This window comes from Methyloversatilis sp. XJ19-13, assembly GCF_024580155.1.
In the GTDB taxonomy this organism is placed as follows: domain Bacteria; phylum Pseudomonadota; class Gammaproteobacteria; order Burkholderiales; family Rhodocyclaceae; genus Methyloversatilis.
Genome location: NZ_JANINH010000001.1, coordinates 393,266 through 449,333, shown reverse-complemented (window position 1 = coordinate 449,333; position 56,068 = coordinate 393,266). Strand labels below are relative to the sequence as shown.

General features: G+C 65.4%; 56 protein-coding genes (2 of these 56 cut by a window edge). 42 read left to right on the top strand and 14 right to left on the bottom strand.

What is annotated here, in order from left to right; genetic code table 11:
- Window positions 1-584: the 5' portion of a DUF721 domain-containing protein gene (locus tag NMQ14_RS02220; protein ID WP_257093082.1), read on the bottom strand. It extends 46 nt beyond the left edge of the window; the window shows 584 of its 630 coding nt (coding positions 1-584); its start codon is at window positions 582-584; the stop codon falls past the left edge of the window.
- On the opposite strand from NMQ14_RS02220, the gene NMQ14_RS02215 reads away from it, so the two are divergent.
- The gene (locus NMQ14_RS02215) at window positions 583-1,374 is read left to right on the top strand and encodes a M23 family metallopeptidase (RefSeq protein WP_257093080.1); all 792 of its coding nucleotides are present in this window, start codon (window positions 583-585) and stop codon (window positions 1,372-1,374) included. The genes NMQ14_RS02220 and NMQ14_RS02215 overlap by 2 nt on opposite strands.
- Window positions 1,375-1,503: 129 nt before the next feature.
- Window positions 1,504-4,242, top strand: coding sequence for a preprotein translocase subunit SecA (gene secA, locus NMQ14_RS02210; protein ID WP_257093078.1), 2,739 nt, complete (start codon window positions 1,504-1,506; stop codon window positions 4,240-4,242).
- A 48-nt stretch (window positions 4,243-4,290) separates the two neighbouring features.
- On the opposite strand, the gene NMQ14_RS02205 is transcribed toward secA, so the two are convergent.
- From NMQ14_RS02205 to rsmI, 4 genes are all read right to left on the bottom strand, one after another.
- Window positions 4,291-5,049, bottom strand: a complete 759-nt coding sequence (locus NMQ14_RS02205; RefSeq protein ID WP_257093075.1) for a DUF3025 domain-containing protein — start codon at window positions 5,047-5,049, stop codon at window positions 4,291-4,293.
- Window positions 5,050-5,090: 41 nt separating this feature from the next.
- Complete coding sequence (locus NMQ14_RS02200; RefSeq protein ID WP_257093073.1) at window positions 5,091-5,516, bottom strand: hypothetical protein; 426 nt, start codon at window positions 5,514-5,516, stop codon at window positions 5,091-5,093.
- 8 nt (window positions 5,517-5,524) lie between these two features.
- Entirely contained in the window at window positions 5,525-6,583 is a 1,059-nt protein-coding gene (gene pyrC / locus NMQ14_RS02195; protein ID WP_257093070.1) for a dihydroorotase, read from the bottom strand.
- Window positions 6,584-6,755: 172 nt separating this feature from the next.
- Complete coding sequence (gene rsmI, locus NMQ14_RS02190; protein WP_257093226.1) at window positions 6,756-7,601, bottom strand: 16S rRNA (cytidine(1402)-2'-O)-methyltransferase; 846 nt, start codon at window positions 7,599-7,601, stop codon at window positions 6,756-6,758.
- Window positions 7,602-7,720: 119 nt separating this feature from the next.
- Here rsmI and NMQ14_RS02185 point away from each other — a divergent pair, with 119 nt between their 5' ends.
- The 4 genes from NMQ14_RS02185 (at window position 7,721) to NMQ14_RS02170 (ending at window position 9,780) form a co-directional block, all read left to right on the top strand.
- On the top strand, window positions 7,721-8,083 hold the full coding sequence (locus tag NMQ14_RS02185; RefSeq protein WP_069038124.1) for a YraN family protein: 363 nt from the start codon (window positions 7,721-7,723) through the stop codon (window positions 8,081-8,083).
- Entirely contained in the window at window positions 8,067-8,453 is a 387-nt protein-coding gene (locus NMQ14_RS02180) for an HIRAN domain-containing protein (RefSeq protein ID WP_257093067.1), read from the top strand. Before NMQ14_RS02185 ends, NMQ14_RS02180 begins: the two co-directional genes overlap by 17 nt.
- Before the next feature lie 86 nt (window positions 8,454-8,539).
- Entirely contained in the window at window positions 8,540-9,130 is a 591-nt protein-coding gene (locus NMQ14_RS02175; RefSeq protein WP_257093064.1) for a phosphoheptose isomerase, read from the top strand.
- Window positions 9,130-9,780, top strand: coding sequence for a BON domain-containing protein (locus tag NMQ14_RS02170; protein WP_373457170.1), 651 nt, complete (start codon window positions 9,130-9,132; stop codon window positions 9,778-9,780). The genes NMQ14_RS02175 and NMQ14_RS02170 overlap by 1 nt, the downstream gene beginning before the upstream one ends.
- 25 nt (window positions 9,781-9,805) lie before the next feature.
- On the opposite strand, the gene NMQ14_RS02165 is transcribed toward NMQ14_RS02170, so the two are convergent.
- The 3 genes from NMQ14_RS02165 to crcB all read right to left on the bottom strand — a co-directional run bounded on the left by NMQ14_RS02165 (window position 9,806) and on the right by crcB (window position 15,275).
- Complete coding sequence (locus tag NMQ14_RS02165; protein WP_257093060.1) at window positions 9,806-10,249, bottom strand: nuclear transport factor 2 family protein; 444 nt, start codon at window positions 10,247-10,249, stop codon at window positions 9,806-9,808.
- Window positions 10,250-10,335: 86 nt separating this feature from the next.
- Entirely contained in the window at window positions 10,336-14,445 is a 4,110-nt protein-coding gene (gene hrpA, locus NMQ14_RS02160; protein ID WP_373457169.1) for an ATP-dependent RNA helicase HrpA, read from the bottom strand.
- Between the two features lie 452 nt (window positions 14,446-14,897).
- Window positions 14,898-15,275 carry a fluoride efflux transporter CrcB gene (crcB, locus tag NMQ14_RS02155; RefSeq protein ID WP_257093056.1) on the bottom strand — a complete coding sequence of 126 codons (378 nt, stop codon included), beginning with the start codon at window positions 15,273-15,275 and terminating at the stop codon, window positions 14,898-14,900.
- 167 nt (window positions 15,276-15,442) lie between these two features.
- Between crcB and NMQ14_RS02150 the strand changes: the two genes are divergently transcribed.
- From NMQ14_RS02150 to NMQ14_RS02120, 8 genes are all read left to right on the top strand, one after another.
- The gene (locus tag NMQ14_RS02150; RefSeq protein ID WP_257093054.1) at window positions 15,443-15,961 is read left to right on the top strand and encodes a sigma-70 family RNA polymerase sigma factor; all 519 of its coding nucleotides are present in this window, start codon (window positions 15,443-15,445) and stop codon (window positions 15,959-15,961) included.
- A complete protein-coding gene (locus NMQ14_RS02145; RefSeq protein ID WP_257093053.1) occupies window positions 15,958-16,710 on the top strand; it encodes a DUF3379 domain-containing protein in 753 nt (250 codons plus the stop codon). Before NMQ14_RS02150 ends, NMQ14_RS02145 begins: the two co-directional genes overlap by 4 nt.
- Before the next feature lie 81 nt (window positions 16,711-16,791).
- Window positions 16,792-20,109, top strand: coding sequence for a DEAD/DEAH box helicase (locus NMQ14_RS02140; RefSeq protein ID WP_257093051.1), 3,318 nt, complete (start codon window positions 16,792-16,794; stop codon window positions 20,107-20,109).
- Complete coding sequence (locus tag NMQ14_RS19810) at window positions 20,090-20,275, top strand: DNA-binding protein (protein WP_373457168.1); 186 nt, start codon at window positions 20,090-20,092, stop codon at window positions 20,273-20,275. Before NMQ14_RS02140 ends, NMQ14_RS19810 begins: the two co-directional genes overlap by 20 nt.
- Window positions 20,276-20,477: 202 nt before the next feature.
- Entirely contained in the window at window positions 20,478-20,927 is a 450-nt protein-coding gene (locus NMQ14_RS02135) for a hypothetical protein (RefSeq protein ID WP_257093049.1), read from the top strand.
- A gap of 8 nt (window positions 20,928-20,935) precedes the next feature.
- A complete protein-coding gene (locus tag NMQ14_RS02130) occupies window positions 20,936-21,604 on the top strand; it encodes a hypothetical protein (RefSeq protein ID WP_257093047.1) in 669 nt (222 codons plus the stop codon).
- 303 nt (window positions 21,605-21,907) lie between these two features.
- Window positions 21,908-22,252: a hypothetical protein gene (locus NMQ14_RS02125; RefSeq protein WP_257093044.1), complete on the top strand. Its 345-nt coding sequence runs from the start codon at window positions 21,908-21,910 to the stop codon at window positions 22,250-22,252.
- 33 nt (window positions 22,253-22,285) lie between these two features.
- Window positions 22,286-22,867 (top strand): hypothetical protein, encoded by a 582-nt coding sequence (locus NMQ14_RS02120; protein WP_257093042.1) that lies wholly within the window; start codon window positions 22,286-22,288, stop codon window positions 22,865-22,867.
- A gap of 392 nt (window positions 22,868-23,259) precedes the next feature.
- Here the strand turns inward: NMQ14_RS02120 and NMQ14_RS02115 are convergent, their stop codons facing one another.
- Window positions 23,260-23,907: a hypothetical protein gene (locus NMQ14_RS02115; protein ID WP_257093040.1), complete on the bottom strand. Its 648-nt coding sequence runs from the start codon at window positions 23,905-23,907 to the stop codon at window positions 23,260-23,262.
- A 505-nt stretch (window positions 23,908-24,412) separates the two neighbouring features.
- On the opposite strand from NMQ14_RS02115, the gene NMQ14_RS02110 reads away from it, so the two are divergent.
- The 5 genes from NMQ14_RS02110 to NMQ14_RS02090 all read left to right on the top strand — a co-directional run bounded on the left by NMQ14_RS02110 (window position 24,413) and on the right by NMQ14_RS02090 (window position 27,295).
- Entirely contained in the window at window positions 24,413-24,664 is a 252-nt protein-coding gene (locus NMQ14_RS02110) for a type II toxin-antitoxin system prevent-host-death family antitoxin (protein ID WP_257093038.1), read from the top strand.
- Window positions 24,654-25,079: a putative toxin-antitoxin system toxin component, PIN family gene (locus NMQ14_RS02105; RefSeq protein ID WP_257093036.1), complete on the top strand. Its 426-nt coding sequence runs from the start codon at window positions 24,654-24,656 to the stop codon at window positions 25,077-25,079. Before NMQ14_RS02110 ends, NMQ14_RS02105 begins: the two co-directional genes overlap by 11 nt.
- A 108-nt stretch (window positions 25,080-25,187) precedes the next feature.
- Entirely contained in the window at window positions 25,188-25,718 is a 531-nt protein-coding gene (locus NMQ14_RS02100; RefSeq protein WP_257093034.1) for a DUF3592 domain-containing protein, read from the top strand.
- Window positions 25,719-25,934: 216 nt separating this feature from the next.
- Window positions 25,935-26,348: a hypothetical protein gene (locus NMQ14_RS02095; protein WP_257093032.1), complete on the top strand. Its 414-nt coding sequence runs from the start codon at window positions 25,935-25,937 to the stop codon at window positions 26,346-26,348.
- 410 nt (window positions 26,349-26,758) lie between these two features.
- Window positions 26,759-27,295: a GNAT family N-acetyltransferase gene (locus NMQ14_RS02090; RefSeq protein WP_257093030.1), complete on the top strand. Its 537-nt coding sequence runs from the start codon at window positions 26,759-26,761 to the stop codon at window positions 27,293-27,295.
- Between the two features lie 161 nt (window positions 27,296-27,456).
- Here the strand turns inward: NMQ14_RS02090 and NMQ14_RS02085 are convergent, their stop codons facing one another.
- From NMQ14_RS02085 to NMQ14_RS02075, 4 genes are all read right to left on the bottom strand, one after another.
- A complete protein-coding gene (locus tag NMQ14_RS02085) occupies window positions 27,457-29,508 on the bottom strand; it encodes a TonB-dependent receptor (protein ID WP_257093028.1) in 2,052 nt (683 codons plus the stop codon).
- 132 nt (window positions 29,509-29,640) lie between these two features.
- The gene (locus tag NMQ14_RS19805; RefSeq protein ID WP_373457167.1) at window positions 29,641-30,027 is read right to left on the bottom strand and encodes a DUF2946 family protein; all 387 of its coding nucleotides are present in this window, start codon (window positions 30,025-30,027) and stop codon (window positions 29,641-29,643) included.
- Between the two features lie 10 nt (window positions 30,028-30,037).
- A complete protein-coding gene (locus NMQ14_RS02080) occupies window positions 30,038-31,216 on the bottom strand; it encodes a DUF1624 domain-containing protein (protein WP_257093026.1) in 1,179 nt (392 codons plus the stop codon).
- Window positions 31,217-31,667: 451 nt separating this feature from the next.
- Entirely contained in the window at window positions 31,668-33,362 is a 1,695-nt protein-coding gene (locus NMQ14_RS02075) for a sigma-54-dependent Fis family transcriptional regulator (protein WP_257093024.1), read from the bottom strand.
- 273 nt (window positions 33,363-33,635) lie between these two features.
- Between NMQ14_RS02075 and NMQ14_RS19800 the strand changes: the two genes are divergently transcribed.
- The 9 genes from NMQ14_RS19800 (at window position 33,636) to NMQ14_RS02035 (ending at window position 39,660) form a co-directional block, all read left to right on the top strand.
- Complete coding sequence (locus NMQ14_RS19800) at window positions 33,636-33,731, top strand: hypothetical protein (protein WP_373457166.1); 96 nt, start codon at window positions 33,636-33,638, stop codon at window positions 33,729-33,731.
- 13 nt (window positions 33,732-33,744) lie between these two features.
- Complete coding sequence (locus NMQ14_RS02070; protein ID WP_257093022.1) at window positions 33,745-34,671, top strand: catechol 2,3-dioxygenase; 927 nt, start codon at window positions 33,745-33,747, stop codon at window positions 34,669-34,671.
- A gap of 10 nt (window positions 34,672-34,681) precedes the next feature.
- Window positions 34,682-34,945 carry a phenol hydroxylase subunit gene (locus NMQ14_RS02065; RefSeq protein ID WP_257093020.1) on the top strand — a complete coding sequence of 88 codons (264 nt, stop codon included), beginning with the start codon at window positions 34,682-34,684 and terminating at the stop codon, window positions 34,943-34,945.
- Window positions 34,946-34,986: 41 nt separating this feature from the next.
- Entirely contained in the window at window positions 34,987-35,979 is a 993-nt protein-coding gene (locus tag NMQ14_RS02060; RefSeq protein ID WP_257093019.1) for an aromatic/alkene monooxygenase hydroxylase subunit beta, read from the top strand.
- A 9-nt stretch (window positions 35,980-35,988) separates the two neighbouring features.
- The gene (locus NMQ14_RS02055) at window positions 35,989-36,258 is read left to right on the top strand and encodes an MmoB/DmpM family protein (RefSeq protein WP_257093017.1); all 270 of its coding nucleotides are present in this window, start codon (window positions 35,989-35,991) and stop codon (window positions 36,256-36,258) included.
- A gap of 79 nt (window positions 36,259-36,337) precedes the next feature.
- The gene (locus NMQ14_RS02050) at window positions 36,338-37,891 is read left to right on the top strand and encodes an aromatic/alkene/methane monooxygenase hydroxylase/oxygenase subunit alpha (RefSeq protein WP_257093014.1); all 1,554 of its coding nucleotides are present in this window, start codon (window positions 36,338-36,340) and stop codon (window positions 37,889-37,891) included.
- 13 nt (window positions 37,892-37,904) lie between these two features.
- Window positions 37,905-38,264 carry a phenol hydroxylase subunit P4 gene (locus NMQ14_RS02045; RefSeq protein ID WP_257093012.1) on the top strand — a complete coding sequence of 120 codons (360 nt, stop codon included), beginning with the start codon at window positions 37,905-37,907 and terminating at the stop codon, window positions 38,262-38,264.
- On the top strand, window positions 38,264-39,322 hold the full coding sequence (locus NMQ14_RS02040) for an NADH:ubiquinone reductase (Na(+)-transporting) subunit F (protein WP_257093010.1): 1,059 nt from the start codon (window positions 38,264-38,266) through the stop codon (window positions 39,320-39,322). The genes NMQ14_RS02045 and NMQ14_RS02040 overlap by 1 nt, the downstream gene beginning before the upstream one ends.
- Before the next feature lie 2 nt (window positions 39,323-39,324).
- A complete protein-coding gene (locus NMQ14_RS02035; protein WP_257093008.1) occupies window positions 39,325-39,660 on the top strand; it encodes a 2Fe-2S iron-sulfur cluster binding domain-containing protein in 336 nt (111 codons plus the stop codon).
- A gap of 69 nt (window positions 39,661-39,729) precedes the next feature.
- Here the strand turns inward: NMQ14_RS02035 and NMQ14_RS02030 are convergent, their stop codons facing one another.
- Entirely contained in the window at window positions 39,730-40,470 is a 741-nt protein-coding gene (locus NMQ14_RS02030) for a GntR family transcriptional regulator (RefSeq protein ID WP_257093006.1), read from the bottom strand.
- A 190-nt stretch (window positions 40,471-40,660) separates the two neighbouring features.
- Here NMQ14_RS02030 and NMQ14_RS02025 point away from each other — a divergent pair, with 190 nt between their 5' ends.
- The 14 genes from NMQ14_RS02025 to NMQ14_RS01960 form a co-directional block, all read left to right on the top strand.
- On the top strand, window positions 40,661-41,098 hold the full coding sequence (locus tag NMQ14_RS02025) for a heme-binding protein (RefSeq protein WP_257093004.1): 438 nt from the start codon (window positions 40,661-40,663) through the stop codon (window positions 41,096-41,098).
- A gap of 31 nt (window positions 41,099-41,129) precedes the next feature.
- Window positions 41,130-42,590, top strand: coding sequence for a 2-hydroxymuconic semialdehyde dehydrogenase (locus NMQ14_RS02020; RefSeq protein ID WP_257093002.1), 1,461 nt, complete (start codon window positions 41,130-41,132; stop codon window positions 42,588-42,590).
- Window positions 42,591-42,601: 11 nt separating this feature from the next.
- Window positions 42,602-43,435, top strand: a complete 834-nt coding sequence (locus NMQ14_RS02015) for an alpha/beta fold hydrolase (protein WP_257093000.1) — start codon at window positions 42,602-42,604, stop codon at window positions 43,433-43,435.
- Between the two features lie 13 nt (window positions 43,436-43,448).
- The gene (dmpE, locus tag NMQ14_RS02010) at window positions 43,449-44,234 is read left to right on the top strand and encodes a 2-oxopent-4-enoate hydratase (RefSeq protein WP_257092998.1); all 786 of its coding nucleotides are present in this window, start codon (window positions 43,449-43,451) and stop codon (window positions 44,232-44,234) included.
- A gap of 10 nt (window positions 44,235-44,244) precedes the next feature.
- Window positions 44,245-44,859 (top strand): carboxymuconolactone decarboxylase family protein, encoded by a 615-nt coding sequence (locus tag NMQ14_RS02005; RefSeq protein WP_257092996.1) that lies wholly within the window; start codon window positions 44,245-44,247, stop codon window positions 44,857-44,859.
- A complete protein-coding gene (locus tag NMQ14_RS02000) occupies window positions 44,856-45,773 on the top strand; it encodes an acetaldehyde dehydrogenase (acetylating) (protein ID WP_257092994.1) in 918 nt (305 codons plus the stop codon). Before NMQ14_RS02005 ends, NMQ14_RS02000 begins: the two co-directional genes overlap by 4 nt.
- 144 nt (window positions 45,774-45,917) lie before the next feature.
- The gene (gene dmpG / locus NMQ14_RS01995; protein WP_257092992.1) at window positions 45,918-46,958 is read left to right on the top strand and encodes a 4-hydroxy-2-oxovalerate aldolase; all 1,041 of its coding nucleotides are present in this window, start codon (window positions 45,918-45,920) and stop codon (window positions 46,956-46,958) included.
- Window positions 46,959-46,961: 3 nt separating this feature from the next.
- Window positions 46,962-47,750, top strand: coding sequence for a 2-oxo-3-hexenedioate decarboxylase (dmpH, locus tag NMQ14_RS01990; RefSeq protein ID WP_257092990.1), 789 nt, complete (start codon window positions 46,962-46,964; stop codon window positions 47,748-47,750).
- A 31-nt stretch (window positions 47,751-47,781) separates the two neighbouring features.
- On the top strand, window positions 47,782-47,973 hold the full coding sequence (locus NMQ14_RS01985) for a 4-oxalocrotonate tautomerase (protein WP_020165926.1): 192 nt from the start codon (window positions 47,782-47,784) through the stop codon (window positions 47,971-47,973).
- A 68-nt stretch (window positions 47,974-48,041) separates the two neighbouring features.
- Window positions 48,042-49,013 (top strand): YCF48-related protein, encoded by a 972-nt coding sequence (locus NMQ14_RS01980; RefSeq protein WP_257092985.1) that lies wholly within the window; start codon window positions 48,042-48,044, stop codon window positions 49,011-49,013.
- A complete protein-coding gene (locus NMQ14_RS01975; protein WP_257092984.1) occupies window positions 49,010-51,430 on the top strand; it encodes an RND family transporter in 2,421 nt (806 codons plus the stop codon). The genes NMQ14_RS01980 and NMQ14_RS01975 overlap by 4 nt, the downstream gene beginning before the upstream one ends.
- 90 nt (window positions 51,431-51,520) lie before the next feature.
- Window positions 51,521-53,521, top strand: a complete 2,001-nt coding sequence (locus NMQ14_RS01970; RefSeq protein WP_257092983.1) for a DUF1302 domain-containing protein — start codon at window positions 51,521-51,523, stop codon at window positions 53,519-53,521.
- A gap of 53 nt (window positions 53,522-53,574) precedes the next feature.
- A complete protein-coding gene (locus NMQ14_RS01965; protein ID WP_257092982.1) occupies window positions 53,575-54,876 on the top strand; it encodes a DUF1329 domain-containing protein in 1,302 nt (433 codons plus the stop codon).
- A gap of 512 nt (window positions 54,877-55,388) precedes the next feature.
- Window positions 55,389-56,068: the 5' portion of a 2Fe-2S iron-sulfur cluster-binding protein gene (locus NMQ14_RS01960; protein WP_373457171.1), read on the top strand. It continues 253 nt past the right edge of the window; only the first 680 of its 933 coding nucleotides appear in the window; it begins with the start codon at window positions 55,389-55,391; the stop codon falls past the right edge of the window.

The window sequence follows — 56,068 nt, the reverse complement described above, 5'->3', positions numbered from 1 at the left end:
TCTGCTGCGAGTCCGGCACTGCCTTCGGCGAGCTTTGCGCGCGCCTGCAGGCTGACCTCTCGACGGAGTGCGGATGCCGGAAGCTGTTGTCCTTCATGGGCTTGCACCTTGACCCTGACTTCGGTAACCTCGCTGCAACTTTCCCGGACGGCTGTCAGTACGCTCGGTAACACTTGCCTGAGTCGGTTGGCGACGGCACCCGAAGGCGCACTGACCACCACCACTCCCTGCTTCACGTTCAATACGCGGCTGATGTTCGCCAGTTCCGGTGGCAGGAATTTTTCATAAGCCCGCTGCACGCGCCCTATGGTTCTGGCGTGCAGGGCAAGTTGAGCCAGGCTGTCCTGCGTTGTAAGGTGATCGTGCAGACGGCGGGCTGACATAGACAAGAACTCGGGAGCGAGCGTGCAGATTATTCTTGTTTCCAGTCGCCTGACAACAGCAAAGGCCATCACGGTCCAGCCCTGGCATCTTGTCAGTGCGCTCGTTGCCTTCACGGTGCTGGTGTTTTCCCTCGCTTCAGCCTTCTCCTTCATCACCCTCAAGCACGCAAGCGAATGGAAGTTGCCGCTGATCGACGACATGATCGCGACCGCCCGCAACGAGGAAATCCAGCGCAGCGAACAGTTCGTGCGCGAAAACCTGAATACCATGGCAGTCAAGCTGGGGCAGATGCAGGCCCAGCTGATCCAGCTCGATACGCTCGGTTCCCGACTTGCAAAGTTTGCCGGCGTCAAGGCGCCCGAGCCGGTGCGCACTTCGCCGCCACCCGGCCAGGGCGGTCCGCTGGTAAGTGAGAACGCACTGTCCGCGACCGAACTCGAAGCGCAGATGAAGCACTTTGCCGATCTGCTGTCGCAGCAGGACGATTACCTCGGAGTGATCGAATCCGAACTGCTGCTCGACCAGGCAAGCCTCTCCCTCGTGCCCTCCACATTGCCGGTGATCGGCGGCGCCTGGAACGCGTCAGGCTTCGGCTGGCGCATCGATCCCTTCAATGGTTCGCGCGCCATGCATGAGGGCGTCGATTTCGTTGCGGACGTCGGTACGCCCATCATCGCCGCCGCGGCCGGCGTGGTCACCTCTGCGTCCTACCATCCGCAGTACGGCAACATGGTCGAAATCGACCATGGACGCGACCTGAGCACGCGCTACGCACATGCGAGCAAGCTCACGGTCAGTGCCGGCATGATCGTCAAACGCGGGCAGAAGATCGCGGAAGTCGGCAGTACCGGGCGCTCCACCGGTCCGCACCTGCATTTCGAGGTCCGGGTGAAGGACGTGGCACAGAACCCCAACCGCTTCCTCGAGCTGGCGCGCAAAGCCCAGCCGGCCGGTCTGCAGCAGGCAAAAGCGGGCGGCCACAAGCACTGAGCGCGCCCCCCGGCGCCCGCCTCCCCCGCGTGCGCACGTTCAGCAGCCCCGGCTGGAGGCCGCGCGGCCGCATGCTAGAATCGCACCCTTTTCCGCCTTCGGTTTGCCCGAAACGGGCCCCAGTCTTCGATGATTGCCTCCCTGTTCACCAAGATTTTCGGCAGCCGCAACGATCGGTTGCTGCGCAAGTTCCGCTCGGTCGTCAATCGGATCAATGCACTCGAATCCGAATTGTCGGGCTTGAGCGATGAAGCACTGGCGGGCAAGACCGTCAGCCTCAGACAGCAGCTCGCCGGCGGCAAGACGCTCGATGACATCCTGCCGGAAGCGTTCGCGGTCGTGCGTGAAGCGAGCAAGCGCGTGCTGGGCCTGCGTCATTTCGACGTCCAGCTGCTGGGCGGCATCATGCTGCACAGCGGCCGCATCGCTGAAATGCGGACCGGTGAAGGCAAGACGCTGACCGCGACGCTGGCGGTGTATCTGAATGCGTTGTCCGGCAAGGGCGTGCATGTCGTCACGGTGAATGACTACCTCGCCAGCCGCGACGCCGAAACGATGGGGCGTCTGTACGGTTTTCTGGGCATGACCACCGGTGTCAACCTGTCGCGCATGCAGACCGACAAGAAGCGTGTTGCCTACGCGTCCGACATCACCTACGGCACGAACAACGAATTCGGTTTCGACTACCTGCGCGACAACATGGTGTATTCGCTGGATGAACGGGTCCAGCGCGGGCTCAACTACGCCATCGTCGACGAGGTCGATTCCATCCTGATCGACGAGGCGCGCACACCACTGATCATATCCGGGCAGGCCGATGACCACACCGACCTCTACCTTAGACTCAACGTCGTGGCACCGCGGCTGAAGCGCTGCGAAACGGAAGACGGCCCGGGCGACTACTGGGTCGACGAAAAGGCGCACACGGTGCTGCTGACCGAAGCTGGTCACGAACATGCCGAGGAAATCCTCAGCAGCGAGGGCCTGCTCGAAGCCGGCAGGAGCCTGTACGAGCCGGCCAACATCACGCTGGTGCACTTCCTGTACGCCAGCCTGCGCGCGCACAACCTGTACTTCCGCGATCAGCAGTACGTGGTGCAGAACGGCGAAATCATCATCGTCGACGAATTCACAGGCCGCCTGATGCCGGGCCGCCGCTGGTCGGACGGCCTGCACCAGGCGGTTGAAGCGAAGGAAGGCGTACAGATCCAGTCCGAGAACCAGACGCTGGCGTCGATCACTTTCCAGAACTACTTCCGCATGTACGGCAAGCTGGCCGGCATGACCGGCACGGCAGACACCGAAGCCTACGAATTCCACCAGATCTACGGCCTCGAAACGGTCGTGATTCCGACGCATCGTCCGATGATCCGCAAGGACATGAACGATCTGGTCTATCGCACCGCGCCGGAAAAGTATGCAGCAGTGATCGCCGACATCAAGGATTGCCACGAGCGCGGCCAGCCGGTGCTGGTCGGCACGACCTCGATCGAAAGTTCGGAGCTCCTGTCCGGCCTTCTGAGCAAGGACAAGCTGCCGCACCAGGTGCTGAACGCGAAACAGCACGAACGCGAAGCCGAAATCATTGCGCAGGCCGGCAGTCCGGGCGTGATCACGATCGCGACCAACATGGCGGGTCGCGGCACGGACATCGTGCTCGGCGGCAACGTCGAGAAGTCCATCCAGGCGCTGCAGGCAGACAGCAGCATCGACGACGCCGATCGCGCGGCACGCGTCGAAAAGCTGCGCACCGAATGGACCTCGCTGCACCAGAAGGTCATTTCGGCCGGCGGCCTGCACATCATCGGCACCGAACGCCACGAGTCACGCCGCATCGACAACCAGTTGCGCGGCCGATCCGGTCGTCAGGGTGACCCGGGTTCGTCGCGCTTCTACCTGTCGCTGGAAGATTCGCTGATGCGCATCTTCGGCGGCGAGCGCCTGAACGCCATCATGATCCGGCTGAAGATGCCGGAAGGCGAGGCGATCGAACATGCCATGGTCAACCGTTCGCTCGAATCCGCGCAGCGCAAGGTCGAACAGCGCAACTTCGACATCCGCAAGCAGCTGCTCGAGTACGACGACGTGGCCAATGACCAGCGCCGCGTCATCTACGAACAACGCAACGCGCTGCTGGAAACCGGCAACATCGCCGAAACGATCACCGCCATGCGCCACAGCGTACTCGAAGCCACTTTCCGCCAGTACCTGCCGGCGGATACAGTCGAAGAGCAATGGGACCTGCCGGGTGCCACGTCGGCCTTCCTGTCCGAGTACCGCATTGATGCGCCGCTGGCCGACTGGCTGGCTGCCGAACCGAATCTGGCCGATGACGACCTGCTCAAGCGCATCACCGCGATGTCGGACGACCTGTATGCAGTGAAGGTCGCGCTGGTCGGCGCGGAATCGTTCGGCCAGTTCGAGCACAACGTGATGCTGCAAAGCCTGGACAGTCACTGGCGCGAACACCTCGCGGCACTCGATCACCTGCGTCAGGGCATCCACCTGCGCGGCTATGCACAGAAGAACCCGAAGCAGGAATACAAGCGCGAAGCGTTCGAGCTGTTCGAAGGCCTGCTCGATTCGGTGCGCGCCGACGTCACGCGCGTGCTGATGAACGTCGAAATCCGCTCACCGGAGCAGATCCAGGAAAGCGAACCGGTGGCACCCGATCTCGAAAACGTGCGCTACACGCACGCCGATTTCGACCCGTCGCTGGCGGGCGAAGGCGTCGACCCGATGGCACCGCCCGCGGGTGGCAACGCGGCGGCGACGCCGGCGACAGCCGGTCCGAAGATCGGTCGCAACGACCCCTGCCACTGCGGATCGGGCAAGAAGTACAAGCAGTGCCACGGCAAGCTGGTCTGAACGACGGCGGGCAGATGCGGAAAGGGCGACCCGAGGGGTCGCCCTTTTTCATTGATCGGACCGCCGGCCTGGTGCCGGTCTGAACTGGCGCCGATCGTCGAAGTAGCTGGCGCAGGTGTTGTCCGCAGTCATGCCGGGCAGACCGAGCACCGGCAGCGGCTGCAGGTCGCGCGGCGAGCGCGGCCAGTCACCGCGCGCCATCTGCGCCGCCAGCCAGGCGTCGACCTGCGCGGCAGACACGGCCGTCGCCTCGCAGCCCAGTTCGCTGCTGCACACGAGCAGTGAACGTGCGCACAGCCCGACGTGCGCCACACGCGCCTTGTCGAGCAGCGCATGACCGATCACGAATACCCGGGAGGATTCGAGCGCAGGCCGCTGATCGAACATCGCTTCGCGCCAGCGATGATGACGGATGGCCTCCAGCAGGCTGCTGTCGTCCGACACCAGCACCAGCCCGTCTTCATCGAACTGGGTCAGCGCATCGCGTACGGGGCCGCGCGTCCCCGCCCCGTCTGCCGCATGCAGGAGATGCCTGACATGGCACTGGTTCATCGCCGCCTTCGTCAGCGGAAACGTCAGCCACACAAGCGCATTGAAGGTGTCATGCCAGTTGTGATCCCGCGTCGACACGCAGCCGGTACCGGCGATTCGCGCCTCGTACGACTGATCGTCGGGTGGCGATGTGCAGAAAGTCAGCGCTTGTCCGGTGCCCGTTCGCGGGCGGCCGATGCGTTCTGCCTGCGCGTCCAGCCAGGCGGCGGCGGGTGCCGTCAGATCGGGCAGCAGCGCATCCAGCAGCGGTCGCACGCCGGCGTGCAGCGGACCGACCGGCCACGCAGCAGAAAGGCTCAGCGCTGCTCCGCCTCGGCCGTCGTGCTCTTGACGAAGGTGAGCACGTCATCCTTGCGGCGGAACACACCGATCGCCCCCGGCACTTCAGCCGGCTTTTCCACCACCGCGAAAGCGCAGTCGGTGGTGTTCACGGCATACCAGCGGCTGCCCTGACGCAGCAGGTAGCGGTTCGGCTCGCCACCGTCGAACACGCTGACATTGGCGGCGGTCAATCGCGCCGGCTTCATCACGTAACGACGCTGGCAGGTCGGCATGCGCGACACGATGATGGCCAGCTTGTATTCGCCACTCCAGAAATAGGGCTTCTCACGATTGAGCGTCAGGGCGTGATCCTTGTTCTCGATCATGAAGGCGGCGTTCTCGATATCGCATCCGGCCAGCAGGACGGCGAGCGGCAGCATCAGCAAGGTCAGTCGTGTCATGGGATCACTCATTCAACCTTTTCAGGTTCGATGCGCCACGCGACGCGCTCTCCCGCGCGCAGTGGCACCAGCACATCACCATCGGCAAATTCCTGCTCCGCCTTGACCTCCCAAGACTCGCGCAGCAGTGTGATGCGCGACGTATTGCGCGGCAGACCGTACCAGTCCGGGCCATTGAAGCTGGAGAAGGCCTCAAGCCGGTCCAGCGCGCCCGCGGCATCGAAGGCCTCGGCATACAGTTCGATGCCGGCATGCGAGGTGTAGCAGCCGGCACAGCCGCATGCCGTCTCCTTCGTGCCTTTCGCATGCGGCGCCGAGTCGGTGCCGAGAAAGAAGCGCCGGTTGCCGGACGTCGCGGCGGCCACCAGCGCAACGCGATGCACCTCGCGCTTCAATACCGGCAGGCAGTAGTGATGCGGCCGCACGCCGCCGGCAAAGATCGCATTGCGGTTCATCAGCAGATGATGGGCCGTGATGGTGGCGGCGATGTTGTCGCCGGCCGCCGCCACGAACGCTGCGGCGTCCCTGGTCGTGATGTGCTCGAACACCACGCGCAGCGTCGGGTGGCGCGACAACAGCGGGCGCAGCACGCGCTCGATGAACACCGCCTCGCGATCGAACACGTCCACCTCGGCGTCGGTCACCTCGCCGTGGATCAACAGTGGCAGGCCGCGTTCGGCCATGCGCGCCAACGCCACGTCGCAACGCGCCACGTCGGTCACGCCGGAGTCGGAATTGGTGGTGGCCCCGGCCGGGTAGAGTTTCACCGCGTGCACGAAGCTGCTGTCGCAGGCGCGGTCGATTTCGTCGGCCGGCGTGTTGTCGGTCAGGTACAGCACCATCAACGGCTCGAAGGGCGGCAGGCCGGGCGTGGCCGCATGCGCCGCCATGATGCGGTCGCGGTAGGCGGCCGCCAGCGCCACCGTGGTGACCGGCGGTCGGAGGTTGGGCATGACGATGGCGCGCCCGAAACGGCGCGCCGTATCGGGCAGCACCGCCTTGAGCGCAGCGCCGTCGCGCAGGTGCAGATGCCAGTCGTCGGGGCGGGTGAGCGTCAGTCTGTTCAAGAGCGTTCCTGTTCTTTCTGCGATAGGGGTCGAGATACGCGGTCAATCCGTCATGCCGGCTTGCCCTGCCCACGGACGCTTCATCGGCAGGGCAACGCCTGTGGGTAGCTCACCTGTCCCACAGGCCTCCACAGGGGCCACGTGCACACGCGGGCCCGTCCTTGTCGTCGGATTATCCCGCATCCTCGTCCTGCGGCACATCCGTGCCGTGCGCCATCGCATGGTCGTACAGCAGCTTGCGCGGCGCACCGGTGATGGCCTGGGCCACCTTCACTGCGCGGCTCGGCGGCAGTTCATCCAGCAGCAGGTCCAGCGTGCGGCGCGCCGTCGCGTCCAGCCCTTCTTCCGGCTGCGCGGCCGCGAGCAGCAGCACGAATTCGCCGCGCTGGCGGTTGGAGTCTGCCGCCAGCCAGGCGACAGCCTGCGATACCGGCAGGCGCACGATCTGCTCGAACAGCTTGGTCAGTTCGCGGGCGATCACCAGTTCGCGCTCCGGCTGGATCACCGCGGCGATATCGTCGACGCATTCGACGATGCGGTGCGGCGCTTCGTAGAACGCCAGCACGCAGTCCTGTTCGCGCAGCGATTCCAGCACCTTGCGGCGCGCCGCCGATTTGACCGGCAGGAAACCGACGAAACGGAACTGTGCGTCGAGCAGACCGCTCGCCGACAGTGCCACCACAGCGGCACTCGGGCCGCTGATCGGTATCACGCGGAAGCCCGCGTCCTGCACCGCGCGCACCACGCGCGCGCCGGGGTCGGACACCGCCGGCGTGCCCGCATCGGACACCAGCGCCACGCGCCGGCCGTCGCGCAGCGCTGCAATCAGCCGCTCGGCACCACTGCGCTCGTTGTGTTCATGCACCGCCACCAATTGCGCGTTCAGGCCGAGGTGACGGGCGAGGCGCGACGTTTCCCGCGTGTCCTCGCAGGCGATCAGGTCGGCGGCACGCAGCGCCGCGATGGCGCGCGCCGACAGTTCGCCCAGATGGCCGATCGGCGTGCCGACGACATACAATGCCAAAGTCGTAAATTCTCGCACGAGGTCATCATGGGGTGTCACGGCATCGGTCATCGGGTGCTTTCCTGCGGGCGGGCCGCCATTCTGAGCGTGGCAGCGGTCCGCCACAAGCCGGCATGACGCTGCGCGCCGCGCACGGCGCAGCAGCCGAGGCGCTGGCGGCACGTCATCTCGAAGCGCACGGCCTGCGGGTGATCGGCCGCAACCTGCGCTGGCCGGACGGCGAACTCGATCTGGTGTGCGAACACGGCGACAGCCTCGTGTTCGTCGAAGTGCGCCTGCGTCGCGATGCGCGCTTCGGCGGCGCAGCGGCCAGTGTCGGCCCGACCAAGCAGGCGCGGCTGATCCGCGCCGCCCAGCACTACCTCGCCGAACAGGGCCGGCGCGCGCGCCAGCGCCCGGCACGCTTCGACGTGGTGGCGCTGTCCGGGCTGGACGGCAGGCAGATCGAATGGATACGCGATGCGTTCGGCCTGTAGCGCACTGGCCCTGCTCGCCTGGCTCGCCGCTGACCTCGCATCTGCCCAGAGCCTGCGCCTGCTGGCGCAGCGTTCGCCACTGGCCGGCGCACAGTTCCACCAGCTGCACGCGGTGCGCCAGGGCCTGCGCGAAGGCGATGCGCTGACACTTGAACGCGAACCCGGCAACCGCCATGACCGGCGCGCCATCCGCGTGCTGTGGCGCGGCCACATGCTGGGCTATCTGCCGCGCGCCGCCAATTTCGAGGCGGCCGCCGAAATGGACGCCGGACAGCGGCTGAGTGCGCGCATCGGCCGGCTGACCGACGACCCGGACCCGTGGCGGCGCGTGCGCATCGACGTCTATGTCGAACTGGCGCCCGCACGATGAAGGGCGGCTTCGTTTCCGGCTGTAAGAAAACGGGGCAACACGGGGGATGTTGATAAACTCCGCGCTTCACCCTGCCCTGTGTCCTCATGAACCTGGTTTCACGCATTTCCGAGCATTTCTTCGACAGCGCGCAAACCAAGCTTTCGTCGGTCGAGTTGCTGGCGGCACCGATCGGCGACGCCATCGAACTGATGGTGTCCAGCCTGATGGCCACCGGCAAGATTCTGGCCTGCGGCAACGGCGGGTCGGCGGCAGACGCACAGCACTTCGCCGCCGAACTGGTGGGCCGCTATGAACGCGAACGGCCCGAGCTGGCTGCCATCGCGCTGACCGTCGACACCTCCATCCTGACCGCCATAGCAAACGATTACGGCTATGAACAGGTGTTCGCCAAACAGGTGCGTGCGCTCGGCCAGCCGAACGACGTGCTGCTCGCACTGTCCACCTCGGGCAATTCGGGCAACGTGATCGAGGCCATCCGCGCCGCGCACGAACGCGAAATGCGCGTAGTCGCACTGACCGGCCGCGGCGGCGGACGCATCGCCGAAATGCTGACCGAACGCGACATCCACCTCTGCGTGCCGGCCGAGCGTACGGCACGCATCCAGGAAGTTCACCTGCTCACCCTGCATTGCCTGTGTGACGGCATTGATTGCATGCTTCTAGGAACCGAATGATGACTCACACACCGATCAAGACCACCCGCACGAAAATTGCGCGCCCGCTGCTGATTGCCGCGCTCGCCGCGGCCTGCGTACCGATGCTCCAGGGCTGCTTCCCGGTCGTTGCGGCCGGTGCCGGCGGCGCTGTGCTGTCGGCACTCGACCGGCGCACCAGCGGCACCCAGGTCGAAGACGAAGGCATCGAATTGCGTGCCGATTCGCGCCTGCGCGAAAAGCTCGGCAATCGCGCCAACATCAGCGTCACCAGCTACAACCGCAATGTGCTGCTGACCGGCCAGGTGGCCGACGAAGCCACGCGCGCCGAAGCGGGCGCCATCGCCGGCAGCGTGCCGAACGTGCGCGGCATCAGCAACGAGACCGAAATCGCCGGCGTGTCGTCGCTGACCCAGCGTTCGAGCGATGCGGTCATCACCTCAAAGGTGAAGGCGCGCATTCTCGATTCGCAGCGCGTATCGGCCAACCACGTCAAGGTGGTGACCGAAGGCAGCAAGGTCTACCTGATGGGCCTGCTGACCGAAGCCGAAGCGAACGCCGCCAAGCAGGTCGCTGCCGCCACTGGTGGCGTCGCCAAGGTGGTCGCGATCATCGAGATCGTCAGCCCGGAAGAAGCACGCCGGCTGGATCAGGCAGGCGCCCGCAAGTAGGCGCACCGCCGATCGCCGGGCGCCGTCAGAGGCCCGGCACCGCAAGCCTGCGGCGCAGCCAGCGCATCGCGCCGCCGATCACCGGCAGCTTTTCGTACAGCTCCTGCGCGGCATCCCAGTAATCGCGATGCTCGACGACGCACCCCGCGTCGTCGAAGCGCAACCGCGTCGCGCCCACGATCTGCAGCGCCTGCCCGCGCAACATGAAGTGCATCGTCCAGTCCAGCCACGCGGCATCGCCTTCGCTCATCGCCGAGTGCACCTCGAAGCGCGGCGCGCCGACCTGCTCGAACATGTGACTGAAGATGCGCGCCACGGCAGCCCGACCGCGCACGTCATTGAACGGATCGCGGAAGCGCGCGTCGGCCGCATACAGCGCAGCGAGCACGTCCACGGTGTCCGGCGTCAAGGATTCGAACGCCGCGATCAGCGTGCGCAGTCGCAGGCGCAGGTCGGTGTCAGCAGACATGTTGTGTCATCCCGGAGTCTTTTCCATCAGCCATTCTTGCAGAGCGTGACCGTGGGGTGCGTTTGCGGGAGCGGGCGGCAGGCCGGTCAGGCCCGCGCACGGGACTCCCATATCTTCTGCAGCCGCTTCACCGACACCGGCACCGGGGTGCGCAGTTCCTGGGCGAACAGGTTCACGCGCAGCTCTTCGAGCAGCCAGCGGAATTCATCGATGAACGGATCTGCGACGCCGGCGCGGGCACGCACGATGCGTTCGCGGTCCCACAGTGTGTCCAGTGACTGCCAGTCGGCCAGCGCACGGGCGTCGCGTTCCGGGTCGGTGCGCAGCTTTTCGATGCGCAGGGCGATCGCCTTCAGATAGCGCGGGTAGTGGGTCAGCCGCTCGAACGGCGTACGTTCGATGAAGAACTTGCCGACCAGCGCATCGAGCTGGGCGCGCATGTCGGCACCGGCGTCCGGATGCGCCTTCAGCGCGGCGAGCTTCTTGCTCAGTGCGGCGTACTCGGTCAGCACGCTGCCGGCGAGGCGGCCGATTTCCTGCGCCACCAGCGAAATGCGCGGCCTGGCTTCGTCGCGGCGCGCGGCGAAGCTCGCGGCATCCTGCGGCCAGGGTTCCATCATGCAGCAGCGTTCCATGGTGGCGGCCACCAGCTGGGCGCGCAGTTCCGGTTCGGTGCCCAGGTTCATGTACTGCATCGCCATGTCGCGCAGGCCGGGCAGGCTCTTTTCGATGTACTTCACCTGATCGCGCAGCTCGAGCGCGAACAGCCGGCGCAGGCCGCGCCGGTGCACCTCGAGTGCGGCCTCCGGCGTGTCGAGCACGCGCAGGCTGACCGACTCGCCTTCGTCCTGCAGCGCCGGAAACCCGATCACCCGGCGACCGGCCACTTCGACTTCCATCAGTTCGGGCAGCGGCCCGAAGGTCCATGCGCGGTAGCGTTCGTCGCCGGCGGTCTGCTCGGCGACCGCCGGGGCGGCCGGTTCGGCTGCAGCGCGGCCCTTCCTCGTCGGCTGCGGTACCGGCGCCTTGGCCACGACGTCGCGCGCGCCCAGCGCAGACAATGCGTCGGCCATGCTGCCGCGCGCCGTCGCCGCCTTCGCGGTCACCGCGTCGTTGTGCGCCGCGGCCGGTGCGCTTGCCTGCGCACTGGCAAGCTCACTGGCCAACACTCGCGACGCATCGGCCACGGATGCGGCCGGCGGCAGCGCGATGCGTGCCGACTCGAAGCGACGCGCCACCTCGTCCTTCAGCCGAGTGCGCAGTTCGGCCAGATTGCGCGACTGGCCGAGCACCCGGCCGTGCTCGTCGACCACGCGCACATTCATCATCAGATGCGCCGGCAGGTTTTCAGCGCGGATGGCATCGGACGGCAGCTTCAGGCTCACCTTCAGTTCGATCGCGCGCGCCAGCGCCTTCACCAGCGGTTCGGCCTGATCGTGTTCCTGCGCGATGAAATCGGCGACGAAACCAGCCACCGGCTGCAACCGGTGGCGCAGCTTCGGCGGAATGGTCTTGGCCAGCTGCAGCACCTTCTCTTCGATCAGACCGGGTACCAGCCAGTCGAGCCTGGCGGCCGGAATCTGGTTCAGCAGCGTCAGCGGCACGGTCAGCGTGACGCCGTCGTCGGCGGCATTCGGCTCGTGCCGGTATTCGAGTTTCAGGCGCTGACCCAGCAGATCCATCTTGGCCGGGAAGCGCTCACTGCTGACGCCGGCCGCCTCGTGGCGCATCAGCTGTTCGCGCGTCAGGTAAAGCAGCTTCGGGTTTTCGCGTTCGGCGTCGCGCCGCCAGCGCTCGAAGCCGCGCAGGTCGATCACGTCCGCGGGCACGATGGAATCGTAGAAGGCGTGGATCAGCGATTCGTCCACCAGCAGGTCCTGCCGCCGCTGCTTCTCTTCCAGCCGCTCGATCTGCGCGATCAGGTCGAGGTTGTGCTGCAGGAATTTCATCTGCTTCAGCGCGATGTCGGTCACGTCGCCATTGACCAGTCCTTCGCGGATCAGCAGTTCGCGCGCCAGCACCGGGTCAGTCTTGCCGTACTGCACCGCCCGCTTGGCATACAGCGTGATGCCGTGGATGACGCTGCGCTCCCAGGCGACCGTCTCGCCGCGGCTTTTCGACCAGTGCGGCTCGTAGGTCGAGCGGCGCAACAGATGGGCGCCCACCTCCTCCACCCACTCCGGTTCGATGCGCGCGATGCAGCGCGCGAACAGCCGCGTGGTTTCGACCAGTTCGGCGGTCATGATCCACTTGCCGCCCTTCTTCGCCAGCGCCGAGCCCGGATGCGGCCAGAACTTGATGCCGCGTGCGCCCAGATACGGCGGTTCGCCAGCGCGCGCGTCCTCGATGCGCAGTCCGAGATTGCCGAGCAGGCCGGTCAGCAGCGCGCGGTGCAGCGCGTCGAATTCGGCCGGCCGCTCGTTCTCCTTCCATTCGTGTTCGGCACACAAGGTGTGCAGCTGGGTGTGCACGTCGCGCCACTCGCGCATGCGCATCCAGTTCAGGAAGTTGGCGCGGCACCATTCGCGCTGCTTCGATTGCGACTGGTGATGCCACACCGCGTCGAACGCCGCCCAGGCCTTCAGGTACCACAGGAATTCGCTGCGTTCGTCGGCGAACTTCGCGTGCGCCTGATCGGCGGCGCCGGCCCGTTCTTCGGGCCGGTCGCGCGGGTCCTGCACCGACAGGCCGGCGGTGATCACCAGCACTTCCTTCAGGGCGCCGTGATCGCGCGCCGCCAGAATCATCCGCGCCACGCGCGGGTCGACCGGCAGCTTGGCCAGTTCGCGGCCGAGCGGCGTCAGGTCGCGCGCCTCGTCCACCGCGCCCAGTTCCTGCAGCAGTTGATAGCCGTCGGCGATGGCGCGCGGCGCCGGGCGGTCGATGAAGGGGAATTCCTCGACGTCGGCCAGACTCAGCGACTTCATGCGCAGGATGACGCCGGCCAGCGACGAGCGCAGGATTTCCGGGTCGGTGTGCGCCGGCCGCTGGTTGAAATCCTCTTCGTCGTACAGCCGGAAGCACACGCCGCTCGACACCCGGCCGCAGCGGCCGGCGCGCTGCTTGGCCGCCGACTGCGCGATCGGCTCGACCTGCAGCTGCTCGACCTTGTTGCGGTAGCTGTAGCGCTTGACGCGCGCCAGACCGGTGTCGATGACGTAGCGGATGCCCGGCACAGTAAGCGAGGTTTCCGCCACATTGGTCGCGAGAATGACGCGCCGGCCGTTCGAGCCCTGGAACACGCGCGCCTGTTCCTGCGCCGACTGGCGCGCATACAGCGCCAGCACTTCCGGCTTCACGCCGGCCAGCCGCGTGTGGTGCTTGCGCAGCGCCTCGGTGCCTTCGCGGATCTCGCGCTCGCCCGGCATGAACACCAGCACATCGCCCGGACCGGTCGAAAAAGCCTCGTCCACCGCGTCGCATACGGCGTCATAGAGGTCGCGATCCTTCTGCGCCTCGAACGGCCGCCAGCGCATTTCGATCGGGTACAGCCGGCCGCTGACCTCGATCACAGGCGCCGGCGTGTCGCCCTGCGCGAAGTGATTGGCGAAGCGTTCGGCGTCCAATGTGGCCGAGGTGACGATCACCTTCAGGTCGGGTCGGCGCGGCAGCACCTCGCGCAGATAGCCGAGCAGGAAGTCGATGTTCAGGCTGCGCTCGTGCGCCTCGTCGATGATCAGCGTGTCGTAGGCGGCGAGCCAGCGGTCGCGCTGGGTTTCGGCCAGCAGGATGCCGTCGGTCATCAGCTTGATGCGGCTGTCTTCCGACGTGCGGTCGGTGAAGCGGATCGCGAAACCGACTTCGCGGCCGAGCGACACGTTCAGTTCCTTGGCAACGCGATCGGCGGTGGCGCGCGCCGCGATGCGGCGCGGCTGCGTGTGGCCGATCAGCCCGCGCGCGCCGCGACCCAGTTCGAGACACAGTTTGGGCAACTGGGTCGTCTTGCCGGAACCGGTTTCGCCGCACACGATGATGACCTGATGCGCCTGCAGCGCGGCGGCGATCTCGTCGCGCCGCGCCGACACCGGCAATTCTTCCGGGTATTCGATCTTCGGCGCCGACGCGCGGCGCGCCGCGACCTTCGCCTGCGACGCCGCGACGCGTTCAGCCAGCTTTGCCGGCCACTTGTCGGGTGTGCGCTGCCCCGGCGGCAGTTCGCGCAACGCACGGCCGATCGCCGCCGCGTCACGGCTCATGCAGCTTTCAAGGAGGGCGTTCAGATCGGGGCGCGGCACAGTCATCGGTCGGGACAGCGATCCGCCAGCAGCGGAAAGGGCGACATTGTCGTTGAAAGGTGCACCGGGCGGGCGGTTCGGATCGGTGGGGTTTGGAATCGCTGCGCTGACTTCAACGAACGGGGCGGCTGCGNTGCACCGGGCGGGCGGTTCGGATCGGTGGGGTTTGGAATCGCTGCGCTGACTTCAACGAACGGGGCGGCTGCGGTGGATGGGTGTTGGGCATCGCTGCGCTCACCCCAACCTACGGACGCCTCACGCCGTTGTAGTTGCAGGTTGGGGTGAGCCAAAGGCGATGCCCAACATCCACACCCTCCGCCCCGCACCCACGTAGGTTGGGGTGAGCGCAGCGATGCCCAACAGCGGCCTGTCACCCTCGACATACCCATCCCCGACGACCACCCGGCGCATGGCTAGCCCACCACGTTCTTCCAAATCCACCAACCGAGCGCGGTCATGGCGAGCGAACCGATCACGTGCGCGGCCACGGCGACGAAGGCCCACATCGTGTCGCCACGCTGGAAGAGCGAAAATACTTCGCCGGAAAAGCTCGAAAAGGTGGTCAGTCCGCCGAGAAACCCCGTTGTACACAGCAGTTTCACGTGCGGCGGCACATCCGGCACCGCCTGAAACACGGCGAGTGCCACGCCCATCAGAAAGCCGCCGACCATGTTGGCCACCCAGGTGCCGAGCGGGAAACCGGCAAACAGTGGATTCAGCGTCAGGCCCAGCCCCCAGCGCAGCCAGGCACCGAGCGCCGCACCGCCGCCCACGGCAAGGAAATTCTGCATGTCGCGCCGCCGGAATCATCGAAGGCGCCCATTGTAAGAGACGGGCGGGATGAGCGCGCTGGCGGAGCGGCGCCGCTCCCACACAGGCCGTGCCGCCTGAAACACGATGTAAGGTTGCGCACTCTGCACGGGTCTGTAGGCTTGTCAGCTCATCCCCGGACGACGTCGTGATACTCGGATTCAGCAAACGCAAAAGCTTCGAACAGGCGGTGCGGGCCTTCAGCCCGGATCTTTACCGGTTCGCCTGGTGGCTGTGCCGCGACAAGTTCGTGGCCGAAGATCTGGTGCAGGAAACGTTTGTCCGCGCCTGGAAGGCGTGGGACGACATCAAGGATTCCAACGCCACGAAGAGCTGGCTGATCACCATCGTGCGACGCGAGCACGCCCGGCTGTACGAGCGCAAGCAGTTCGATTACGTCGATGTCGAGCTGGAAGACCTGCAGATCGCCGCCGATCACGAACCGATGGAACTGTTTGAAATGGAAAACCTGCTGGGCAGCCTGCCGCTGACCTTGCGCGAGCCGCTGGTGCTGCAGGCACTGGGCGGATTTTCATGTGCCGAGATCGCCACCATGCTCGATACCACCGAAGGCGCCATCATGACCCGCCTGACCCGCGCCCGGCAGGCGCTGCGCAGCACGCTCACCGCCCAACCGGGCACCGCCAGCCGGAGGGCCGAATCATGAACGCCGACGGCTTCAACTGCATCGACTTCCGGCGCGAAAAGATGGCCGATCCGCGCCGTCTGACCGAAGCGGCGGAAGAGCACCTGATCGCCTGCGCCGGCTGCCAGAGCTTTTCGCGCCGGGTCAATGCGCAGGAGCGCGCGCTGCAGCAGGCGGTGAGCATCGACGTTCCCGACGGTCTGGCCGAACGCGTCATCGTGGCCAGCCGCAGCCAGACCCGCGCGCCGCTCAAGCTGTGGGCACTGGCGGCCAGCCTCGTACTGAGCGTGAGCATGGGCGTGCAGTACTGGCACGCCGCGCCCGACCGCGACCGCATCGCGCTGGCGGTCGATCACGTGATGCACGAGCCGGAGGCGCTGATGAGCACGCGGCTGATTGAACCGGAACGAGTGGCGCAGGTGTTCGAGAGCTTCGGCGCCGAAGTGCGGGTGCCGCTGTCGTCAGTGCGCTACGTGAAGCTGTGCCCGGTGCCCGGCGGCACCGGCTGGCACATCGTGTTCGACACCGACAAGGGCCCGGCCACCCTGCTGCTGCTGCCGCAGAACACGGCAAAGAAGGCGCGCGTACTGACTGCCTCGTACGGCGGCATGGGTGTGCATGTCGAGCCGGGCGGCCAGGGCATGTTTGCCGTGGTGGCCGGCGACGAGGAACAGGCCCGCGCCGCGGCCGGCATGCTGCACCGGCACGTCAGCTGGGTGCGCGCCGACACGCTGACCCAGCGCGAAGGCGCCGAGCGGCCGCGCACCTGAACCCAACTGTAATGCGAGCGGCGGACGCAGGGCTTACAATCCTGCGTCCGTTTTTTTTCGCCTTGTGCGCGCCGTTTCGCAATGGAATTGACCCGCCTGCTTTCGCAGCTCGACGACCGCATGCTCGGCGAGCTGTTCTCGGAAGAGACCATCATCCGCGGCAGCGGCTATGTGTCGCGGGTGGGCGACATCGAGGTCAATGGCCCGACGCTGCGCGCGCTGGTGCGCGGCTCGCGGCCGCAGCCGTATCAGGTGTCGGTGCGGCTGGAACGGCGCGAATACTTCGGCGAACGCACGCTTGAAGTGGCGTCGCGCTGCAGTTGCCCGGTCGGCAACCGCTGCAAGCACGCGGTCGGCCTGCTGCTGGCGGCGAAACAGCAGGGCGAGTTGATCGAAAAGCCGCGCGCCGAAATCCTGCGCTGGGCGCAAACCCTGGGTCAGCGCCTGGCCCGGGACACCGGCTCCGCCACGAAGAAGCGCAGCAACCCGGTGCGCGACGCCATCATCTTTCTGGTCGCGCTGCGCGGCGCGCAGGCGCCCGAGTTCCGGCTGCTCAAGGCGCGCCTGACGCGCGACGGCGCCTTCAGCGGCGACGGCCAGCCCTGGTTCAACTACGAGCAGGCGCTGCTCAAGCCGCCCTCTTTCGTGCACGAAAGCGATCTGCCGGTGTTCCGCGTGCTGCGCGACGCCATCCGAAAGCGCCACAGCAGCACCTTCGTGCCGTTCGAACTGCGTGGCAGCGACGGGCTCGGCGTGCTGCGCAGCGCGCTCGAAACCGGCCGCACCTATGTGCTGGACAGCGGCGCCGAGGGCACCGCCCATCTGCTGGCGGCCGGCGAACCGCGCCCCGGCCAGCTCGAATGGCAGACCGAAAAGCTCGGCGTGCGCGCCCTGCTCGCCTGTACACCGCCGGCCGACACGGTGGTGCCGACCGAACCGCCCTGGTATGTCGACGCCGCCCGAGGTCAGGCCGGCGAAGTGCTGCACGCGGACCGCGCCGCGCTGATGGCGGTGCTGGAACTGCCGCTGCTGTCGCCGGCCGAACTGCCGCTGATCGCTGGTGCGCTGGCCGAAGTGGCGCCCGCGCTGCCGTCGCCGCTCGGTCGCGACGCCGCCAATCTGCCGCTGCTGACCGAGCCACTGCGCCCGGTGCTGCAGCTGCAGAGCCTCGCCGTGTGGCATGTGAAACCGCATCGCCGCTACGACAAGGCGCTCGGCCACACGCTGTACGACCTCGCCACCGTTTCGCTGCACTACGGCCAGGCGCGCTTCGCCGCCACCGACTCGTCCGATCTCGCCACCCTGCCGAGCGGGCGCGCGGTGCGCGTCAAGCGCGACCTGGCGGCCGAAGTCCGCGCGCTCGCGCTGCTGAGCGAGGTCGGCTTCGCGCCGCTGCAGGCGCGCTGGCTGCAGATGTTCGACCCGCTGCCGGTCGGGGCACTCGGGCTGGAAAGCGAAGCCGCCTGGGCGCGCTTCTTTTCCGCCGAAGCTGGCGTGTTGACCCGCGCTGGCTGGCAGATCGAATGCCCGCCCGACTTCCGCCACCGCGTGCTGGTGGTCGACGCGTGGTACGCGGATCTCGACGAGAACGAAAACGGCTGGCTCGAACTGTCGCTCGGCATCGACGTCGGCGGCCGCCGGCTCGATCTGGCGCCGCTGCTGTACGCCCTGTTCAAGCGCGACGGCCGCTGGCTCGACCCGGTCGCGCTCGACCGCATGCGCGACGAAGACACGACCGAACTCAGTACGCCGGAAGGCGAGCGCATCGTCGTGCCGGCCGGGCGCATCAAGCCGCTCGCGCGCACCCTGGTCGACCTGTTCGACAGCCCGACCGACGGCGCGCTGCGCGTGTCGCGCATGGACGCCCCGCGCCTGACCGAGGCGCTCGATGCGAAGTGGGCGCGCGCCGGCTTCCAGTCGCTGGAGAAATGGGTCGAGCGGCTGCGCGGCATGAAGGGCATCGCGCCGGTCGCCGAGCCAGCGGGTTTCGGCATCGAACTTCGCCCCTACCAGCGCGAAGGGCTGGCCTGGCTGCAGCATCTGCGGGCGCACGATCTGGGCGGCATCCTGGCCGATGACATGGGGCTGGGCAAGACCGCCCAGGCGCTGGCCCACCTGCTGACCGAAAAGCTCGCCGGCCGGCTCGACCGCCCGGCGCTGGTCGTGCTCCCGACTTCGCTGGTGTTCAACTGGCAGCGCGAAGCCGAGCGCTTCGCGCCTGCGCTTCGCGTGCTCAAGCTGCACGGCGCCGACCGCAGCACGCTGTTCGAGCAGATCCCGCAGCACGACGTGTGCCTCACCACCTACCCGCTGCTGTGGCGCGACCACGAAAAGCTGGCCGCGCACGACTACCACCTGCTCATCCTCGACGAGGCGCAGACCGTGAAGAACACCGGCAGCCAGGCGGCAAAGGCGGTGCGCCTGCTGCGCGCACGTCACCGGCTGTGCCTCACCGGCACGCCGATGGAAAACCATCTGGGCGAGCTGTGGGCGCAGTTCGACTTCCTGCTGCCCGGCTTTCTCGGCGAATCGAAGGATTTCACGCGCAGCTGGCGCACGCCGATCGAGAAGCACGGCGACCTGATCCGGCGCGAACTGCTGGCCCGGCGCGTGGCGCCCTTCATCCTGCGGCGGCGCAAGGACGATGTCGCGAAGGAACTGCCGCCCAAGACCGAAGTGCTGCGCACGGTCGAACTGACCGGCCGCCAGCGCGACCTGTACGAAACCGTGCGCGTCGCGATGGACAAGCGGGTGCGCGAAGAAGTCGCCAGCCGCGGCTTCGCGCGCAGCCGCATCGTCATCCTCGACGCGCTGCTCAAGCTGCGTCAGGTGTGCTGCGACCCGCGCCTGCTGAAGACCGACGCCGCGCTGCGCGTGAAGGAACGCGCCAAGCTCGACCTCCTGATGGACATGCTGGAAAACCTGCTGGCCGAAGGCCGCAAGGTGCTGGTGTTTTCGCAATTCACCGCCATGCTCGACCTGATCAAGACCGAACTGGACGACGCCGGCATCGGCTCGGTCATGCTGACCGGCGACACCACCCACCGCGAAGCCGTCGTGCGCCGCTTCCAGGAAGGCACCGTGCCGGTATTCCTGATTAGCCTGAAAGCCGGCGGCGTCGGTCTCAACCTCACGCACGCCGACACCGTCATCCACTACGACCCCTGGTGGAACCCGGCCGCCGAAAACCAGGCCAGCGACCGCGCCCACCGCATCGGCCAGGACAAGCCGGTGTTCGTCTACAAGCTCATCGTCGCCGGCAGCATCGAAGAACGCATCGTCGCCCTGCAGGAAAAGAAGGCCGCCCTGGCCGAAGGCATACTCGGCAACGACGAAGCCGCGCTGGAGAAGTTCGGGGAGACGGATCTGGCGGCGCTGTTTGAGCCGTTGGCGGAGTGAGCGCGACCTAGATAGCGCCTGGGGAATAAACGAAGTCCGGCGGGACAACGGACTGAGCCATGAAAGTCTGTACCAAGCCGTGAGCGAAACCGGCAACCCGGGCAGCGCCACCGTACTCAAGATGGCGCGGGCGCTAGGGGTTAAGCTGCGCGCGCAGGCAACGTGACTCTTGTGCTTCCAGGGGAAACCACGCGCCGTCAGCAGCAGCTCATACGGAAATTTCATGGTTGAAGTTGGGGAAGACCTTGTCAGAATGCAGGCGGCGTGAGGTGAGGTTTTTCGCGCCAGTTTTAAGGACTGAACATTCAGCAGCGCTCCACGCAAAGCGTTGCTATGGAAGCGCATCCCGAAAATGTTAGACGTTGCCCATGCACGAAGTGATCACTCGCTTTGACAGAGTTTTTGATGTAGTTCGTATCGAGGCTGGTGATGGAACTCATCGGCATACACTCTTTGGATTCCAGAATTCGAAGATGCGTCAATGTGGTGTAAAGGTTCCTGGCTGGCCCGCAATAGCGCCGGACACGTCTTATGCAATCGTCTTGAACAGCCAAGACAATTGGCAAAGCATTGAGGGGTGGATAAATTTAGAAACGGGTGAGGTTGCAAGAAATCATGCATCAGCCTCAGCGGCCATTACAGTATTTTCAATCTTCGTCCTTGTGATGCTCTTCCTTAACGACGTGAGCTCGTGGCCAACCACCATGTTTCTACTGTTGACTGGTGGGATTGCCACCTTTCACCTCCGGAAAGAGATGACGGTCAGCCGTGTGTTAAAGCGTCTGTGCAAGAAGCATTACATACCGGGGCTTCCATAGCCGACTGCATGCGTCGGAAAGCGGCTCGGCCGGATGGGGCGACCGCGCGCCACCTCCTCGCCCTGCCCGAGGTGGTCCTGATGAGACAGGACAGAGCACACTCCCGTCGACTCGCGGCGACCGGCCACCCACGCGAACTGCCATCGGAGACCACCGCCATGCGCCTCTTGTGCCTCACCGCTGTTTGCCTTTCCCTGCTGACCGCCTGCGCTTCGCCTTTCTTCGACGTGGGTCGAAGCGAAACCGTGCTGCCGGTCAGCCGGGCATGGGTCGATGGCAGGATCGTCGAGTACATCGTGACCGACGTGTCCGATCTGACCATGGCCAGAATGACGGGCACGAACTACGTGCCCAGTCTGGCTTTTGCGCTCGACTCCGCACCGGGGCAGTCGCTGATCGAGCGCGTCTACAAGTTCCCCGACGAGGAACAGATCAGCATCTTCCAGTCGGCCCCCGATCCGGTGGGCCCGGAAAGCCAGGATAGAAGCTACAGCCCTTTGTGGCGGGTCGTCCTGGTGCGGTGGAACACGGCGGCGCCGAAACGCGAACTCAAGTCGGAAGAGGCTCTTCTGGCCGCCGAAGAAAGGCTGGAGGTTTCGCTCGAAGTCACCGACATCGTCGTCAACTGCCCGGTCACGCGCAGCGGCGACGGTCAGTCCCTAAAGGGCGTGCGCTAACGCCCGACCTGTCGCTGGACGGGCGCCCTGCTCCGCGGCGAGTCCATCCATCCGGCTTCGGTCGGGCGCTCATCCCGTTCGATTGCGCACCTCGAGTGTGATCCGCCCGGCTTCTGCAACCCGTCAAAAGGCTGATTCCGGAGTGAACGGATGCGTGGTGAACTACGCGCAGCCCGATGCAATCATCCACCCGCAAGACATGCGCGCGAGCATTTCAGGGAGCGTTTGGCCGGTCCGTCACGCTGGCCGGACGTCCGGCATCGATCCCCGGCACACCAGGCGCCCGTCCATGCCCGAGACATCATGTCGCGCAAAGCCGAATTCTTCCCGAGAACGCTGCTCATCCTGTGCGTCCTGCTGTCGATCATCTATCTGTATGAATTCGTGCGGAATCCGACCGTGAGCGCATCGTGCGCGGCCTTGATCAACTTCGGCGCGCTGTATCTGGTTCTGACTGGAAACCGGATAGCCACGTACGTATCCGCCGCGGCCTTTGGCGCCTTGAGCACGGTAGGCGTGTTTGCCTGCATCGATTCACCGAGGAACCTTGCGCTCTTGTTCACCGCGCTTGTCTATGCGGCCTCAGGCATCTATTTCCTCTCCCCTTCGATGCAGAGGTTCATGCAAGAAAGGGACAAAAGGCCTTGACCGAATAACGATTTTTTACCAAAGGGGAGTTTGATGAAAAAAACAGTCGGCACGACAGGAAATAAAGCAGCAGGCTTCGCACGTATCCTTGCCTCGGCCCTCCTTGCATCGACACTCGTCGGCTGCGCAAGCGCGCCCATACCGATCAACTATGCGCCAAGCTCTGTCAAGTCGGCGAATGGTTCGCTGTCGGTATCCGATTTCAGATATCTGCCATCCGAGCCGTCAACCACAAAGCCCATTCCGCCGAATCTCATCAGAAACACGGCAATGGGCGAAGTGCTCATAGACCGTGACGTCAAGACGCTTGTTCGGGATGCCGTGTTTTCCGAATTGCGATTTGTCGGAATCAAGACCAACGACCCGAAGAAGGTCCTGTCCGGTGAGATCGAAGAATTTCTCATCGACGATCTCGGATACAGCGTCGACTGGACGCTCCGAATCAAGTACGTCGTCGCGGATGCAAGTACTCAACAAGTGCTGTTCGAGTCGGTCAAGAACACGCAGCGAAAGACCGCAAAGTTCGCCAATGCATTCGGCGCCCTGAACGAAACGATCAAGCTCAACGTGGAAAGCCTGCTCGACGATCCTGCCTTCACAGCAGCGATCGACTGAGTCGTCCGCGGCCTGTCGCAGGACGGGCCACTTCGGGGATCGGGATGCGCCGGCCCTGCAAGCATCCGGCGACGGGCGCTCACAGGCGCCCCCCCCCGCGAGGGGCGTGGAGAGCGCGGCCAGCGCGGTGGACATGAGCAGGCTGCTGGCAACGGAGCCGTACATGGCGTTGAACTGGCTCGACATTCCATTGGCGCCGACCGACAGCGAGGACAGCACCACCACGGCCTGCGTTTCGGTCGGCGGCAGGTCGAGCAGCCGCGCCAGCGCCCACACTGCCCGAAGTGAACAATAGTGAAGCAGCTACGTTTCCCCGCTCCGGCCGAGCCGCCGTCAACACGAACAAGGGCCAGCCGGCCCTTGCCGGGCATCTGCCCGGCTGCGTCGCGCGCTCAGATGCGGCGACGGCGCACGACGAGTGCGGTCAGCATCAGGCCGGACAACAAGAGAACGGCACGATCGGCTTCCGGAACCGGCGCCAGCACGAGGTTCATGCGGTAGCGAAACGCGCCGTTCGACGTTTCCTGTATCCACAAGGTATAGCTGCCGGCGGCAAGCGGCGCGCTGAAACCGACCGTTCCGATGGCGGCTGCCATGTCGTCGAGAATATCCTGGCCCCGATCGGCGCTGCCGTAGATGTGATAGCCGAGCAAAGCCGATGCATCGGGCGTGCGTTCCGGATCGGTCATCACAGCTCCCGCTGCCAGGCCGATGAACGAGCCCTGGTTGCCGAAAGTGGTCTGCTGTCCCACTTTCAGCTCCTTGAGTACGTATCCGTCGGGCACGATGAAGTTGAGGTAGTCGCGGTCGATCACGCCGTTCGCCCGACCGATACGGCCGGTTACCACATTGCTGCCCGCAACGGCATGAGAACCGTCGGGTCCGAGCATCAACACCGTCGGTGCCAGATGGTCGTTCGACAGGTCACCCAGCACGTCTTCGTCGAAATCGCTTGCCAGCACACTGCCGGACGTCGCGATGCATGCAGCGGCAAACAGCGCCCGGACGCGCCGCACGCGGCGGAGATTGAACCTGTTCATGGCGGACTCCCGAAGAAAGTTTGAAGGTGGATGCCCGGACCGGAAAGCCGGGCGCCTGCCGAACGCTAGCGCCGATATATGACGCTTTCAGCGTCTCCGGTCGCAAAGCGGCTTCGGGTTGAACCGCGGACAAGATGGCACACGCGCAAGGCAGGACATGCAATCGCAATGACCGCCCGCGAGCCCGGCACCGTCTCCGCGCCGCGGGTCGATCAGCCGAAGTGAACAACAGGGGACGTAGCAACATTTCCTCGCCGCGCTCCTTGGCGCCATCTTTTTTCGGAAGGGACGGCGGTATGGATCACCGGTACGTTTTCAGCTCTGCTCGCCAAACAACCCGGAAGAAATCCATTCCAGGAACCAAGGCTGCCTGCGGTTTCGACGTGACTGGCGTCGGTCGCTCTCCTGCTTTCGTGCTGTAGGGACTTACTACAGCACGGCAGTCGAATCGAACGATTCGTCTGTTATGATCGTTCGTCGATTTGTCCAGATCGGGATTTTCCCCATGGAAACATTCACCGCCAACCAGGCCAAGACGCACTTCGGCGAGTTCATCGACCGTGCCCAGAAGGCGCCGGTACGGGTGATGCGGCGCGATCGTGTGGTCGGCGTGATGGTGTCGGCCGAAGACTATGAGGCCATGCGCGCGTTCTACGCCGACCGTCTTCAGCACACACTGCAGCGCAGCGCGGACACCGCGGCTGCGGCCGGCCTGACCCCGGAAAAGCTGGCCGACCTGCTTGCCGATGAAAGTTAGGCGGGTCGTGATCGACACGAATGTGTTGATCAGCGCAGCGTTGTCGGCCAGCACCCCGCCTGTGACGGCGGTCCGTCTCGTGCTTTCGCGCGGCCGCCTTCTGTTTTCTCCAGCGACTTTTACCGAGTTCGAAACCCGGCTGTGGCGCCCGAAGTTCGACCGCTACCTGAGCATCGAAGCCCGTAAAGCCTTGCTGCACGATTTCGATGCCGTCGCCGACTGGGTCGACATCAGCCAGATTGGCCACTACAGCCGCGACCCGGATGACGACAAGTTCGTGCAGACCGCGCTTGATGGCGACGCTGAACTGCTGGTCAGCGGTGACCGCGACCTGCTGGACATGGGCACCGTGGTCGGGCTGACCATAATGACGCCCGCAGACGCGGTCGAAGCACTGCTGAACTGGGCGCCGTGACCAACCGTCCCTCCCGGGCGACGGCATCAAGAGCAGAGGTCAGACCTTTTTCTTGCGTCACTCAAGTCGATCTCGGTCGTACGCTGCGCGGCCAGCCTCACCCCTTGCATGACCTCGCCGCTCTTTTCACCTGATGTTCGCCAACCGCGCGTGGCGAACGTCGCCCGAACTCGAACTCGAACTCGAACTCCCACTCACTACACCATGACCTTCAGCCCGATCAGAATCATGTGGAACGACTGGCCCGCGCTGGCGTCATGGGTGGCGATGCCGATCACCTGGGCCATCCATTTCGGCTTCCCGTACCTGTACGGTGGCGCCGCGGCCTTGCCGCTGGTGCTTCCGGTCGGGGTGTCCGTCGCGCTCATCGCCGTGCTCCTCTGGCGCATCAAGCGTGTGGCCGATCTGTTCGCGCGCGGGGCGACGGTGAGCGGCACGGTGACCGACCTGATGATTGCAAAGGATCGCGGGCAGTTGGTGTTCGAATTCGAAGCCCTAGGCACGCGGGTTCGAACATGGATGCCGATACACAAGACGCGTGATGTGCTGTCGCTGGCCCGTGGCGACCGGGTGGACGTGCTTTACGACGCGAAGAAGCCGCGCCGGGCCATCGTCAAGTGCCTGTTCGTTGCGAGATGAAGGAACGATATGCGGGGCGTTGCACCATTCGCTCCCGCGACCATACCCGGCGGCGGCCTCAGACGCATTATTGAAGGGCCAGCGCGAGGCCGGCGATCGGGAATGACGCCTTTCAGACCGGCTGCCTGCAACGCGCCTCGGGCGCACATCGACGGTGTCGCCGGCCTGCCCGGTTGATGCCGGAATCAGCGGGCCTTCAACCGGAGATTCCGGCACATGCCCCGCCTGCGCCACAACGAGTCCTCGCCGCGCAAGCAGCGGTCTGCCTCCATCGAAGTCGCCCGCGCCTTCATCGACGGCTGGCAGGCGGCTCACCCTGACGGCGCGGTGGATGTGCCGGGCGTGTGGTTCGAGCCGATGCCCGAATTCGATGGCGCGGTGCTGGACGCGAAGTACGCGGGCACTGCCAGCACGCCGCCGAGCGATGGGCAGGCGGAGAGACTGCTGATCAGCGCGCCGATGTGTGTCTCTTCTGCCATTCGTCAAAGCACAGCCACAGCGGACGCAACACGATTGATCGAAGCCCTTCTAAGACGTCGGGTACGTCTCGGCGGATCCGACCTTCGAAGCCCGAGATTGACGCCGGGGCTTCGCCGGGAAGCGAGTCATCTGCTTCGGTCTGCGCGATGAACCTCCTGTCGTGGTGGGCGGCACGCCGCGTGGCACGGATCGCCATGGTTTCAGGACGAGGGAAGAAACGACCGCGAGCAGGCGCGCAGCAGGCCACAGAGCCTGGGGCAGATCCGCATGGCAGACTGCCGCAGCAGGTTCGCGCCGAACGAAGGCGGGGTGGATACCGGGGGACAGGCGCAGACGCGGGACAGTCCGCGCGGGGTCATGACGATTTCGAACGCATTTCCAGCCGCCAGTGGGGCGTTGCCTGGCCGGAGGGTGCATCGATTCGCGCCGTGGCGTCCGCCGCCGCGTCTTTTCGGGTCGCGGCCACATGTCCGGTGCCATCGTCCACGAGCTGTTCGCACGCTGACCGGGCGGCACGCTGCCTTCATCATCATGCAGGACCAATCATCGGCTTCCATTCCATGAGCACCCGCATCCGCCCGGCGACGACGTCCGATCGCGAACATGTCCGCGACATCCATCTGCGCGCGTTTCCCGACAGCGAGAACCGGCGGGTGGCGAAGCTGGCCGTCGAGCTGCTCGACGAACAGGGTGATCCGCCGACGATTTCGCAGGTGGCCGAACTGGATGGCCGCGTGGTCGGCCACATCGCCTTCAGCCCGGTGAAGTCGGAAGACGCGCCGGACTGGCTGGGTTACATCCTCGCGCCGCTGGCGGTTCTGCCTGAATGCCGGAACGCCGGCATCGGCTCGGCGCTGGTCGAGCACGGCATCGAGTTGCTCCTGGAGCAGCCGGCTGATCGGGTGTTCGTCTATGGCGATCCTGCGTATTACGGCCGCTTCGGTTTCGGCGCCGAAGCGGCCGCGCACTTTGTGCCGCCCTTCGCACTGGAACACCCCTTCGGCTGGCAGGCGAGGGGACTGCGCGAGCATGGCGCGACGGGTCGGACACTCCGGCTGGCGTGCGTGAAGGCGCTGTGCGACCCGGCGCTGTGGTGAGGGACTGCCGTGCGCTGCACGGCTGGCGGCGCCACCCTGCCGCGTCCTCGCGCCTTGCCGACCACTCCGCCAACCGTGCCCGGAGCGTCGATCAACCGAGGCTTTCAGGTTGAAAGGAGCCACCGCTGGACGCGTCTTCATCGCGCGCCGCGTCGGAACAATCAGAGCTTGAGGTTCAGCGACAGGTAGGCGGCACGGCCAGGGCCGGGCGAGAAGGACGGCTGGTGGCTGCCAGCCGGGAAAAAGAAGTTGTCGTACCAGACGTATTCGAAGTCGCGATCGGCGATGTTCCGGACCTGCAGATCGAGGCTGGCGGTCCTGGACATCGTGTAGCGTACGTTGGCGTCGAACAGCACGAATCCCCCGAACTTACCCTGGGCGTTCAGATCGTCGATGTAGTAATCGCCCTGGGCCCGACCCTGCAGGCCGAAACGCCAGACCTCCGAAAGCCGGTATTCGGCGCCGACGTTGCTGATGAAGCGCGGCGTCGAGAACACTTCCTTGCCGGCCAGCGACGTACCGGTCGAGGTGAAGGCGCTGATCACCTTGGCTTCCTGCACCGAGTGCGACAACCAGACCTCCAGCCGGTCGGTGAGGCGTCCGGAGAACTGCAGATCCACGCCTCGCCGGCGCGTTTCTCCGAGACCGACCGTGGTGCCCGTACTCGGCATGTTTGCCACTTCGTCGGTGGCATCCTGCTGCCAGACGGCGACCCGCATGTCGATGCCGGCCGTCGGGGCGAGCTTGACGCCCACTTCCCTGCCGGTATTGATCGATGGCCTGAATTCGCTCTGCCCCGGCGTAAGGTAGGCCGGCGCCCGCGATCCGGTCAGCACCTGGAAGGTACGGCCCCAATTGGCATACACGCTGAGGTTCGGTGTCAGGCTGTAGACCACGCTCAACTTGGGCTGGTCGATCCAGCCAGTGTCCTGCAGGTCTGCACTGACGCCGGAAGTCCTGATCAGCGTGTCGCCGGAAAACCGGTCCAGCCGGTAGCCCGGAATGATCTTCAGTGACTCGGTCGGCGTGATGATGGTCTGTACGTACGCACCCACATTGTTCAGCGAGTAGACGTCGTAGTTCTGCACGAAGGTGGGCGTGCTGAAGTCGGTGGGTACCGCGAAGGGGTAGCGGAAGCGGCGGTATTCGTTCTTCTGGCGCTCGACGTTGAGGCCGCCGTCGACCGTGATCAGTTCGTTGGCTCGCCAGGTCAGCGTGCTCATCAGGCCGAACTGGTGCTCGTCCCAGATACGCCGCTGCCGCGGTGCGGTACCGACCGGGTTGCCGCTGAAGGTGACCTGCCGGTCGTCCTTGTAGGTGTTGAAGTAGAGTTTGTTGCTGAGGAAGGCGGTGGGCGTAATGGCCCAGTCCAGATGGGCGCTGATCTGGCTCATGTCACGATCATCGCGGTCGTTGGCATTCTTGGCCGACGACTGCCTGCGGCTTGCCGCGAGTTCGGCGGCGGTCAGAAAACCCGGTTCCTCGGCCTGATGGTTGTAGGCGCGTACGATCAGGCCGGTCTTCACCGCTCCATCGGCTGAAGTGACGAACCACTTGGCTCCGAAAGTGTATTTCTCCGATTCGGAATGATCGCGGTAACCATCCGAATCCTGTTTGGCGAAGAAGTAGTTCTGCGAGAAACCATTCGATTCCCGTCCCACGGCGAGTTGCGCCTCGCGCGTGTTGAAGCTGCCGTAGGTGAGGCGGCCGTCAAGATAATTTCCGCCCTGGCGGGTCGCGATGTTGATGTTGCCGCCGATGTTGTGCAGGCCATAGCGCGGATCATTGGTGCCGCGCACCACTTCGATGTAGTCGATCTCCAGCGGGAAGATCATGTCGATGAAGCGCTGGTTGCCGCTGTTTACGTTACTCGGAATGCCGTCGATCAGCACCTTGATGCCATTGATGTAGCCTTCGCCATTGAAGGCGCGGAAGGTGACCTTGCCGGACTCGGCGCCCATGCGGGTTTCGGTGAGCTGCATGCCGGGCATCTGGCCAAGCAGTTCCCAACTGTTCATGACGGTCTTGTCCTGCACTTTGTCGCTGCCGAGAATGTCGACCGAACTGAGTACCTGCGTGCTCAACAGCGGACCGTGCTTCGGGGCGCGGATGGTGACCTCGCCGATCACGATGGCCGGGTCGGCGGCCTGCAGGCCGAGGCTGATGGATGAAAGGGCCGATGCGACGGCCAGAGAGAGGGCGGTGCGTGTCATGGTCGAACTGTCCTTGCGGATACCGATATCCGATAGCGGGTGATCCGGCGCCGCGCAGCGGCGGCCGGAAGACATGCGGCGCGCGGATCCGGTCTGCCGGTTGGCCGCTGCGTCACATCTGACGTGAAGGGGTCAGCCGATCCGGACGGGTGGTGCGCGGGTAGCCGGTCGCAGCCATGCAAATGGCGCCCGGAGGTCTGACTGAGCAGCCGAGGACGGGTGGTCGCCGCCAGCCGGGTCCGCGCTGCCGCGCCATGCGTGCGTCGGTGGCAGACTGAGGCAGGCGTGCATGCAGAACGGGCAGTGGTCTGCATCGGCCCCCTTGTCAGCCGATGAAGCACCTTCCGCAAACCTGGGTACAACAGCCAGTTTCACGCCGTACTGCGCACATGCGAGCAGCGATGTCGCGTCTGCGCCATGCTCGTGCAGGCGTGCGTGAACGATCGGCGGCAGGACTGCTGCCGCAAAGGAGACCAGCACCAGCAACCAGGCGACCGCCAGGTAACGGCTTCGGGTCATGACCGCCACCTCAAAGGTACCTCAGCCATGCGATATCCCGACGCTGCGCCTTGAAGCGGCCGAAGGCCCGTACCGGCTGGTAAAGCAGCAGCGCCAGCAAGACAGCACCAGCCCAGACCTGGAGCACGTTGTCAAAGCCGAACAGGCTGCCCTTGTTCGGTCCGAATACGGCTTCGGCGGCCAGATAGAGCGCCTTGAGCAGGAACAGATGGAGGATGTAGGCGAACATCGGTGCTGCGCCGAATACGGCCATCGGGCGCAGCCAGGCTGCTTCCCGACCGATACCGAAGCCGCGCAGCAGCAGCAGTCCGATTCCCATCGTAAGTGCGCAGAACAGCAGCGACGGCGGGTATTTGGTGACATTGAAAGCAGCCATGACAGTGCGGGCCACGGTAGCGCCTGCGGTCCAGGGGTGATCGCCATACAGGTCGAGCATGCGCAGCAGCACGAAGCCGGTCAGCAGTCCGACACCCCAGACAAGCAGGCGACGGGCGCGCAGTGTCGGGGCGACATGCGGGCCGAACCATGGGCCGACCGCAAAACCGAGCGCAATCAGGCCTATCCAGGGCAGCAGCGGATACGAGGTGCGCACCTGCAGCGATTCACCGACTGCAATCCATCCCCGGTCATGCAACACGGCCCAGACTACGTGAAAGGGGTGATCGGGACCGAAGTGAAGACCGTCCAGCAGATTGTGGCCGGCGACCAGCGCCAGTCCGGTCGCCACCAGCATGCGGCGCGGCAGCCAGAGCAGCGCGGCCAGCGCGAGCATGCTCAGGCCAAGCGCCCAGATCACCTGCAGATAGATCCGTGTCGGCGGTAGTTCTCCCGTCCACGCGAAGTTGATGACGGTGATTTCGAGCAGGACCAGAAACAAGCCACGCCGCCAAAGGAAGGACGAGGCCGCTGCACGGAGGCCTGCGCCGTGACGTGCCGCATTCAGCCAGGCCGAAAGACCAGTCAAGAAGACGAAAACCGGCGCACACAGATGCGCCAGCAGACGGCTTGCGAACAGCGCCGGATCGATATCCGCGATCACCATCGGATCAGGCACCTGCAGATGAAGGTAGAAGGTTTCGCGCACGTGATCGACCAGCATGATCAGCACCGCCAGTCCACGCAGGGCGTCGATGCAGATCAGCCGGGAGTGTGCGGGCGAAGACGTGGCAAGCGCGATCGAAGGAGTCATGGCGGTTGCACGGTCAACATGTCGAACGGCGAGGCAAAAGGAGTTGGTCGGACTCCCCCGAAATGCCGGCGCACTTCAGGGTGCCGTGGCGGACGGGCCCCCGCGTTGTGGAACGGCTGGACCCGAGCCGGAGAAGCGCGCGGAGAGTAGCATGCGAAGTTTTAACGCCTGCTGTCACAACCGCGATTTTCTGACGCCGCCTGCGCAGCGACTTCGCCCGGCGCATGCGTATTCAGTGTTCGTCTGGACGCTGATTGTCGCCGGCAGCATCGAAGAGCGCATCGTCGCGCTGCAGAAAAGTGGCCGCTCTGGACGAAGGCATCCCCGGCAACGACGAGGCGGCGCCGGAGAAATTCGGTCAGACGGGTCAAACGGCGTTGTTCTAACCGCCGGTGGAACGACGGCCGGCTTGCCGAGCGCAGCCCCTCTCCAGATGACTGCGGTTACCGCTTCAGGCGTCGGCTACGTCGGCTTCGCCATCGCTGCGCTGCAGCCTGTAGCTCAACTTGGGCCGTGACATGCCGAGCCGCCGCGCCGCGCGGGCGATATTGCCTCCTTCCTGGTCGACACAGGTTTTCATCAGCAGCTGTTCGAGTTCCTCCAGCGGAATGCCTGCGCTCAATATCTGTTCACACAGACGGAGGCGGGTTTCATCGCCCCCCCCTTCTTCGAGTTTCCCGCATGCCGAGATGCCCGATTCGCGTGCGAGTACGGCCTCCAGCGACAGGAAGAGGTGATGCGCCTCGATCCAGCCCTGCTGCGGCGCCAGCAAGACGCCGCGCTCAATCACGTTTTCCAGTTCGCGCACATTGCCCGGCCAGTGGTGGGCGTGCAGGGCCTGGAATCCCTTGTCCGACACGCCCTGCACGTGCTTGCCGTGCTGGCGGTTGAACCTGGCGACCAGTGAATCGACCAGTTTGCGCAGATCGGCCAGACGATCGCGCAGCGGCGGAATGTGGATGGGATAGACGTGCACGCGGTAATAGAGGTCGGGCCGGAAGCGCCCCTCCTTCACCGCCTGCGCCAGATCGACGTTGGTGGCGGCGACCACCCGCACATTCACCTTGCGCGTGCGTTCGTCGCCCAGGCGTTCGATCTCGCCTTCCTGCAGCGCGCGCAGCAGTTTGGCCTGGGCGGCCAGCGGCATCTCTCCGATCTCGTCGAGGAACAGCGTACCGCCCTCGGCGCGCTCGAACTTGCCGGCACGCGAGGCGTGGGCACCGGTGAAGGCGCCCTTCTCGACGCCGAACAGTTCCGATTCGATCAGGTCGTGCGGGATCGCCGCGCAGTTCACGGCGACGAAGGGCGCGTCCTTGCGCGGGCTCATCTGGTGCAGCGCGCGGGCGAAGCGCTCCTTGCCGACGCCGGTCTCGCCCAGCAGCAGCACGGTCACCGTGGTGCCGGCCGCGCGCAGCACCAGCTCGTAGGCGCGACGGAAACTGGCTGAACTGCCGATCAGGTCGGTCGGCGCTGGCGTCACCTGCGCACTGTCGGTCTGCGAGACACCCGCCCAGACGGCGGAAGGCAGGTGGGCGATGCGGCTGTCCGGCTCGAAATAGCGCGCGTACTGCTCGCCGTCCTCCCATTCCTCGACCGGCTTGCCGATGATGCGGCAGCTGTTGGCGCCGCAACAGGCACATTCGACTTCCTTGAACAGCACCATGCGGCCCATGAACGCCGAGGTGTAGCCGGAGGCGTAGCCGATCTGCATCCAGCACACCGGGTCGGCAGACTGGCCGAACTCGCGCAGGTGGAATTCGGCTTCCCACGAGTGTTCCCACAGGAACTCGCCATCGAATTCGCCGCTGCGCAAATCTATGTGGATATGCATCGGCGTCACCTGCACGCTGCCCTCGAGCATGTGCAGCTGCGGACCGACGAAGAAGGATTCGATCGGGTTCTGGCCCGGCCGTATCGTGCGCGCCAGTTCGGCGTCGCGCATGCCGGATTCGTAACCCATGCGGGTCAGGATGCGGCGCGCCGATTCCGGCCCGACCGACTTGATGAGCTGCGTGCGCAGCGCCGACATGGCGGCGCAGTGCATCAGCAGCATGCGGTTTTCCGCCAGCCAGATCAGTCCGTCGTCGGCCGAGAACCTGACCAGCCGACGCAGATCGCTGTTGTGCGGGTACTTGAACGTACTCATTGCCCGTGCCTCCTCCAGACCGGTGCTTCATGTTGCGCTGCACAGCGGCTCGGCCTCCGTCGGGTGCAGTGGAGCGCGTGCGCGATTCCAGCTGCATGGCGTGGCCGGTCTTCTTCCGGTCGACTCTTTCATCACTTGGTGAACACCGCTTCGGGCGCTTCACGAAATCATCAACCGGTGGACGCGACGACTGTACATCGCACCACTTAAAACCGCCAAATATCGAGATTTTTATCGATTATCGAGTATGGCACGCTTCTTGGATAGGAGAGGGTGCGGCTGACGGCTGCATCCCGCACTCCGGCAAGGGCGCTCCGGCGTTTCCTTCATCCGGATGGGCTGATGCGCCGCAGCACGCACCACATATAAGGAGGAGGACACGATGACCATGACCGGCGTGCTGCGCCCGGGTCATGTCGCCCTGAGGGTGACGGATCTGGAAGCGGCAATGAAACACTATGGGCAGGTACTGGGCCTGCTGGAGACCGGGCGCGACGCACAAGGCCGCGTGTATTTCAAGGCCTGGGACGAACACGACCACCACAGCGTGGTGCTGCGCAAGGCCGATGCGCCAGGTATGGACTACATGGGCTTCCGCGTGGACAGCGAAGGCACGCTGGACCGACTCGCAGCGGCCGTCGAAGGCAGCCGTCTGGCGACCGACCTGCAATGGATCCCCGCCGGCGAACATCTGCACACCGGGCGGCGCTTCCGCTTCACGGTGCCGACCGGGCATGCGATCGAACTGTTCGCCGCCAAGGACAAGGTGGGCAACGGGCTGCCGGACGTGAATCCGGACCCGTGGCCGGATGGTCTGGTGGGCATGCAGCCGAGCCGCTTCGACCACTGCCTGCTGTACGGCGACGACGTCGACGGCGTGGTGAAGCTGTTTACCGAAGTGCTCGGCTTCACGATTGCCGAACAGGTGATGGCAGGCGATGTGATGGTGGGCGTGTTCCTGACGTGCTCGACCAAACCGCACGACATCGCCTTCATCCGCAACCCGGAGAAGGGCAAGTTCCACCACTGCTCCTTCATCCTCGACACCTGGAACGACGTACTGCGCGCGGCCGACCTGATTTCGAAGCACGACGTATCGCTGGACATCGGGCCGACGCGGCATGGCATCACGCGCGGCGCGACCATCTACTTCTTCGATCCGTCGGGCAACCGCAACGAGGTGTTTTCGGGCGGCTACATCTACTACCCCGACAAGCCGGTCATCACGTGGACCGTCGAGGACCTCGGGCGCGCGATCTTCTATCACGACCGCAAGCTCAACGACGCCTTCCTCAATGTGTACACCTGAGGCGGGCGCCATGGCGTCGCCATTCGACCCCTTCCGCAAGTACGTGCGCATCACCGGCGAGCGCGACGACGGCTTCGTCGAATTCGACTTTGCGCTCGGCGAGCCGGCGCTGTTCGCCGAAATGATGCTCACGCGCGCCGCCTTCGAGGAGTTCTGCGCGACGCAGCGCGTGGTGCTGCTCGACGGCGACGGCGGTCCGCTCGGCGGCGACGCCGGCCCGCACTCGCCGCTGTCGGCACGGCTCGACGAAGTCCTGAACCGCGGCTCGCGCTGAGCGCGGGCCGCGGTCACAAGAACACATCAGAGGAGACTGCCATGCAGATCGATCTTCGTACCGTATCAATCAAGCCGCAGCGACAGACCTACGGGCACATCGCGCGGCGCTTCGGCGACAAACCCGCATCGCGCTATCAGGAGGGCACGTTCGACCTGCAGCCGACCGCCAACTTCCACTACCGCCCGACCTGGGACCCCGAACGCGAAATCTTCGACACCTCGCGCACCCGGTTGCAGATGAAGGACTGGTACGCGTTCAAGGACCCGCGCCAGTACTACTACGGCGCCTGGACATTGGCGCGCGCCCGCCAGCAGGACACGGCCGAGTCGAACTTCGATTTCGTCGAGACGCGCAACCTCGGTGCCCTGCTCGCCGACGACGTGCGCCAGCAGGCGCTCGACCTGCTGCTGCCGCTGCGCCACGCCGCCTGGGGCGCGAACCTGAACAATTCGGCCCTCTGCGCCTATGGCTACGGCACGGCGATCACCCAGCCCTGCATGTTCCACGCGATGGACAACCTGGCCATCGCGCAGTACCTCACCCGCATCGGCCTGCTGCTCGGCGACACCGGGTCGCTGGCGGCTGCGAAGGAGCGCTGGCTGTACGCCGCCGACTGGCAGGGACTGCGCCGCTATGTCGAGGACAGTTTCGTGGTGCAGGACTGGTTCGAGCTGTTCGCCGCGCAGAACCTGGTGCTCGACGGTCTGGTGTACCCGCTTTTCTACAAGACCGTGGTCGAGGACGAACTGTCGCTGCGCGGCGGCACCGCGGTCGCGATGCTCACCCAGTTCATGACCGAGTGGTACGCCGAAACCACGAGGTGGGTCGATGCGCAGATCAAGACCGCCTGCGCCGAGTCGCCGGACAACGCCGTCATGGTCCGTGACTGGATCACTGCCTGGCAGGCGCGCGCACTGGAGGCGCTCAAACCGCTCGCGCAGCGCGCGCTGGGTGAGCGCGCCGGTGCCACGCTCGACGATCTTGCAACGCAGTTCGCCGCCCGCGTCGCCAAGTGCGGCGTACCGGTCTGAGGTCGCGCCATGTCAAAGGTATTCATTGCGCTGCAGACCAACGACGACACGCGACCGATCATCGAATCCATCCTGGCCGACAACCCGCACGCCGTACCGGTCGAGTCGCCGGCCATGATCAAGATCGATGCCGAAGGTCACCTGACGGTGAAGCGCGCGTCGATCTCCGAACTGATCGGCCGCGACTTCGACCTGCAGGAACTGCACACGCACCTGATATCGCTGTCCGGCCACATCGACGAGAGCGACGACGAGTTCACGCTGCACTGGGACAACTGATCGATCACAGAGGGAGCACGCGGGACACAGACGGCTGCCCGAACGGCCGCACCCGCTCCGTCATTGAGGAGAAGCACAGATGGACATGCAGGTACCGAAGAAGAAGCTGGGCCTGAAGGAACGCTACACGCTGATGACCCGTGATCTGGCGTGGGACACCACCTATCAGCCGAAGGAGAAGGTGTATCCGTACGCCGATTACGAGGGCATCAAGATCCACGACTGGGACAAGTGGGAAGACCCGTTCCGGCTGACCATGGACGCCTACTGGAAATACCAGGCGGAGAAGGAGCGCAAGCTGTACGCCATCATCGACGCCTACAGCCAGAGCAACGGCCATCTCGGCGTGACCGACGCGCGCTACCTGAACGCGATCAAGATCTTCCTGACCGCGGTGACGCCGCTCGAACACATGGCCCACCGCGGTTTCGCCCACGCCGGTCGCGCTTTCCCGGGCGCCGGTGCACGCGTGGCCTGCCAGATGCAGGCGATCGACGAGATGCGCCACGCGCAGACGCAGATCCACTCGCTGTCGAACTACAACAAGTACTACAACGGCTTCCACGATTTCACGCACATGTACGACCGGGTCTGGTACCTGTCGGTGCCGAAGAGCTTCTTCGACGACGCGATCACCGCCGGCCCGTTCGAATTCATGGTGGCGGTCGGCTTCTCGTTCGAATACGTGCTGACCAATCTGCTGTTCGTGCCCTTCGTGTCGGGCGCAGCCTACAACGGCGACATGGGCACCATGACCTTCGGCTTCTCGGCGCAATCCGACGAGGCGCGTCACATGACGCTGGGCCTGGAGTGCATCAAGTTCATCCTGGAACAGGATCCGGCCAACCTGCCCATCGTGCAGCGCTGGATAGACAAGTGGTGCTGGCGCGGCGTGCGGCTGCTTTCCATCGTCGCGATGATGATGGACTACATGCTGCCCAAGCGCGTGATGAGCTGGAAGGAAGCCTGGGAAATCTATTTCGAGGAAAACGGCGGCGCGCTGTTCAAGGACCTCGCGCGGTACGGCATCAAGATGCCGGCCTGCGCGGAACAGATCCGCCAGGAGAAGGACCACCTGTCGCATCAGGTATGGGCCACCTTCTACAACTACGGCGGCGCCACCGACTTCCACACCTGGATGCCGACCGAAGACGAAATGCAGTGGCTGTCACAGAAGTATCCGGACACCTTCGACACGTACTACCGGCCGCGCTTCGAGTTCTGGCGCGAACAACAGGAAAAGGGCAACCGCTTCTACAACCAGACGCTGCCCATGCTGTGCCAGACCTGCCAGATCCCGATGCTGTTCACCGAGCCCGGCGACCCGACGAAGATCTGCTATCGCGAGCGGACCTACAAGGGCAACAAGTACCACTTCTGCTCCGACCACTGCCAGCACATCTTCGACAACGAGCCGGAGAAGTATGTGCAGGCCTGGCTGCCGGTGCACCAGATCTACCAGGGCAACTGCTTCCCCGAGGGGGCTGACCCGAGCGCCCCCGGCTTCGATCCGCTGGCCGCGGTGCTGGAGTACTACCGGCTCAACGTCGGTCGCGACAACGGCGAGTTCGAAGGTTCGGAAGACCATCGCAACTTCGAAGCATGGCGCGGCATGGCCAAGCGCAACGACTGAAGGGGACGACGACATGCAAGTCGCAGCAGTGAAGGACTACGTCGGCGTGCCGCGCGACGTGGTCGACAACTTCCATGGCAACCAGCTCGTCTTCATCGGCTGGGACGATCACCTGATGTTCTGCGCGCCGCTGGCCTTCCCCTTCCCGCCGACCCTGCGCTTCGGCGACATCGTCGAGAAGGTGCTGCCCGGCGCCTACGGCTACCACCCGGACTGGGCGAAGATCGACTGGTCGAAGGTGGAGTGGATGAAGTCAGGCGAGCCATGGACGCCGCACTTCAACCGCTCGCTGGCGGAGAACGGCATCGGTCACAAGGACGCCATCCGCTTCCGCACGCCCGGCCTGACCGGCATTCAGGGCTCGTGCAGCTGATGGGCTACGCGCTGACCATAGAACCCCTGGGCCAGACGCTGGAGGTCGAGGACGGCCAGACCGTGCTGGATGCCTGCCTGCGCGCGGGCATCTGGCTGCCGCACGCCTGCTGTCACGGTCTGTGCGCCACCTGCAAGGTGCAGGTGGCCGAAGGCGAGGTGGACCACGGCGAGGCATCCGACTTCGCGCTGATGGATTTCGAGCGCGACGAGGGCAAGACGCTGGCCTGCTGCGCGCGGCTGCAGAGCGACGTGACCATCGAGGCGGACATCGACGAGGAGCCGGACGCGCGCAACATTCCGGTCGAGGACTTCCACGGCACGGTCAGCCGCATCGAACAGCTCACGCCGACGATCAAGGGCCTGTTCATCACGCTCGACCGGCCGCTCGATTTCCAGGCCGGGCAGTACATCAACCTCGACATCGGCGCCGAGCCCGGCATGTCGCGCGCGTTCTCGCTTGCCAACGCACCCTCGTACGGCGACGAAGTCGAGCTGAACATCCGCATCGTGCCCGGCGGCCGCGGCACCACCTGGATACACGAGTCGCTGAAGGCGGGTGACCGGGTGAAGCTGTCGGGCCCCTACGGCCGCTTCTTCGTGCGCGCGTCGGCTGCCAGGCCGCTCATCTTCATGGCCGGCGGCTCGGGGCTGTCGAGTCCGCGCTCGATGATCCTCGACCTGCTGGCCAAGGGCTATGCACAACCGATCACGCTGGTCTATGGCGCGCGCAACCGGGCCGAGCTTTACTACCACGACGATTTCGTCGCACTGGCGGCGTCACACCCGAACTTCAGCTATGTGCCGGCGCTGTCCGACGAGCCGGCGGACAGCGCCTGGGCCGGCTTCCGCGGCTACGCACACGAGGCGGCGCTGGCCCATTTCCGCGAGGACTTCCGCGGTCACCAGGCCTATCTGTGCGGGCCGCCGGTCATGATCGACTCCTGCATCAACGCGCTGATGCAGGGCCGGCTGTTCGAGCGCGACATCCATACCGAAAAGTTCTTCTCGGCGGCCGACGCGCAGCAGGTGCGCAGCCCGCTGTTCCGGAAGATCTGACCATGACGCGCACCTACCGCATCGTGCTCGACGGCATCGGCCGCGAATACCTCTGCGCGGAAACGCAGAACGCGCTGCGCGGCATGGAGGCGCTGGGCGGCCGCGGCATCCCGGTCGGCTGCCGCCGCGGCGGCTGCGGTGTCTGCAAGGTGGAGGTGCTGTCCGGCACCTACTGCGCCGGTATCATGAGCCGCAGCCAGATCAGCGAGGAAGACGAGCGCTGCAACTGCGTGCTTGCCTGCCGCATCTACCCGACCAGCGACCTGCGGCTGAAGGTGGTCGGCAGGATGGTGCGCAGCGTGGAGGCGCTCAAGCAGGAAGCCTTGAAGACGGGCTGATGTCGCGCCCGCCGCCTGCGCCCGAGCCCCCCCCGCAGGCGGATCGGCGCGGGGTCGCGCTCCGGCCGCTCACCGGCCGTTGGCCGCCTTCCTCACCGGCTCCTGCGCGAACTGCGGCACGTTGGCCACCGTCTGGAATGTGCGCCAGATGTGACCCGACAGCACGCGCGTCGCCTCGTCTGCGTCGCGTGCGATCGTGGCTTTGAAAATCTGTTCGTGTTCCTCGTGCACATCCTGCGGCACCGGCCGGTTCAGCACCGATATGCGGCGGTAGCGTTCGGACTGGCGGTAGAGGATGGCCAGGAAGTGACGTATCCAGCGCGAGGCGCAGGCGCCGATCAGCGTTTCGTGAAACATGCGGTTGCGCTCTTCCCACTCATTCACGCTGCCATCGACGTCGCTGGCCAGCTTCTCTTCCGCCCGTGTGAGCAGATGGAAAGCGCTGACCAGATTGCCTTCCCAGGTCTCGTCGCCGTTGGCGATGCTCTGCCGCAGCGCCTCGCATTCGAGCATGACGCGCGTGCGCGTGATGTCCTCGATGTCGGCCAGTGAAATCGGCGCCACGCGGAAGCCGCGCTGTCCCTGTGCCACCACCAGCGAATCGCTCACCAGCAGTGCCAGCGCCTCGCGCAGCGTGCCGGCGCCAACCTCGTACTCGTCCTTCAGGTGCTCGACGCGCAGCTTGGTGCCAGGCGGATGACGCCCTTCGATGATGTCCCTGCGCAGCTGGCGATAGGCGCCATCCACCAGTGTCTTCGGCTCACAGGCTTCGCCATTGACCGAGAAATCACCGGTAATCAATTGTTCCATATCGACTTTCAATAAGCCCCCCGCACGGAGTGCCGGAGCATGCGCTCATTCTAGTTCCGAACTTTATCCGTGAAAAGCCTAAAATCTCGATAAAACATGTTGACGTCGAGATTCTTAATTTATATCGTTAACTCCATCGAATATCGACGGAAGAAGGCCCCCATACAGGTGGCCCCGCGGAGGAGACGACATGGACGTAGCGGCACGGCAATCGACGGTGGGCTGGCAGGCGGCATCCGCAGCGGTGCATGCGGCGGTGGCGCACGCAGCGACCATCGGCGCCTGCGTCAATGCGGCGGTGGTCGACCGCGCCGGTCAGCTGGTGTCCTTCCTGCGCATGCCGGGCGCGCCGTTGCATTCGGTCGACATCGCGATCGACAAGGCCTACACCGCCGCCAGCTTCGGTCTTCCGACCGGCGATTGGGCAGCCGCCCTTTCGTCCCACTCCGAAGCGGTCCGCCAGGGGCTGCCGCTGCGTCCGCGCATGGTCATGTTCGGCGGCGGGCTGCCGCTGGTGGTGGCCGGTGAGCGCATCGGCGGCGTCGGCATCTCCGGCGGTTCGGAAGCGCAGGACGAGGACTGCGCGCAGGCCGGACTCGCAGCGCTCGGTCTCGACACCGCTCGCTGAAGCGCCGGCAAACCCAACAAGAAAGAGTTCGATGAAACAGATCAGCCACTTCATCAACGGCGAGTTCGTGACGGGGCGCGAAGGCCGTCGTTTCGACAAGCGTTCGCCGCTGGACAACCGCGTCATCGCCTCGGTGTCCGAGGCGGGGCGCGACGAGGTGAATGCCGCGGTCGCGTCCGCGCGGGCCGCGCTGGAAGGATCCTGGGGTCGTATGGCGATGACGGAACGCACCGGATTGCTGTACGCGGTGGCCGATGAAATCACCCGCCGCTTCGACGATTTCGTAGCCGCCGAAGTGGCGGATACCGGCAAGCCGGTCAGCCTGGCCAGCCACCTCGACATCCCGCGCGGTGCGGCCAACTTCAAGATTTTCGCCGATGTCGTCAAGAACGCGCCGGGCGAGTTCTTCGAGATGGCCACACCGGACGGCCGTGGCGCGATCAACTACGCGCTGCGCCGCCCGGTGGGCGTGGTCGGCGTCGTGTGTCCGTGGAACCTGCCGTTGCTGCTGATGACCTGGAAGGTAGGACCGGCGCTGGCCTGCGGCAACACGGTGGTGGTGAAGCCCTCGGAAGAGACGCCGCAGACCGCGGCGCTGCTTGGCGAAGTGATGAACGCGGTGGGCATGCCGGCCGGCGTCTACAACGTGGTGCATGGTTTCGGGCCGGATTCGGCCGGCGAATTCCTGACCACGCATCCGGGGGTCAACGCCATCACCTTCACCGGCGAGACGCGTACCGGCGAAGCCATCATGAAGGCGGCCGCCAGCGGCGCACGCCCGGTGTCGCTGGAAATGGGTGGCAAAAATCCGGCCATCGTGTTCGCTGACTGCGACTTCGACGCCGCCATCGCCGGCACGCTGCGCTCGGCTTTCGCAAACTGTGGTCAGGTCTGTCTGGGCACCGAGCGCGTGTATGTCGAGCGGCCGATCTTCGAGCGCTTCGTCGCCGCGCTCAAGCACGGCGCCGAAGCGCTGGTGCTGGGCCGTCCGGAAGATGACGCCACCGGCATGGGGCCGCTCATTTCGGCCGGGCACAAGCAGAAGGTGCTGTCCTACTACCGCGATGCGGTGGAAGAAGGTGCCAACGTCGTCACCGGTGGGGGCGAACCCGCCATGCCGGAGGAACTGGCGCATGGCGCCTGGGTGCAGCCGACGATCTGGACCGGCCTGCCGGAGACGGCCGCCGCCGTGCGCGAGGAAATATTCGGACCGTGCTGCCACATCGCGCCCTTCGATAACGAAGAGGACGCAATCCGCATGGCCAACGACACTCAGTACGGATTGGCCGCCTCGGTGTGGACCACCGACATGACGCGCGGTCATCGCGTCGCCGCGGCACTCGAAACCGGTCTGGTGTGGGTGAACTCGTGGTTCCTGCGCGACCTGCGCACGCCCTTCGGCGGCGCCAAGCAGTCGGGCATCGGCCGCGAAGGCGGCGTGCATTCGCTCGAGTTCTACACCGAGCTGAAGAACGTGTGCGTGAAGCTGTGAGGTCCGCCGACATGAACGCGCCACTCAATCCGGAAATCGCCCAAAGCATCGTCGCCGCCGGTATCAAGACCAACTATCACGACCTCGGCAACGGCTTCCCGGTGCTCATGCTGCATGGATCCGGCCCGGGTGTCAGCGCCTGGGCAAACTGGCGCCTGGTCATGCCGTCGCTTGCCGAACACGCTCGCGTGATCGCGCCGGACATGGCCGGTTTCGGCTACACCGAGCGTCGTCTGGACCTCCGGTACGACATGGACACCTGGGTCGCCCAGGCCGTCGGCATGCTGGACGCGCTGGGTATCGAGCGCGCCGATCTGGTCGGCAACAGCTTCGGCGGCGGTCTGGCGCTGCAGATGGCGATCCGCCACCCGCATCGCATCCGCCGTCTGGTGCTGATGGGCAGCGTCGGCGTGCGCTTCGACATCACGCCCGCCCTCGATGCAGTGTGGGGTTACACGCCGTCGATCGAAGCCATGCGCGGCCTGCTCGACCTGTTCGCCTGGGATCGATCGCTGGCCAATGACGACCTCGCGAAGCTGCGCTACGAGGCGTCGATCCGCCCCGGCTTCCAGGAATCCTTCGCCGCCATGTTCCCGGCGCCGCGTCAGCGCTGGGTGAATGCGATGGCCAGCAGCGTCGAAGACATCAAGTCGCTGCCACACGAAACGCTGGTGATCCACGGGCGCGAAGACAAGGTCATCCCGCTCGACACGTCGCTCACGCTGGCGCAGTGGATACCGAACGCGCAACTGCACGTGTACGGCAAGTGCGGCCACTGGACGCAGATCGAGCATTCGGCGCGTTTCGCTCGCCTGGTGGGCGACTTCCTAAACGAATCCAATTGAACAGGCCCCGGACATGATGCAAGCCGACAAGATCCAGCGTTACGGCGACGAGCTGTACGCCGCGCTCACCACCCGCGAAACCGTGGCGCCGCTGACCAGCCGCGAGCCGGACATCACGATCGAGGATGCCTACCACATCCAGCAGCGCATGATTTCGCGCCGGCTGGATGCCGGCGAGCGCATCGTCGGCAAGAAGATAGGCGTCACCTCGAAGGTGGTGCAGAACATGCTGAACGTGCACCAGCCGGACTTCGGCTACCTGCTCGACGGCATGATCTACAACGAGGGCGAATCGATCGCCGCCGACTCGCTGATCCAGCCGCGCGCCGAAGGCGAAATCGCCTTCATCCTGAAGCACGACATCATCGGCCCGGGCGTCACCGGCGCCGACGTGCTGCGCGCCACCGAGTGCGTGATGCCCTGCTTCGAGATCGTCGATTCGCGCATCACCGACTGGAAGATCCGCATCCAGGACACGGTGGCCGACAACGCCTCGTGCGGCGTGTTCGTGCTCGGCGACCGCGCGGTGTCTCCGCGCAATCTGGACCTCGGCCTGTGCGGAATGGTGCTGGAGCTCAATGGCGACATTGTCGGCACCGGTGCCGGCGCGGCCGCGCTCGGCCATCCGGTCAACGCTGTCGTCTGGCTCGCCAACACGCTGGGCCGTCTCGGCATTCCGCTCAAGGCGGGTGAGGTAATCCTGTCCGGTTCGCTCGCCGCCCTCATTCCGGTCAAGGCGGGCGACAGCCTGCGCATCGCCATCGGTGGCCTCGGCGGCTGCTCGGTGCGCTTCGTCTAGGACCGACGCCATGGCACGCATCGCGCCCCTCTCCATCGAGTCCACGCCGGACATGGCGGCCGACTTCGCCTTCTTCGAGCGCACGCTGGGCTTCGTGCCGAACAGCCTGCGCACGATGGCCTACCGGCCGGCACTGGCGAAGGGGCTGATCGCGCTGAGCCGCGGCGTGTATGACCCGGCGGGCGAGGTCGATCTGGGCTTCAAGCGCCTGATCGGTCACGTCGCCAGCATGGCGGCCGGCTGCCTGTACTGCCGTGCGCATACCGCCACCAGCGCGCTGCGCCACGGTGTGGCCGCGGAAAAGATGGCGGCCATCGCCGACTACCACAGCAGCCCGCTGTTCACCGACGCCGAACGCGTGGCGCTCGATTTCGCGCTGGCCGCAGCCAGCCAGCCGAACGACGTGAGCGACGAACTGTTCGCCCGCCTGCGTGCGCACTGGAACGAGGGCCAGATCGTCGAGCTGCTCGGCGTGATCGCGCTGTTCGGCTTCTTCAACCGCTGGAACGATTCACTGGCAACGACGCTTGAGTCCGAGCCCCTTCAAACCGCCGGCAGCGTGCTCGCGAACACCGGCTGGACCGCCGGCAAGCATGCCGCCGGAGACGAGGACATCCCTGCATGAACAAGATCAAGTGTGCATTGATCGGGCCGGGCAACATCGGCACCGACCTGCTGTACAAGCTGAAGCGCAGCCCGGTGCTGGAGCCGGTCTGGATGGTCGGCATCGACCCGGCGTCGGAAGGCCTGGCGCGCGCCCGCGACATGGGCATCAAGACGACCAGTGACGGCGTCGACGGCCTGCTGCCGCACGTCAAGGCGGACGGCATACAGATCGCCTTCGACGCCACCAGCGCCTACGTGCATGCCGAGAACTCGCGCAAGCTCAATGCGCTGGGCGTGATGATGATAGACCTCACGCCCGCCGCCATCGGCCCCTTCTGCGTGCCGCCGGTGAACCTGAAGGAACACGTCGGCAAGCGCGAGATGAACGTGAACATGGTCACCTGCGGTGGCCAGGCCACAATCCCCATGGTGGCGGCGGTGTCGCGCGTACAGACGGTGAGCTACGGCGAGATCGTCGCCACGGTATCCAGTCGCTCGGTCGGCCCGGGCACGCGCAAGAACATCGACGAGTTCACCCGCACCACGGCCGGCGCCATCGAGCGCGTCGGCGGCGCGGCGAAGGGCAAGGCCATCATCGTGATCAACCCGGCCGAGCCGCCGCTGATCATGCGCGACACCATCCACTGCATCACCGAGTCGGCGCCGCGCGCGGCCGAGATCGAGGAATCGGTGCACGACATGATCCGCCAGGTGCAGGCCTATGTGCCGGGGTACCGCCTGGTCAATGGCCCGGTGATCGACCTCGACACCCACCGCGTATCCATCTTCATGGAAGTCGCCGGCCTCGGCGACTACCTGCCGAAGTACGCCGGCAACCTCGACATCATGACCGCCGCCGCCGCGCGCACGGCCGAGATGTTCGCCGAAGAAATCCTGAACGGCTCGCTCTCGCTCGAGCCCGTCCCCGCTTGAAATGAAACCCCCACGCTCACTCCGTTCGCTGCCCCCCGAGGGGGCTGCGCTCGCCCTTGGGGCGGCCCGGCGGGCGGCGCGTCGCCCTCTCGTCTGTCGAGGAATGGGCAGCGCAATGGAGCAACTGACCAGAAGGACATCACCATGAATCTCAAGGGCAAGAAAGTCACGCTGCACGACAACACGCTGCGCGACGGCATGCATCCGAAGCGTCACCAGATCACGCTGGACCAGATGCTGGCGGTGGCGCGCGGCCTCGACGAGGCGGGCATGCCGCTGATCGAGGTCACCCACGGCGACGGCCTGGGCGGCGCCTCGGTGAACTACGGCTTCCCGCTGCACAGCGACGAGGAATATCTCGGCGCGGTGATTCCGGCTATGAAGAACACCAAGGTGTCGGCGCTGCTGCTGCCCGGCATCGGCACCGTCGAGCACCTGCGCATGGCGCACGAACTGGGCGTGCATACGATACGCGTGGCCACCCACTGCACCGAAGCCGACGTGTCGGAACAGCACATCGGTCTGGCGCGCAAGCTGGAGATGGACACCGTGGGCTTCCTGATGATGGCCCACATGATCGAGCCGGAGCAGCTGGTCGCGCAGGCCCGGCTGATGGAAAGCTACGGCGCAAACTGTGTGTACGTGACCGATTCCGCCGGCTACATGCTGCCGGACGATGTGACGGCGCGCGTCACCGCGGTGCGCCAGGCCTTGCGCCCGGAAACCGAGATCGGCTTCCACGGCCACCACAACATGTCGATGGGCGTGGCCAATTCGCTGGCCGCGATCGAGGCGGGCGCCAGCCGCATCGACGGCTCGACCAACGGCCTGGGCGCAGGCGCCGGCAACACGCCGCTGGAGGTGTTCGTCGCGGTGGCCAACCGCATGGGCATCGAAACCGGCGTCGATCTGTACAAGATCATGGACGTGGCCGAAGACCTGGTGCTGCCGATGATGGAGCACCTGGTGCGCATCGACCGCGACTCGCTGACGCTGGGCTACGCCGGCGTCTATTCCTCCTTCCTGCTGTTCGCCAAGCGGGCCGGTGCCAAGTACGGCATCGCGTCGCGCGACATCCTGGTGGAACTGGGCCGCCGCGGCATGGTGGGCGGGCAGGAGGACATGATCGAGGACACCGCGATCACCATGGCGCGCGAGCGGGCGACCGCAGCGGTGGAGGGCTGAGCGATGAACCTCGACCGGACCACCATCGCGCTGCTCGCCGAGCGCCTCGAAAACTGCGAACTGCAAGCGCGCGACACGACCAAGGTGACCGACGACTACCCGGACATGGACTGGGAAGACGCCTACGCGGTGCAGGACGCGATCCGCGCCCGCAAGCTGGCGCGCGGGGCGCGCATCGTCGGCCTAAAGGCCGGACTCACCTCGCGCGCCAAGATGAAGCAGATGGGCGTCGAAGACCCGGTGTTCGGCTTCCTGGTCGATGACTTCGCGGTCGCCGACGGCGGCGACATCGATACGAAGAAGCTCATCCACCCCAAGGTCGAGCCGGAAATCGCCTTCGTCACCAAGGCGCCGCTGAGGGGCCCGGGCTGCCACATCGCCGCCGTGCTCGCCGCCACCGACTTCGTCGTTCCGGCGATCGAAATCATCGATTCGCGCTACCGCGACTTCAAGTTCGACCTGAAGAGCGTGGTCGCCGACAACTGCTCGTCCACCCGCTTCGTCACCGGCGGCACCGCCACGCCGGTCGAGGGGCTGGACCTGCGCACGCTGGGCGTGGTGCTGGAGAAGAACGGGCAGCCGGTGGCGCTCGGTGCCGGTGCCGCGGTGCTTGGCCACCCGGCGGCGGCGATCGCCATGCTGGCCAACATGCTGGGCCGGCGCGGCGAAGAGATCCCCGCGGGCACGCTCATCCTGTCCGGCGGCATCACCGAGGCGGTCGCGGTGGCCGCCGGCGACCGCGTGAGCCTGCGCATCCAGTCGCTCGGTTCGACCAGTGTCCGATTCGTCTGACCGCCCTTCGCTATCCCTGGAGAAATGAACGATGCCATTCGCACAGATCAACCTGATCGAAGGCCGGACCGAGGACCAGAAGCGCGCCGTCATCGAGAAGGTGACGCAGGCGCTGGTCGAGGCGGTCGGCGCACCGCGTGAAGCGGTGCGCGTAATGATCGTCGAGGTGCCGAAGTCCCACTGGGGCATAGGCGGCGTCAGCGCCAAGGACCTCGGGCGCTAGCCCCGCAGCCTCAAGCGACATACCCCATCGACGACCCGGCCGCAGAGCCGGGCAAGGAGGAGAAATACATGAACCATCACGGATTCAGGGCGCTGGCCGTCTGCGCTGCGCTCGCCACAGGCTGCACCCAGGCACCCGACCTGTCGGCCGCGCGCGCCGAGGCGCAGAAGCCGGTACAGCGTTACGACGCCATCCAGGCGCTGGCCGCGCACGGCGAAAAGGTCGCTGCCGGCACCCGCAGCGGCGCGGTGCTGGTGTCGGCCGACGGCGGCCGCAGCTGGCATCGCCAGCCCCTCGCCGGCCCGTCGTCGATCACCGGCATGGATGTGTGCCCGGACGGTCGCTTCATCGCCATCGATTTCTACCGGAAAGTGTGGACGGCCGATGCGCAGCTGTCCGGCTGGACCGCGCAGCCGCTGGAGGCACCGCACACCGCCCTGGCCGTGCACTGCGACCGCCAGGGCCGCTGGTGGGTCGCCGGTACCGGTGCGCTCATCGTGCGCAGCGACGACCAGGGCAAGAGCTGGGTCAAGACCGACCTGCAGGAAGACCTGCAGATCACCACGGTACAGATGGTCGATGAACTGAACGGCTTTGCCACCGGCGAGTTCGGCACCGTCGTCGTCACCACCGACGGCGGTCAGAGCTGGGCAAAGCGTGGTGCGCTGCCGGAAGAGTTCTACCCGTATGCGGCGCTGTTCGTGTCGGCCAGCGAAGGCTGGGTGACCGGCCTGGCCGGGCAGGTGTTGAAGACCATCGATGGCGGCGTCTCCTGGACGCCGCAGGTGAATCGCTCCGGTGCGCCGCTGTACCGCGTGTTCATGCACGCCGGCACGCCACACGCGGTGGGCGCTGGCGGCGCCGTGGTACGGCTGCAGGGCGACGAGTGGGTCAGCATCGCCTATGCCGACGCGCGCCCGGTACCGCTCTCGGCGGGCGCGTCCGTCCTTGCGCACAACACCCTTCTGATCGGCGGGCCGGGCGGCCTGCTGCGTGCCGTCGGCGACGGTAGTTCATCCAGACACGGAGCAGCGAAATGATCGCCCCGATCCGCAAGTCCATCACCCATGCGCTGCACAAGGCCGAAGAGTGGATCTTCGCCAACCCGAAGAGGGTGCTCGGCATGATCTTCCTGGTCACGCTGGCCTTCGCCGCCGCACTGCCCAAGCTGCGCATCTATTCGGACTTTTCCGACCTGCTGCCGCAGGAACACAGCTACATCCAGACCTACAACCGCATCAAGGAGAACTTCGGCGGCGCCAACATGATCGTGATGGCGATCGAAGTCGAGCAGGGCACGATCTTCAACAACGACACGCTGAAGCTGGTGCATGAAGCGACCCAGGGCGTGGACAACCTGCCCAGCGTGAACCACAACCTGGTGTCCTCGCTGACCCACCGCACCGCGCGCAAGGTGTTCCTGTCGCCCGAGGGCAGCTTCGTGTCGCAGCCCTACTACGACCCGGCGAAGACCTATTCGGCCGACGAACTCGCGCAGATGCAGCGCGACGTGATCGCCAACCCCAACCTCTACGGCCTGATGGTGTCGCCGGACTTCAAGGCGGCGCTGATCAAGGCGCAGCTCAACGAGAGCGATCTCGACTACGTCGAAACCTTCGCCGCGCTGCAGACCGTGCGCGACACGCTGGCGCGCGACGGCCACAAGGTGCACGTGACCGGCAATCCGGTGCTGACCGGCTGGGTCTACACCTACCTCGACCAGATCGTGCAGATCCTCGCTTGGACGCTGGCGTTGCTGGCGACGCTGCTCATCGTCTACTTCCGTCGCCTGTACGGCATTGCGCTGCCGCTGCTGGGCATCGCGCTGTCGTCGATCTGGGGTCTGGGCTTCATGGCGCTGGCCGGCATCAACCTCGAACCGCTGTCGCTGCCCATACCCTTCCTGATCGCCGCCCGTGCCACCTCGCACGGCGTGCAGCTGGTGGTGCGCTACTACGAGGAACTGGCGGTCGTGAAGAACGGCCGGCAGGCGGCACGCAACGCGCTCGATGCGCTGTTCCGCCCCGGTTCGCTGGCCATCATCGTCGACGCGGTGGGCATTGCGGTGCTGATGCTCGGTGCCGCACCCTTCAACTACAAGCTCGGTCTGGCTGCGGGCTTCTGGGGCTTCTCGGTCATCTTCACGGTGCACTTCATGGTGCCGCTGGCGCTGACCGTGCTGCCGCAGCCGAAGACGATGGAGAACGCCAACGAGGGCGTGCGCAACTTCCTCGGCAACGCGATGGCGCGCACCGGCGGCACCGACGGCGGCGCGCGCGCCATCCTGTTCGCGTCGCTGGCCTGCGTCATCGTCGGCAGCTGGTACGTGGCCAAGGTGCAGCTCGGCGAATCCGAACCCGGCAGCCCGCTGCTGAACCGCGACCACGACTACAACGTATCGACGGCAGCAATCAACACGCTGTTCCCGGGCTCGGAAGAGCTGCACATCGTCGCCCGCACCGAAGAGAAGGGCGGCATCAAGCGGCCCGAGGTGATGCACGCGATCGAGCGCTTCCAGGCGCACATGCTGTCCGACCCGACACTGGGCGGCGCGCGTGCGCTGCCGGGGGTGGTGCGCGTGGTGAACCAGCTCACCCACAACGACGACCCGCGCTGGGCACAGATACCGGACAACGCCGACGAGGTGGGCGGCCTGATGTTCGCCTACATGGCGTCCAGCCCGATCCCGGGCGCGCTGAAGGAGTACATCAGCCCGGACGAGAACGAAGCCAACATGGTGTTCTTCTACAAGGACCACCAGGCGGAGACGATCAACCGGGTGGTCGCACTCGCCGAAGAGGGCAAGGCGCGCATCGAAGCCGAAGTGCCCGGCCTGAAGATAGAACCGGGCGGCGGCATCATCGGTGTCACCGCGGCGGCCAATCAGGCGCTGCACACCGACCACATGATCATCATTCCGGCGGTGATGCTGCTGGCCTTCTTGCTGGTGATGGCCTACTACCAGTCGCTGCACGCCGGCTGGCTCATGGTGCTGCCCATGCTGTTCGCCACCGTCATGACCTATGCCTACATGGGCTGGGCCGACATCGGCATCAGCGTGAACACGGTGCCGGTGATCGCGGTCGGCGTCGGTGTCGGCATCGACTACGCGGTGTACTTCATGGACCGCATCCGGGAGGAAATGGCGGTCACCCGCAGCATCCACCGTGCGGTCGTCAATGCGGTCGCCACCACGGGCTATGCGGTCTCCTTCACCGCCGCGACGCTGATCGCCGGCGTCGTCATGTGGATCTTCATGTCCGACCTGCGCTTCCAGTCGGATGCCGCTGTCCTGCTGTCTTTCATGCTGGTCGTCAATGCGCTGGCCGCGATGCTCATCGTTCCCGCCTGGTGCGTGGTGTTCCGCCCGCACTTCGTGGTGGCCACCCACTACGACGAGGACGGCGTGCTGGAAGAGGACGACGCATCGTGTGACATGGCCCGCGCCGCGGCTTGACCGGACCGCTTCGAATCCGCCGGACCGGCAACCGGCCTGGCACATCAGAGAGAGTCGGCAGTGCGATAGCAGTACAAACAGGAGGAGGACATGGTGGATACATACAAGACGAGACACCATCTCATGGCCCGTGCCGGGCTGGGAGGTGCGCTGTGCGCATTCGTCACGCTGAATGCGCTCGCCCAGAACAACCTGCCCGACCTGGGCAGCAGCACCCCGAAGTGGAAGGTTGATGTCTATTACGAGAATGACACCCGCTTTCGTGGAAAGGACAACACCAACCGTACCGTCGGGTTGTCGAAATTCCGCAATACGGTGCAAGTCGAGCTCGACCGCGAGTTGAACAACGGCTGGGAATTCCACGGCGTGCTGCGCGGCACGTGGGATGGCGTCTATCGCATCAACGATGACCAGTACGGAAAGGAGGCGGGTGGTGCAATCAATCTCGACACCACTGATCCATCGGGCGCCTTCGGCGGCACGCGCGCGACGCCCCATGGCCAGGGCGTGGTCGGCGACAACGGGCTGATCGATACTCCGTTCCTCGGCTTCGACACCAACGTCAATCCGAACGATGGCCTGCGCGTGCTGGGCGACCGGTGGCACGACGTCGAGGGCGGCGCTGCCTTCGGTGTGCCCGTCCGCCCCTGTGATTATGACAGTCGCGGATGTACCGACTTCGGTGGGTATGGCGACAAGAAGCGCTCGGAACTGGAGTCGCCCGAGTTCAATTCCCGGCTGGACTTCATCCGCGAAGCGTATGTCAAGAAGACCTTCACGCTGGACGATCAGCGTTCCATCTTCCTGAAGATCGGCAAGCAGCAGGTGGTGTGGGGTCGTACCGACCTGTTCCGGGTGCTCGACGTGATCAACCCGGTGGACTACTCGCGCAACAACATCTACGACGAGCTGGAAGACATCCGCATTCCGATGTGGATGGTGCAGGCCGAGTACCGCATGGGCGGCAGCGAGTCGATGCAGGAGCGCAATCTGCAGGTGGTGTGGAACTTCGACCAGTTCCGCGCCAATAACCTGGGCCAGTGCGGCACGGCCAACGTCATCCTCGACGCCGGCTGCTTCTTTCGTGGCATGAAGAACCTGTGGGACAACGGCGGCACGGTGGCCAACTTTGCCAACCTGCCCGGCGTCCCCGATGCGTTCCTGGCGACCGACTTCGGTCCGGGTCAGATCGGCCTGAACGAAGTTCACCTGCCGAGCTGGAAATTGAAGAACACGCAGCTCGGCATCAAGTACGAGGGCGTCACGAAGGGCGGACTGTCGTTCTCGCTGAACGCGCTGACCTATCGCTCGCAACTGCCCAGCCTGCGTGGCGCAAGGCGAGGCACGAACGGCTTCACCGGCGAGTTCCGTGAATCCTGGCCCTACCTGATCTCGTTCGACATGCACTTTCCGCGGGTAAACCTGATCGGCGGATCGATGGACTTCGAATGGGAAGCCGCAGACGCCGCGGTGCGCGTCGAGGCTGCACTGACTGACGGCGAGGAATTCGCCAACACCTCCAAGGCCGAACTGTATTCGGAGAACAACGTGCTCCGGGCAGTGATCGGCATCGACCGGCCCACCTTCATACCCTTCATCAACCCGCGTCGCACGACCCTCATCTCCGGCCAGCTCTTCTTCCAGCACATCTTCAACCATGACGACCGTCGGGGTCCGATGGGCGGCCGCATCGGCATCCCGGACTGGGAGGACAACGTGATTGGCACGCTGCTCGTCAAGGCATTCCTGAAGAACGACCGGCTGAGTCCGCAAATCATCTTCGCGCATGACTTCCGCGCGCAGGCGACCGTCGCCGCGCCGCAGGTCGAGTGGCTGCTCAGCGACAACCTGAAGTTTGCCATCGGCGCCAACGTGAAGCTGGGCAGCGACAACGACCGCTACAAGTACGACGACTGCCGTGCCTGCAACCCGTGGCCGCCCTTCACCTCGGGCAACTACGGCGGCGATCCGACCCAGGCCTTCTCGCGTGGCCTGGCCGGCCTCGAACCGCTCGGCCGCTTCCGCGCCGGCCCGATCGGCGCCGCGTGGGCCGAAGACGAGATCTACGCAACCCTCCGCTACAAGTTCTGACCATCCACCGCAGTGCCGGGGCGTGCGCCCCGGCTTCACAGGAGACGCACGCAATGAACAAGCTGATTGCCGCCGGATTGCTCGCAGCCGGACTGTGCTCACAGGGCTTCGCCGCTGGCGAAGCCGACGTCGAAACCGCCTTCGAGCCCTACAAGAAGGGCTTTCCGACCTTCGCCGGCCTGAGTGCCGGCATGACGATCAACAAGGACAACGTCGACCAGTTCAAGGACGCACTGGACGCCGGCATGTACATGGTGATCAAGAACGGCTGGTACCAGATCAAGGTCGGCGAAACACTGAGTTTCCCGAACCCCAAGGGCTATGTCGAGGCGACGAAGCGCAATCTGGGAAAGACGAAGCTGGGCGAGAATGTGGGCCAGATCGAAGGCTTCTCCGGTGGCCGTCCGTTCCCGGAGGAGCCCAGCACTTCGGACCCGCGCGCCGGCGAAAAGGTGGCGTGGAACTTCAAGTACGGTGCGAACTGGGGCGACAACGCCGCCATCCATCCGTTCTACTGGAAGTACCGCAACATGACGACCGGTCAGCTTGAGCGGACGCTGAAGTTCAACTTCTTCTTCCTGAACTTCAAGCACCGCACCGATCACGCACCGACGCCCGAAGTGACGCCGAATTCCGCCAACCTCTACCGCGCCATCTACGCCCAGGTGCTGGAGCCACAGGATCTGAAGAACACGCAGTTGCTGATCCAGAAGTACGAAGACGACACCAAGTTCGACGATGCCTACCTCTACCTCGGCTTTCAGCGCCGCGTACGCCGTCTCGCGGCCGGACAGGTGACCGATGCCTTTCTCGGCTCCGACCTGATGATCGAGGACTTCGAAGGGTATGAAAGCCGGGTGTCGGATATGCAGTGGAAGTTCGTCGGCACGAAGAACCTGCTGATGCCCTACTACAAGCACAACGACATGAAGCTGTCGGACGAATTCAAGGAAGAGGACGGCTACAAGTACGTGAGCTTCACTGGCCAGGGCGAGTGCTTCCCCGACATCACCTGGCAACTGCGCAAGGTGCACATCGTCGAGTCCGTTCCGGTCAACAGCAACCACCCGGTCGGCAAGCGCGTCATGCATTTCGACGCCCAGGTCTACGGCGCCTCGCGCACCCTGGTGTACGACCGCAAGGGCGAGCTGTGGAAGACCTGGACCATCGGCAAGGCGCACCCGGACTTTCACCTTCCGGTCAACAAGGGCACCGGCGTCGCACTCGACGATTCGTTCTCGATGGTGGACGTGCAGGCCAAGCACTGCACGACCGGCCAGTTCAAGGGCAAGGTCGATCCCAAGCTGAGCCCGGCCAACCTGTTCCAGGTGCAGAACATGCGCAGCGGCAACTGACACCCGGTACGGGCCCCGGGCCCGTACAACGCTCCTCGTTCCCGGCCCTCCGGGTTCATACCCCGTCCAGGCTTTTGCCCGGGACGGGTTTTTTTTCACCGGTACCGTGCCGGCCACGTAGCTGTTGGGCATCGCTGCGCTCACCCCAACCTACGAGGGAATCAGTGGCCGACCTGCCGTAGGTTGGGGTGAGCGCAGCGATGCCCGACAGCGCGGGGCGATCCCGCAATTTCCTCATTTGACGACCTCGATTCACTCAAATGAGAAAACGATGGTCGCCTCCTTGTCATGGCGCGTTTGTCAGCAAAAATTCGCTTAAAAAACAATTGCCTGAAATCCACCCTTCCCTGGCACGCTCGTTGCAATCCTCCATTTTGCGCAGGCACGGACTGCGCATCACAAGAATCGGGAGGAAAGATGCAGAACAGGCGAAACGGCGCATGCGTGCCCGGTGGGACGCGCGACGCGCGTCGGGAGGGCGAGCGGTGAGGGACGCCCTGTTTCAGGTCCGCATTGCACGACGCGTGCAGGCCGCAGAAGACGTCATCGCGCTTGAACTGGTGTCCACGGGCGGCGAGCCTTTGCCGACCTTCAGCGCGGGTGCCCACATCGACGTCGAACTGCCCAACGGGCTGGTGCGCCAGTACTCGCTGCTCGGCGACGCGACGCAGCGCGCGCGCTACGAGATCGGCATCCTGCTGGATGCGGCGAGCCGGGGTGGTTCAGCCAGCGCGCATGCCGACCTCCACGAAGGCATGCAGATCCGCATCGGCGCTCCGCGCAACTTGTTCGCGCTGGTGGCGGCGCGTCATTCGCTGCTGTTCGCCGGCGGCATCGGCATCACGCCCCTGCTGGCGATGGCGCAGCAGCTGGCGCACGGCGGCCGCGACTTCACGCTGCACTATTGCAGCCGCACGCCGGCGCGCACCGCCTTCCTCGACCGGCTGCGCGACGCGGCCTGGGCCGATCGAGTGCGCCTGCATTTCGACGACGGCGACGCAGGGCAGCGGCTGGATGCCGCCGCCGTGCTGGCCGCCCCCGCGGCCGACACCCATCTCTACGTGTGCGGGCCGAAGGGCTTCATGAACCACGTAATCGACAGCGCTCGCGCGGCCGGCTGGGCCGACGCCACTATCCACGCCGAGTCCTTCGCCGCCGAGGTGGCGCGCAACGGCGACGAAGCCTTCGAGAT

Bases quoted from the DNA above. Each gene is read 5' to 3' on its own strand.
- crcB (WP_257093056.1), bottom strand. From the start codon at position 15,275: ATGCAGAATTTCCTTGCCGTGGGCGGCGGTGCGGCGCTCGGTGCCTGG.
- NMQ14_RS02135 (WP_257093049.1), top strand. From the start codon at position 20,478: ATGCACGAAGTGATCACTCGCTTTGACAGAGTTTTTGATGTAGTTCGT.
- NMQ14_RS02065 (WP_257093020.1), top strand. From the start codon at position 34,682: ATGGCGTCGCCATTCGACCCCTTCCGCAAGTACGTGCGCATCACCGGC.
- NMQ14_RS02085 (WP_257093028.1), bottom strand. From the start codon at position 29,508: ATGACACGCACCGCCCTCTCTCTGGCCGTCGCATCGGCCCTTTCATCC.
- NMQ14_RS01975 (WP_257092984.1), top strand. From the start codon at position 49,010: ATGATCGCCCCGATCCGCAAGTCCATCACCCATGCGCTGCACAAGGCC.
- NMQ14_RS02005 (WP_257092996.1), top strand. From the start codon at position 44,245: ATGGCACGCATCGCGCCCCTCTCCATCGAGTCCACGCCGGACATGGCG.
- NMQ14_RS02165 (WP_257093060.1), bottom strand. From the start codon at position 10,249: ATGTCTGCTGACACCGACCTGCGCCTGCGACTGCGCACGCTGATCGCG.
- NMQ14_RS02070 (WP_257093022.1), top strand. From the start codon at position 33,745: ATGACCATGACCGGCGTGCTGCGCCCGGGTCATGTCGCCCTGAGGGTG.
- NMQ14_RS02020 (WP_257093002.1), top strand. From the start codon at position 41,130: ATGAAACAGATCAGCCACTTCATCAACGGCGAGTTCGTGACGGGGCGC.
- NMQ14_RS02030 (WP_257093006.1), bottom strand. From the start codon at position 40,470: ATGGAACAATTGATTACCGGTGATTTCTCGGTCAATGGCGAAGCCTGT.
- NMQ14_RS02035 (WP_257093008.1), top strand. From the start codon at position 39,325: ATGACGCGCACCTACCGCATCGTGCTCGACGGCATCGGCCGCGAATAC.
- NMQ14_RS02105 (WP_257093036.1), top strand. From the start codon at position 24,654: ATGAAAGTTAGGCGGGTCGTGATCGACACGAATGTGTTGATCAGCGCA.
- dmpH (WP_257092990.1), top strand. From the start codon at position 46,962: ATGAACCTCGACCGGACCACCATCGCGCTGCTCGCCGAGCGCCTCGAA.
- NMQ14_RS01970 (WP_257092983.1), top strand. From the start codon at position 51,521: ATGGTGGATACATACAAGACGAGACACCATCTCATGGCCCGTGCCGGG.
- NMQ14_RS02185 (WP_069038124.1), top strand. From the start codon at position 7,721: ATGACGCTGCGCGCCGCGCACGGCGCAGCAGCCGAGGCGCTGGCGGCA.
- NMQ14_RS02055 (WP_257093017.1), top strand. From the start codon at position 35,989: ATGTCAAAGGTATTCATTGCGCTGCAGACCAACGACGACACGCGACCG.
- NMQ14_RS02015 (WP_257093000.1), top strand. From the start codon at position 42,602: ATGAACGCGCCACTCAATCCGGAAATCGCCCAAAGCATCGTCGCCGCC.
- NMQ14_RS01965 (WP_257092982.1), top strand. From the start codon at position 53,575: ATGAACAAGCTGATTGCCGCCGGATTGCTCGCAGCCGGACTGTGCTCA.
- NMQ14_RS02180 (WP_257093067.1), top strand. From the start codon at position 8,067: ATGCGTTCGGCCTGTAGCGCACTGGCCCTGCTCGCCTGGCTCGCCGCT.
- NMQ14_RS02045 (WP_257093012.1), top strand. From the start codon at position 37,905: ATGCAAGTCGCAGCAGTGAAGGACTACGTCGGCGTGCCGCGCGACGTG.
- NMQ14_RS02200 (WP_257093073.1), bottom strand. From the start codon at position 5,516: ATGACACGACTGACCTTGCTGATGCTGCCGCTCGCCGTCCTGCTGGCC.
- NMQ14_RS02170 (WP_373457170.1), top strand. From the start codon at position 9,130: ATGACTCACACACCGATCAAGACCACCCGCACGAAAATTGCGCGCCCG.
- NMQ14_RS02050 (WP_257093014.1), top strand. From the start codon at position 36,338: ATGGACATGCAGGTACCGAAGAAGAAGCTGGGCCTGAAGGAACGCTAC.
- NMQ14_RS02060 (WP_257093019.1), top strand. From the start codon at position 34,987: ATGCAGATCGATCTTCGTACCGTATCAATCAAGCCGCAGCGACAGACC.
- NMQ14_RS02040 (WP_257093010.1), top strand. From the start codon at position 38,264: ATGGGCTACGCGCTGACCATAGAACCCCTGGGCCAGACGCTGGAGGTC.
- NMQ14_RS02125 (WP_257093044.1), top strand. From the start codon at position 21,908: ATGTCGCGCAAAGCCGAATTCTTCCCGAGAACGCTGCTCATCCTGTGC.
- NMQ14_RS02145 (WP_257093053.1), top strand. From the start codon at position 15,958: ATGAACGCCGACGGCTTCAACTGCATCGACTTCCGGCGCGAAAAGATG.
- NMQ14_RS01980 (WP_257092985.1), top strand. From the start codon at position 48,042: ATGAACCATCACGGATTCAGGGCGCTGGCCGTCTGCGCTGCGCTCGCC.
- NMQ14_RS02100 (WP_257093034.1), top strand. From the start codon at position 25,188: ATGACCTCGCCGCTCTTTTCACCTGATGTTCGCCAACCGCGCGTGGCG.
- NMQ14_RS02215 (WP_257093080.1), top strand. From the start codon at position 583: ATGATCGCGACCGCCCGCAACGAGGAAATCCAGCGCAGCGAACAGTTC.
- NMQ14_RS02140 (WP_257093051.1), top strand. From the start codon at position 16,792: ATGGAATTGACCCGCCTGCTTTCGCAGCTCGACGACCGCATGCTCGGC.
- NMQ14_RS02090 (WP_257093030.1), top strand. From the start codon at position 26,759: ATGAGCACCCGCATCCGCCCGGCGACGACGTCCGATCGCGAACATGTC.
- NMQ14_RS02075 (WP_257093024.1), bottom strand. From the start codon at position 33,362: ATGAGTACGTTCAAGTACCCGCACAACAGCGATCTGCGTCGGCTGGTC.
- dmpG (WP_257092992.1), top strand. From the start codon at position 45,918: ATGAATCTCAAGGGCAAGAAAGTCACGCTGCACGACAACACGCTGCGC.
- NMQ14_RS02080 (WP_257093026.1), bottom strand. From the start codon at position 31,216: ATGACTCCTTCGATCGCGCTTGCCACGTCTTCGCCCGCACACTCCCGG.
- NMQ14_RS02115 (WP_257093040.1), bottom strand. From the start codon at position 23,907: ATGAACAGGTTCAATCTCCGCCGCGTGCGGCGCGTCCGGGCGCTGTTT.
- NMQ14_RS02120 (WP_257093042.1), top strand. From the start codon at position 22,286: ATGAAAAAAACAGTCGGCACGACAGGAAATAAAGCAGCAGGCTTCGCA.
- dmpE (WP_257092998.1), top strand. From the start codon at position 43,449: ATGATGCAAGCCGACAAGATCCAGCGTTACGGCGACGAGCTGTACGCC.
- NMQ14_RS02000 (WP_257092994.1), top strand. From the start codon at position 44,856: ATGAACAAGATCAAGTGTGCATTGATCGGGCCGGGCAACATCGGCACC.
- NMQ14_RS02130 (WP_257093047.1), top strand. From the start codon at position 20,936: ATGCGTCGGAAAGCGGCTCGGCCGGATGGGGCGACCGCGCGCCACCTC.
- NMQ14_RS02095 (WP_257093032.1), top strand. From the start codon at position 25,935: ATGCCCCGCCTGCGCCACAACGAGTCCTCGCCGCGCAAGCAGCGGTCT.
- hrpA (WP_373457169.1), bottom strand. From the start codon at position 14,445: ATGAGCCGTGACGCGGCGGCGATCGGCCGTGCGTTGCGCGAACTGCCG.
- NMQ14_RS02025 (WP_257093004.1), top strand. From the start codon at position 40,661: ATGGACGTAGCGGCACGGCAATCGACGGTGGGCTGGCAGGCGGCATCC.
- NMQ14_RS02110 (WP_257093038.1), top strand. From the start codon at position 24,413: ATGGAAACATTCACCGCCAACCAGGCCAAGACGCACTTCGGCGAGTTC.
- NMQ14_RS19805 (WP_373457167.1), bottom strand. From the start codon at position 30,027: ATGACCCGAAGCCGTTACCTGGCGGTCGCCTGGTTGCTGGTGCTGGTC.
- secA (WP_257093078.1), top strand. From the start codon at position 1,504: ATGATTGCCTCCCTGTTCACCAAGATTTTCGGCAGCCGCAACGATCGG.
- NMQ14_RS02175 (WP_257093064.1), top strand. From the start codon at position 8,540: ATGAACCTGGTTTCACGCATTTCCGAGCATTTCTTCGACAGCGCGCAA.
- NMQ14_RS01985 (WP_020165926.1), top strand. From the start codon at position 47,782: ATGCCATTCGCACAGATCAACCTGATCGAAGGCCGGACCGAGGACCAG.